Source organism: Nonomuraea sp. NPDC050394 (assembly GCF_044459065.1).
Classification (GTDB): domain Bacteria; phylum Actinomycetota; class Actinomycetes; order Streptosporangiales; family Streptosporangiaceae; genus Nonomuraea.
In genome coordinates, this window is record NZ_JBITIO010000020.1 from 1 (window position 1) to 56,125 (window position 56,125).

General features: G+C 71.8%; 54 protein-coding genes (1 of these 54 cut by a window edge). 22 read left to right on the top strand and 32 right to left on the bottom strand.

What is annotated here, in order from left to right; genetic code table 11:
• Nucleotides 1-91 precede the first annotated feature (91 nt).
• Nucleotides 92-409 carry a hypothetical protein gene (locus ACIBKY_RS47625; protein ID WP_397108019.1) on the bottom strand — a complete coding sequence of 106 codons (318 nt, stop codon included), beginning with the start codon at nt 407-409 and terminating at the stop codon, nt 92-94.
• Nucleotides 410-568: 159 nt separating this feature from the next.
• On the opposite strand from ACIBKY_RS47625, the gene ACIBKY_RS47630 reads away from it, so the two are divergent.
• Nucleotides 569-1,138, top strand: coding sequence for a TetR/AcrR family transcriptional regulator (locus ACIBKY_RS47630; RefSeq protein ID WP_397108021.1), 570 nt, complete (start codon nt 569-571; stop codon nt 1,136-1,138).
• A 193-nt stretch (nt 1,139-1,331) separates the two neighbouring features.
• Complete coding sequence (locus ACIBKY_RS47635) at nt 1,332-3,992, top strand: cation-translocating P-type ATPase (RefSeq protein ID WP_397108023.1); 2,661 nt, start codon at nt 1,332-1,334, stop codon at nt 3,990-3,992.
• A 16-nt stretch (nt 3,993-4,008) separates the two neighbouring features.
• Here the strand turns inward: ACIBKY_RS47635 and ACIBKY_RS47640 are convergent, their stop codons facing one another.
• The gene (locus ACIBKY_RS47640; protein WP_397108025.1) at nt 4,009-4,971 is read right to left on the bottom strand and encodes a helix-turn-helix domain-containing protein; all 963 of its coding nucleotides are present in this window, start codon (nt 4,969-4,971) and stop codon (nt 4,009-4,011) included.
• Between the two features lie 155 nt (nt 4,972-5,126).
• On the bottom strand, nt 5,127-5,492 hold the full coding sequence (locus tag ACIBKY_RS47645; RefSeq protein WP_397108027.1) for a hypothetical protein: 366 nt from the start codon (nt 5,490-5,492) through the stop codon (nt 5,127-5,129).
• A gap of 170 nt (nt 5,493-5,662) precedes the next feature.
• Between ACIBKY_RS47645 and ACIBKY_RS47650 the strand changes: the two genes are divergently transcribed.
• Entirely contained in the window at nt 5,663-6,724 is a 1,062-nt protein-coding gene (locus tag ACIBKY_RS47650; RefSeq protein WP_397108029.1) for a glycoside hydrolase family 19 protein, read from the top strand.
• 84 nt (nt 6,725-6,808) lie between these two features.
• Here ACIBKY_RS47650 and ACIBKY_RS47655 read toward each other — a convergent pair whose 3' ends face one another.
• Nucleotides 6,809-7,321, bottom strand: a complete 513-nt coding sequence (locus ACIBKY_RS47655; protein ID WP_397108031.1) for a hypothetical protein — start codon at nt 7,319-7,321, stop codon at nt 6,809-6,811.
• A 142-nt stretch (nt 7,322-7,463) separates the two neighbouring features.
• Between ACIBKY_RS47655 and ACIBKY_RS47660 the strand changes: the two genes are divergently transcribed.
• The 4 genes from ACIBKY_RS47660 to ACIBKY_RS47675 are packed head-to-tail and all read left to right on the top strand — an operon-like array spanning nt 7,464 to nt 10,789.
• Nucleotides 7,464-8,138, top strand: a complete 675-nt coding sequence (locus ACIBKY_RS47660) for a response regulator (RefSeq protein ID WP_397108033.1) — start codon at nt 7,464-7,466, stop codon at nt 8,136-8,138.
• Nucleotides 8,135-9,514 carry an ATP-binding protein gene (locus ACIBKY_RS47665; protein ID WP_397108035.1) on the top strand — a complete coding sequence of 460 codons (1,380 nt, stop codon included), beginning with the start codon at nt 8,135-8,137 and terminating at the stop codon, nt 9,512-9,514. The genes ACIBKY_RS47660 and ACIBKY_RS47665 overlap by 4 nt, the downstream gene beginning before the upstream one ends.
• Complete coding sequence (locus ACIBKY_RS47670; protein ID WP_397108037.1) at nt 9,511-9,996, top strand: hypothetical protein; 486 nt, start codon at nt 9,511-9,513, stop codon at nt 9,994-9,996. Before ACIBKY_RS47665 ends, ACIBKY_RS47670 begins: the two co-directional genes overlap by 4 nt.
• 49 nt (nt 9,997-10,045) lie before the next feature.
• Nucleotides 10,046-10,789 (top strand): class I SAM-dependent methyltransferase, encoded by a 744-nt coding sequence (locus ACIBKY_RS47675; RefSeq protein ID WP_397108038.1) that lies wholly within the window; start codon nt 10,046-10,048, stop codon nt 10,787-10,789.
• A 37-nt stretch (nt 10,790-10,826) separates the two neighbouring features.
• Here the strand turns inward: ACIBKY_RS47675 and ACIBKY_RS47680 are convergent, their stop codons facing one another.
• Nucleotides 10,827-11,585, bottom strand: coding sequence for an SAM-dependent methyltransferase (locus ACIBKY_RS47680; RefSeq protein WP_397108039.1), 759 nt, complete (start codon nt 11,583-11,585; stop codon nt 10,827-10,829).
• Between the two features lie 190 nt (nt 11,586-11,775).
• On the opposite strand from ACIBKY_RS47680, the gene ACIBKY_RS47685 reads away from it, so the two are divergent.
• The 3 genes from ACIBKY_RS47685 to ACIBKY_RS47695 all read left to right on the top strand — a co-directional run bounded on the left by ACIBKY_RS47685 (nt 11,776) and on the right by ACIBKY_RS47695 (nt 13,326).
• Nucleotides 11,776-11,988, top strand: a complete 213-nt coding sequence (locus tag ACIBKY_RS47685; protein WP_379638900.1) for a hypothetical protein — start codon at nt 11,776-11,778, stop codon at nt 11,986-11,988.
• Between the two features lie 72 nt (nt 11,989-12,060).
• Nucleotides 12,061-12,201: a helix-turn-helix domain-containing protein gene (locus tag ACIBKY_RS47690; protein ID WP_397108040.1), complete on the top strand. Its 141-nt coding sequence runs from the start codon at nt 12,061-12,063 to the stop codon at nt 12,199-12,201.
• Between the two features lie 36 nt (nt 12,202-12,237).
• Complete coding sequence (locus ACIBKY_RS47695) at nt 12,238-13,326, top strand: hypothetical protein (protein WP_397108041.1); 1,089 nt, start codon at nt 12,238-12,240, stop codon at nt 13,324-13,326.
• Here the strand turns inward: ACIBKY_RS47695 and ACIBKY_RS47700 are convergent.
• Entirely contained in the window at nt 13,313-14,338 is a 1,026-nt protein-coding gene (locus ACIBKY_RS47700; protein ID WP_397108042.1) for a LacI family DNA-binding transcriptional regulator, read from the bottom strand. The genes ACIBKY_RS47695 and ACIBKY_RS47700 overlap by 14 nt on opposite strands.
• A gap of 85 nt (nt 14,339-14,423) precedes the next feature.
• On the opposite strand from ACIBKY_RS47700, the gene ACIBKY_RS47705 reads away from it, so the two are divergent.
• The 4 genes from ACIBKY_RS47705 to ACIBKY_RS47720 are packed head-to-tail and all read left to right on the top strand — an operon-like array spanning nt 14,424 to nt 18,841.
• Nucleotides 14,424-15,701: an ABC transporter substrate-binding protein gene (locus ACIBKY_RS47705; RefSeq protein WP_397108043.1), complete on the top strand. Its 1,278-nt coding sequence runs from the start codon at nt 14,424-14,426 to the stop codon at nt 15,699-15,701.
• A complete protein-coding gene (locus tag ACIBKY_RS47710) occupies nt 15,698-16,576 on the top strand; it encodes a carbohydrate ABC transporter permease (RefSeq protein ID WP_397108044.1) in 879 nt (292 codons plus the stop codon). Before ACIBKY_RS47705 ends, ACIBKY_RS47710 begins: the two co-directional genes overlap by 4 nt.
• The gene (locus ACIBKY_RS47715) at nt 16,577-17,404 is read left to right on the top strand and encodes a carbohydrate ABC transporter permease (protein WP_184968330.1); all 828 of its coding nucleotides are present in this window, start codon (nt 16,577-16,579) and stop codon (nt 17,402-17,404) included.
• Between the two features lie 15 nt (nt 17,405-17,419).
• Entirely contained in the window at nt 17,420-18,841 is a 1,422-nt protein-coding gene (locus tag ACIBKY_RS47720; protein ID WP_397108045.1) for an RNB domain-containing ribonuclease, read from the top strand.
• Nucleotides 18,842-18,997: 156 nt separating this feature from the next.
• On the opposite strand, the gene ACIBKY_RS47725 is transcribed toward ACIBKY_RS47720, so the two are convergent.
• Entirely contained in the window at nt 18,998-19,861 is an 864-nt protein-coding gene (locus tag ACIBKY_RS47725; RefSeq protein WP_397108046.1) for a LysR family transcriptional regulator, read from the bottom strand.
• A gap of 70 nt (nt 19,862-19,931) precedes the next feature.
• Here ACIBKY_RS47725 and ACIBKY_RS47730 point away from each other — a divergent pair, with 70 nt between their 5' ends.
• Nucleotides 19,932-20,630 carry a hypothetical protein gene (locus tag ACIBKY_RS47730; protein ID WP_397108048.1) on the top strand — a complete coding sequence of 233 codons (699 nt, stop codon included), beginning with the start codon at nt 19,932-19,934 and terminating at the stop codon, nt 20,628-20,630.
• Here ACIBKY_RS47730 and ACIBKY_RS47735 read toward each other — a convergent pair.
• The 6 genes from ACIBKY_RS47735 to ACIBKY_RS47760 all read right to left on the bottom strand — a co-directional run bounded on the left by ACIBKY_RS47735 (nt 20,620) and on the right by ACIBKY_RS47760 (nt 28,249).
• Nucleotides 20,620-21,483 carry an aminoglycoside phosphotransferase family protein gene (locus tag ACIBKY_RS47735; protein WP_397108050.1) on the bottom strand — a complete coding sequence of 288 codons (864 nt, stop codon included), beginning with the start codon at nt 21,481-21,483 and terminating at the stop codon, nt 20,620-20,622. The genes ACIBKY_RS47730 and ACIBKY_RS47735 overlap by 11 nt on opposite strands.
• A 101-nt stretch (nt 21,484-21,584) precedes the next feature.
• Nucleotides 21,585-21,755 carry a hypothetical protein gene (locus tag ACIBKY_RS47740; protein ID WP_184968326.1) on the bottom strand — a complete coding sequence of 57 codons (171 nt, stop codon included), beginning with the start codon at nt 21,753-21,755 and terminating at the stop codon, nt 21,585-21,587.
• A gap of 184 nt (nt 21,756-21,939) precedes the next feature.
• Nucleotides 21,940-23,619: a hypothetical protein gene (locus ACIBKY_RS47745; protein WP_397108052.1), complete on the bottom strand. Its 1,680-nt coding sequence runs from the start codon at nt 23,617-23,619 to the stop codon at nt 21,940-21,942.
• Between the two features lie 15 nt (nt 23,620-23,634).
• Complete coding sequence (locus tag ACIBKY_RS47750; RefSeq protein ID WP_397108054.1) at nt 23,635-25,263, bottom strand: acyl-CoA dehydrogenase; 1,629 nt, start codon at nt 25,261-25,263, stop codon at nt 23,635-23,637.
• A 28-nt stretch (nt 25,264-25,291) separates the two neighbouring features.
• Nucleotides 25,292-25,567 (bottom strand): acyl carrier protein, encoded by a 276-nt coding sequence (locus tag ACIBKY_RS47755; RefSeq protein ID WP_397108056.1) that lies wholly within the window; start codon nt 25,565-25,567, stop codon nt 25,292-25,294.
• Nucleotides 25,568-25,687: 120 nt separating this feature from the next.
• Nucleotides 25,688-28,249, bottom strand: coding sequence for a glycosyl hydrolase family 18 protein (locus ACIBKY_RS47760; protein WP_397108058.1), 2,562 nt, complete (start codon nt 28,247-28,249; stop codon nt 25,688-25,690).
• 596 nt (nt 28,250-28,845) lie between these two features.
• Here ACIBKY_RS47760 and ACIBKY_RS47765 point away from each other — a divergent pair.
• Nucleotides 28,846-29,706, top strand: a complete 861-nt coding sequence (locus ACIBKY_RS47765) for a lytic polysaccharide monooxygenase (RefSeq protein WP_397108060.1) — start codon at nt 28,846-28,848, stop codon at nt 29,704-29,706.
• 44 nt (nt 29,707-29,750) lie between these two features.
• Here the strand turns inward: ACIBKY_RS47765 and ACIBKY_RS47770 are convergent, their stop codons facing one another.
• On the bottom strand, nt 29,751-32,474 hold the full coding sequence (locus tag ACIBKY_RS47770) for a DEAD/DEAH box helicase (RefSeq protein WP_397108062.1): 2,724 nt from the start codon (nt 32,472-32,474) through the stop codon (nt 29,751-29,753).
• 69 nt (nt 32,475-32,543) lie between these two features.
• Between ACIBKY_RS47770 and ACIBKY_RS47775 the strand changes: the two genes are divergently transcribed.
• On the top strand, nt 32,544-33,482 hold the full coding sequence (locus ACIBKY_RS47775; protein WP_397108064.1) for a BtrH N-terminal domain-containing protein: 939 nt from the start codon (nt 32,544-32,546) through the stop codon (nt 33,480-33,482).
• A 55-nt stretch (nt 33,483-33,537) separates the two neighbouring features.
• On the opposite strand, the gene ACIBKY_RS47780 is transcribed toward ACIBKY_RS47775, so the two are convergent.
• Entirely contained in the window at nt 33,538-34,428 is an 891-nt protein-coding gene (locus tag ACIBKY_RS47780; RefSeq protein ID WP_397108066.1) for a diacylglycerol kinase, read from the bottom strand.
• A gap of 130 nt (nt 34,429-34,558) precedes the next feature.
• On the opposite strand from ACIBKY_RS47780, the gene ACIBKY_RS47785 reads away from it, so the two are divergent.
• Nucleotides 34,559-35,737: a cytochrome P450 gene (locus ACIBKY_RS47785; RefSeq protein WP_397108068.1), complete on the top strand. Its 1,179-nt coding sequence runs from the start codon at nt 34,559-34,561 to the stop codon at nt 35,735-35,737.
• 9 nt (nt 35,738-35,746) lie between these two features.
• Here the strand turns inward: ACIBKY_RS47785 and tatC are convergent, their stop codons facing one another.
• The 5 genes from tatC to ACIBKY_RS47810 all read right to left on the bottom strand — a co-directional run bounded on the left by tatC (nt 35,747) and on the right by ACIBKY_RS47810 (nt 39,209).
• Nucleotides 35,747-36,649: a twin-arginine translocase subunit TatC gene (gene tatC / locus ACIBKY_RS47790; RefSeq protein ID WP_397108070.1), complete on the bottom strand. Its 903-nt coding sequence runs from the start codon at nt 36,647-36,649 to the stop codon at nt 35,747-35,749.
• Between the two features lie 29 nt (nt 36,650-36,678).
• Nucleotides 36,679-37,002: a Sec-independent protein translocase subunit TatA gene (gene tatA, locus ACIBKY_RS47795; protein WP_397108072.1), complete on the bottom strand. Its 324-nt coding sequence runs from the start codon at nt 37,000-37,002 to the stop codon at nt 36,679-36,681.
• Nucleotides 37,003-37,070: 68 nt separating this feature from the next.
• Entirely contained in the window at nt 37,071-37,259 is a 189-nt protein-coding gene (locus tag ACIBKY_RS47800) for a hypothetical protein (protein WP_379623551.1), read from the bottom strand.
• On the bottom strand, nt 37,256-38,221 hold the full coding sequence (locus ACIBKY_RS47805; protein WP_397108074.1) for a helix-turn-helix transcriptional regulator: 966 nt from the start codon (nt 38,219-38,221) through the stop codon (nt 37,256-37,258). The genes ACIBKY_RS47800 and ACIBKY_RS47805 overlap by 4 nt, the downstream gene beginning before the upstream one ends.
• A 40-nt stretch (nt 38,222-38,261) precedes the next feature.
• The gene (locus tag ACIBKY_RS47810) at nt 38,262-39,209 is read right to left on the bottom strand and encodes a helix-turn-helix transcriptional regulator (protein WP_397108076.1); all 948 of its coding nucleotides are present in this window, start codon (nt 39,207-39,209) and stop codon (nt 38,262-38,264) included.
• Nucleotides 39,210-39,249: 40 nt separating this feature from the next.
• Here ACIBKY_RS47810 and ACIBKY_RS47815 point away from each other — a divergent pair, with 40 nt between their 5' ends.
• Nucleotides 39,250-40,317: a DUF3866 family protein gene (locus tag ACIBKY_RS47815; RefSeq protein WP_397108078.1), complete on the top strand. Its 1,068-nt coding sequence runs from the start codon at nt 39,250-39,252 to the stop codon at nt 40,315-40,317.
• A gap of 80 nt (nt 40,318-40,397) precedes the next feature.
• Nucleotides 40,398-41,582: a monooxygenase gene (locus ACIBKY_RS47820; protein WP_397108080.1), complete on the top strand. Its 1,185-nt coding sequence runs from the start codon at nt 40,398-40,400 to the stop codon at nt 41,580-41,582.
• On the opposite strand, the gene ACIBKY_RS47825 is transcribed toward ACIBKY_RS47820, so the two are convergent.
• The 12 genes from ACIBKY_RS47825 to prcB form a co-directional block, all read right to left on the bottom strand.
• On the bottom strand, nt 41,519-42,007 hold the full coding sequence (locus ACIBKY_RS47825; RefSeq protein ID WP_397108082.1) for a DUF3291 domain-containing protein: 489 nt from the start codon (nt 42,005-42,007) through the stop codon (nt 41,519-41,521). The genes ACIBKY_RS47820 and ACIBKY_RS47825 overlap by 64 nt on opposite strands.
• A gap of 32 nt (nt 42,008-42,039) precedes the next feature.
• On the bottom strand, nt 42,040-42,690 hold the full coding sequence (locus ACIBKY_RS47830; protein WP_397108084.1) for a helix-turn-helix transcriptional regulator: 651 nt from the start codon (nt 42,688-42,690) through the stop codon (nt 42,040-42,042).
• Between the two features lie 24 nt (nt 42,691-42,714).
• Entirely contained in the window at nt 42,715-43,608 is an 894-nt protein-coding gene (locus ACIBKY_RS47835; protein WP_397108086.1) for an FKBP-type peptidyl-prolyl cis-trans isomerase, read from the bottom strand.
• 80 nt (nt 43,609-43,688) lie between these two features.
• Nucleotides 43,689-44,618: an FKBP-type peptidyl-prolyl cis-trans isomerase gene (locus tag ACIBKY_RS47840; RefSeq protein ID WP_397108088.1), complete on the bottom strand. Its 930-nt coding sequence runs from the start codon at nt 44,616-44,618 to the stop codon at nt 43,689-43,691.
• A 76-nt stretch (nt 44,619-44,694) separates the two neighbouring features.
• The gene (pafA, locus tag ACIBKY_RS47845; RefSeq protein ID WP_397108090.1) at nt 44,695-46,053 is read right to left on the bottom strand and encodes a Pup--protein ligase; all 1,359 of its coding nucleotides are present in this window, start codon (nt 46,051-46,053) and stop codon (nt 44,695-44,697) included.
• Between the two features lie 85 nt (nt 46,054-46,138).
• Complete coding sequence (locus tag ACIBKY_RS47850) at nt 46,139-46,927, bottom strand: FCD domain-containing protein (protein WP_397108092.1); 789 nt, start codon at nt 46,925-46,927, stop codon at nt 46,139-46,141.
• 421 nt (nt 46,928-47,348) lie between these two features.
• Nucleotides 47,349-48,962 (bottom strand): ATP-binding cassette domain-containing protein, encoded by a 1,614-nt coding sequence (locus ACIBKY_RS47855; protein WP_397108094.1) that lies wholly within the window; start codon nt 48,960-48,962, stop codon nt 47,349-47,351.
• A 182-nt stretch (nt 48,963-49,144) separates the two neighbouring features.
• Nucleotides 49,145-49,744, bottom strand: a complete 600-nt coding sequence (locus ACIBKY_RS47860) for a class F sortase (protein WP_397108096.1) — start codon at nt 49,742-49,744, stop codon at nt 49,145-49,147.
• Between the two features lie 324 nt (nt 49,745-50,068).
• Nucleotides 50,069-50,764, bottom strand: a complete 696-nt coding sequence (locus ACIBKY_RS47865) for a hypothetical protein (protein WP_397108098.1) — start codon at nt 50,762-50,764, stop codon at nt 50,069-50,071.
• Between the two features lie 75 nt (nt 50,765-50,839).
• Nucleotides 50,840-51,403, bottom strand: a complete 564-nt coding sequence (locus ACIBKY_RS47870; RefSeq protein ID WP_397108100.1) for a hypothetical protein — start codon at nt 51,401-51,403, stop codon at nt 50,840-50,842.
• Nucleotides 51,404-52,052: 649 nt separating this feature from the next.
• Nucleotides 52,053-52,838: a proteasome subunit alpha gene (gene prcA, locus ACIBKY_RS47875; protein WP_397108102.1), complete on the bottom strand. Its 786-nt coding sequence runs from the start codon at nt 52,836-52,838 to the stop codon at nt 52,053-52,055.
• Nucleotides 52,839-52,859: 21 nt separating this feature from the next.
• Nucleotides 52,860-53,708 (bottom strand): proteasome subunit beta, encoded by an 849-nt coding sequence (prcB, locus tag ACIBKY_RS47880; protein WP_397108104.1) that lies wholly within the window; start codon nt 53,706-53,708, stop codon nt 52,860-52,862.
• Nucleotides 53,709-53,880: 172 nt separating this feature from the next.
• Here prcB and ACIBKY_RS47885 point away from each other — a divergent pair, with 172 nt between their 5' ends.
• Nucleotides 53,881-55,233 (top strand): extracellular solute-binding protein, encoded by a 1,353-nt coding sequence (locus tag ACIBKY_RS47885; protein ID WP_397108106.1) that lies wholly within the window; start codon nt 53,881-53,883, stop codon nt 55,231-55,233.
• Nucleotides 55,230-56,125, top strand: partial view of a carbohydrate ABC transporter permease gene (locus ACIBKY_RS47890; RefSeq protein ID WP_397108108.1) — the 5' portion only. The gene runs 16 nt beyond the window's last position; the window shows 896 of its 912 coding nt (coding positions 1-896); the start codon lies at nt 55,230-55,232; the stop codon falls past the right edge of the window. The genes ACIBKY_RS47885 and ACIBKY_RS47890 overlap by 4 nt, the downstream gene beginning before the upstream one ends.

Consider the following 56,125-nt stretch of genomic DNA (forward strand, 5'->3'; position numbering starts at 1 on the left):
ATCTGGCACAACGACAAGACCGGCCAGCCCACCGCCCGATCCCTCACCGCCTACGACCATTAATCGCAAGCAGCAGCCTGGAATCAATCATCTAGTGGGTGTCGCAGTACGGCCCCGGCGGCACGCCGGGACCGTAGAACGACATGCACACCACGTCGCCCGGCACCAGGGCCGGTGTCGGGTAGTAGACGCCCTGCAGGTAGCTGGACGTGCTCCACGTGGAGATCGACCCGCCGCGGGGCGCTCCGTTGACCGTGGCCTGCATCGACAGGGTGGACGGCGGCGGCTTGATGGTGAAGACGAAGCGCCCGTTGTCGAGGCCCGCGCAGACCGGGGCCTCGGGGATACAGATGGGCCCTGCCGCCTGGGCGGGCGCGGCGGTGAAGGCGAAGGCGAGGGACAACGACAAACCCAGAATGATCCGTACTGCGCTGATGACGCACCCCCTGCGGGTCCGCGGGATGACTTCGGGCGTGCCGTTCCGACCGTAACCCGGCCGGACGGGCGGGTCCAGCGCCCGGCAGCGAGCCTGCTGGGAAATGGGGCGGGCCCTACCTAGGGTTGTGCGGTGAGCGCGGATCAGGTCCTTGAGGTGGCGACCAAGCTTTTCGCCGAACTGGGTTACGACGAAACGGATATCGGGCTCATCGCGCGGGCGGCCGGGGTCGAGCCGGCCTTCATCGGCCGGGAGTTCGGCGGCAAGGCGGACTTGTACAAGACCGTCATGCTCAAGGCCGACGAGGCGGAACACGCCGCGATATCGGCGGCACTCGCCCAGTTCACGGGCACGCCCGAGGCGCTGCACCGCATGGTGGACGCCTATCTCGACTTCTTCGCCGACAATCCGATGCTGGTGCTGCTGTGGATGCATCGCTGGATGGGCGACGCGGCGGACATACCGGAACTCGAGGAGGCCTACACCCGGCCGCTCCTGGACGAGATTCTCCGGGCGATCTCGCCGCTGCTGCCGCCCGGGGTCGAGACCCGTTACTTCGTCTGGATGATCGTGTGGTGCGTCTATGGGTTTCTCACCGGCGGCGTTCTCGAACGGCGGCGCAGCGAGCGCACGGTGAAACCCGCGGAGCTGGCGCGCTTCCGCACCTACCTGCACTGGGTGATCGGGCGGCTGGTCGCCTGAGCGAGGGGGGCCTGGCGGGTGGAGAACCCCCATAGTGCCCACGCCGCAGGCCCCAGCACAGCATAGAGTGATCGACCGGCGACTGAGAGTGGTTTCACGCCCTGATTTCACACCCGGGCGCGGGGGACAGAATTGGCTGAATGCGGCCATGTGCCAGATGGCGGTAAGGGATTCGCGATCATAGCGTGGGCTCATGAGCGCTTGGTATGCGATGGACGCCGCCGAGACGGCCGAGCGGCTGCGCGTTGACCCGTCCAGCGGGCTGAGCGGGGCGGAAGCCGTACGGCGGAGGGACGAGCACGGCCCCAACCGGCTGCCCGAGGCGCCGCGCGAGCCACGCTGGCACGCCTACCTGCGCCAGTTCCAGGACCTGCTGATCCTCACGCTGATCGGCGCGGCCCTGGTGAGCTTCGCCGTGACCCGCGAGTGGGAGACGCCGGCGATCATCGTGCTGGTCGTGATCCTGAACGCGACGATCGGGTTCGTCCAGGAGTCCAGGGCGGAGGCCTCGCTGGAGGCGCTGCGCAAGATGCTCCACACCGAGGCCACCGTGCTGCGGGGCGGGGCGGCCATGCGGCTCGACGCGGCCGATCTGGTGCCGGGTGACGTCGTGGACCTGGAGGCCGGCGACCGCGTGCCCGCCGACGGGCGGCTGGTGTCCTCGGCGTCGCTGGAGGTGCAGGAATCGGCGCTGACCGGCGAGGCGGAGCCGTCCGCCAAGTCCGCCGGCGCGGTCGTGGCCGCGGACGCGCCCCTGGCCGAGCGCGGCAGCGCGGTGTTCATGAACACCACGGTCACCCGCGGCCACGCCCGCATGATCGTGACCGCGACCGGCGCCTCGACCGAGATCGGGCAGATCGCCGGGCTGCTCCAGCAGACCAAGCAGGCGCCGACCCCGCTGCAACGCCAGATCGACACGCTCGGCAAGACCCTGGCGCTGATCGCGCTCGCGGTGATCGCGGTCGTGTTCGTCCTGGGCCTGCTGCGCGGGCAGCCGGTCGGCGCATTGTTCACGACCGCCGTCTCGCTGGCGGTGGCGACCGTCCCCGAAGGGCTGCCCGCCGTCGTGGCCTTCACCCTCGCCATGGGTACGGCCCGCCTGGCCCGCAGAGGCGCCATCGTCAAGCGGCTGGCCTCGGTGGAGACCCTGGGCAGCACCTCCCAGATCTGCACCGACAAGACCGGCACGCTGACGCTCAACCAGATGACCGCCCGCGAGGTGTACCTGGCCGACCGCCGCTTCACCGTCTCCGGCCACGGCTACGCGGTGGAGGGACGCATCCGCAGCACCGACGACGACCCGCCCGACAGCCGGACGCTGCACGTCGCGCTCGTCGCCATGGCGCTGTGCACCGACGCGGTGGTACGCGCCCCCGACGACGTGGTCGGCGATCCCACCGAGCTGGCCATGGTCGTCCTGGCCGAGAAGGGCGGGGTCGACGTCGCCGCCCTGCGGCGCAGGCATCCGCGGATCGCCGAGGTGCCCTTCGACTCCGACGACAAGTTCATGGCCACCTTCCACGAGGAGGACGGCCGGGTGCGCTGCTTCGTCAAGGGCGCGCCGGACGTGCTGGCCGCCCGCGCCGACCGCTACCTGACCGCCGGCGGCCGGCGGCCCTTCGACGCGGCGGCCCGCGAGGACTACGCCGCCGCCAACGGCGAGCTGGCCGAGCAGGGGCTGCGCGTGCTGGCCGTCGGCGTGAAGGACTTCCCCGCCCTGCCCGAGGACGCCGATCTCAAGTCGATGCTCGACGGCATCGTGCTGATGGCGCTGGTCGGCATCGTCGACCCGGCGCGGCCCGAGGCGTCGGCCGCCATCGAGCAGTGCCACCGGGCGGGCGTCCAGGTACGGATGATCACCGGCGACCACGCCGTCACCGCCGCGGCCATCGCCCGTGAGCTGGACATCCCCGGCAAGGCGGTGACCGGCGCAGAGCTGGACGAGCTCTCCGACGAGGAACTGGCCAGGCGACTGCCGGACATCGGGGTCGTGGCCCGGGTCACCCCGCAGCACAAGATCCGGATCGTGCGCGCGCTGCAGGACAGCGGCGCCGTCGTGGCGATGACCGGTGACGGCGTCAACGACGCCCCGGCCCTGCGCCGGGCCGACATCGGCGTCGCCATGGGCGTCACCGGGACCGAGGTGAGCAAGGAAGCCGCCACGATGATCCTCACCGACGACAACTTCGCGACCGTGGTCGACGCGGTCCGCGAGGGACGCGGTATCTACGCCAACATCGTGAAGTTCACCCGCTTCCAGCTGTCGACGGCGTTCGGGTTCGTGCTCACGTTCCTGGCGGCGTCGATCACCGGGCTGGCGGGCGGCGCGCCGTTCACCGCCGTGCAGATCCTCTTCGTGAACCTCATCATGGACGGCCCGCCCGCGCTGTCGCTCGGCGTCGACCCCGCGGGGCCCGACGTCATGGACCGCTCTCCGCGTGCCCGCGACGAGCGCATTCTCACCACCGCGCGGCTCGTGCGGATCCTGCTGGCCGGCACGACCATGGCCGCGGGGACGCTGGCCGTGCTCGCGCTGGCTCCCCCGCCGGTCGCGGCGACGATGGCCTTCGTCACCTTCGTCTTCTTCCAGGTCTTCAACCTGGTCAACGTCCGCAATGACCTGCGCAGCGCCTTCCACCGCGAGACCTTCTCCAACCGCTCGACGTTCGTGGCGATCGGCGTCGTGCTCGTGCTGCTGGCGGCCATGGTGGAGTGGCGGGGGCTGCACGGGTTCTTCTCCGTCACCAACCTCACCGCGGGGCAGTGGCTGACCTGCCTGGGCGTGGCGTCGGTGATCCTGTGGCTGGGCGAGCTGGTCAAGTTCTTCCTGCGCCGCGCCGGCGCCCGTCCCTAGGGCGTGCCTTCGACGGTCACAGCCAGTTCTCGCGGGCGGCGTGCCAGGCCAGCTGCATCCGGGTCTGGGCGCCCGCCCGCTCCATCAGATGGGTGATGCGGCGCTGGACGGTGCGCTGCGAGACCTTCAGCTGCGTGGCGATCGACTTGTCGGGCACGCCCGCCAGCAGCAGCGACAGCAGGTAGAGGTGGTCGGCGTCGAGCGGGCTGCCCGGCGTGGTGAGGTTGACGGGGGTGGCCCGCTCCCACAGGGTCTCGAACAGCGCCTTGAGCGCGTCGAGGAGGCTGCTCGGCCGTACCAGGGCGGCGGTGAGCTGGGTCAGCCCGCCGGTGTACTGGACCAGCGGGAGCACGCCCAGCTCGCCGTCGGCGATCATCATCCGCACCGGGAGCTCCGGGAGGGCGCGCGCCTGCTCCCCGAGCGTGATGCCGTCGGCGAGGTTGACCAGCATGCCGGGTTCTTCGAGCAGCGCCCGCTCGTACAGCACCCGGAAGCTCACTCCGCGCCGCAGCGCGGCCAGCTCCTCGGTGTTCTCCTGCGAGGTCATCGCCACGTGCCCGGCCCGGCACAGGCTCACGACCTCGTGGCGGGCGTTGTCCTGCATCAGCCGCAGTTGCTCGCGCAGCACCGTCCTGCTGCTGACCACCTCGATCAGCTGCGCCGCCTCGCGCCGCCTGGAATGGGCCAGGTACTCCCCCGTGAGCTGCTCCACGGCCTGCCGGGCCCGGTCGACTTCCTCCTGGCGCCGGTGCAGCCGCGCCGCGAGCGCGACGTCGGGGGCGACCGCGGTGAACGTGTCGTTCTCTCCTGGTACGGCACGCGCCAGCCCCTTGGCCAGCAACGACCCGAGCGCCCGGCGTGCCGCCTCGTCCGCCACGCCCAGCTCCCCCGCCAGCTCGGCCACCTCGACCTCGGCGGTTCTGACCAGGAGCCGGTAGGCGGCCTCCTCCTCGGCGCCCAGGCCCGCGGCGCTCAGCACGTCGCCGGGGAGATCCGGCCGGTGATCTCCCAGGGTCCACCACGTCGCGCTTTACGGCCATATCTCGGCAATATGTGGTTCACCTGGCCATTCTAGGGAGGGTCATTCCGGGGATGGCCATTCCGGGAAACCGCCCGCTCCCGGGCAGGCGTCCGCTAGGTCGAGCCGTGGCGTTGGCGGAAGGCGCCGTACAGGCCGGCGGCCACGCACAGGCCGACGATGGCGGCGAGCCTGATCGCGTCCATGCCACCCGACAGCACCAGTTCGCCGGCGGGGTCGATGAGGAATCCGGTGGCCATCGTCCAGGCCAGCGCCCCGGTCGCGGCGGAGGCGATCAGGTCGGCGGTGAGGCCGGCGTACAGGGCGGCGATCAGGCCCACGACGGCGAAGCGGATCTCGACCTGGGCGTGCGGGACCAGTAAAGCGACCAGCGCGCAGGCGGCGATCACGACGAAGAACCCGATGCCGACCAACAGGCCGGTCGGTCGTGAGGAAGGAAGGTGCGGGCTGCGGAGAAACATGGGCCTCTCAGACGGCGACGAAGGAAACGGCGTTGATGTTCATCAAAGTACGCCCGAATGACCAGGTTGGCATCCGCACCCCCTTGACTTTGGGTCTTGCGTGTTTCCTCATCGGGAGTTGACTATTAGGAAACTTTCCTAAGCATTACACCCCCCAAGGAAGTGATCACATGCGAAGACTCCTGGCCCCGCTGGCCGCGCTGCTCATGGCGATGGGTGTGCTGGCGGTAGTCCTGCCGTCCGCCGCCAGCGCCGCGGCGTGCGCCACGGCATGGAGCTCCTCGGCCGTCTACAACGGAGGCGCCGTCGTGTCGCACAACGGGCACAACTGGTCCGCCAAGTGGTGGACCCAGAACGAGAGTCCGGGCAGCGCCGCCGTCTGGGCCGACCAGGGCACCTGCTCGGGAGGCGGCGGCGGTGGCACCCAGTGCGACTACCCGAACTGGGCCGCCGGGACGTTCTACGCGGTGGGCAGCATCGTCCGCTACACCGACGGCAACCACTACATCGCCGTCCACGAGAACCCCGGATACGACCCGGTGATCAGCCACTGGTTCTGGGACCCCTACGCCTGCGACGGCGGCCCCGGCCCGACCGACCCGCCGGACCCGTCGGGGTTCGTGGTGAGTCAGGCGCAGTTCAACCAGATGTTCCCGAGCCGGAACTCCTTCTACACCTACAGCGGCCTGACCGCCGCCCTCAGCGCCTACCCCGCTTTCGCCAAGACGGGCAGCGACACCGTCAAGAAGCAGGAGGCCGCGGCCTTCCTGGCCAACGTCAACCACGAGACCGGCGGCCTCGTCCACATCGTGGAGCAGAACACCGCCAACTACCCGCACTACTGCGACAGGAACCAGCCGTACGGCTGCCCGGCCGGGCAGGCCGCGTACTACGGCCGCGGCCCCATCCAGCTGAGCTGGAACTTCAACTACAAGGCGGCCGGTGACGCGCTGGGCCTGCCGCTGCTGACCAACCCGTGGCTGGTGCAGCAGGACGCGTCCGTGGCCTGGAAGACCGCGATCTGGTACTGGATGACCCAGAACGGCCCCGGCACCATGACCCCGCACAACGCGATGGTCAACGGCCGCGGCTTCGGCGAGACCATCCGCAGCATCAACGGCAGCCTGGAGTGCAACGGCGGCAACCCCGGCCAGGTGCAGAGCCGGATCAACGCCTACCAGCGCTTCACCCAGATCCTCGGCGTCGCCCCCGGCGGCAACCTGTCCTGCTGAGGGACCCCTCACCCCGCCCGCGCGCCGTCCGTTCCCCCCGGTGGGACGGCGCGCGGGCTATGGCCCGGGTGAGGGTCCCGGCCTCTACTGCTCGTACGGCGCCGGCGGCTCCAGCGACGCGCACCCCGCGAAGACCTGCTTCTCCGCGGCCGAGCCCGGCTTGACCTGCTTGAACCCGGCCGGCTTCGCCTCCTTGCCGAGCGGCTGCCAGACGCCGCCCTTCTGCAGGCACCGCGCCCAGGCGGCGAACTTGGCGTCCTCCTCGGGCGAGGCCGGCTCGCTGCTGCCGAGGATGACCGAGTCCCATTCCTTGCACGCCTTCATGGCGGCGTCGAGCTTGGCCTGGGTGACCTTGGTGACGGCGCTGGTGTCGAGGTCCTGGCCCTTGACCGGGTCGGGGATGTCGATGCCGTTGTCCCGCATGCACGCCGCGAACTTCAGCGCGGTCTCGTGCCAGCTCGGCGTGGCGGACGCGGAAGCGGAAGCCGCGGGGCTCTGGCTCCCGGTGCTGGCGAAGCTCTGCGCTCCGCAGGCCGCGCTCAGGGCCAGCGCGGGCAGGGCGGCCATGACGGCCAGACGTCTCCTGCTGATGATCACGATTTCCTCCCATGGGTGGCTGCTGACTGCCCCTGAGACTCTGGCCCGGCACTGTGCACAACCGGTCCGCACGATGTCATGAACATGTAATAGCTCTTGAGTCCGGACAAAGCGCACGTCAGCGCGGCCGATACTGGGACGCATGGCTCGCGTGTTGCTGATCGAGGACGACCCGGCCGTCAGGGACGGTCTGACGCTCGCCCTGAAGGGCCGCGATCACGAGGTCGAGGCGGCGGCGTCCGGTGAGGAGGGCCTCGACCGGCTGGCGGAGTTCGCCGCCGACGTGGTCGTGCTCGACCTCATGCTGCCCGGCATCGACGGGTTCGAGGTCTGCCGCAGGATCCGCGCGGGCGCCGCCACCTCGATCGTGATGCTGAGCGCGCGGGGCGACGACTTCGACGTGGTCGGCGGGCTGGAGGCGGGGGCCGACGACTACGTGGTCAAGCCCGTGCGCCCGCAGGTGCTGGAGGCCCGGATCCGGGCGGTGCTGCGCCGTACCGAGAGTGTGCAGTCGCCCGTCGAGACCTACGGCGCGCTCCGCGTCGACCGCGCCTCCCTCACCGTGTGCAGGGACGGGCGCGAGGTCGCGCTGCCGCCGATGGAGCTGCGGCTGCTGCTGCACCTGTCAGCGGCGCCCGGCCGGGTGTTCAACAGGCAGCAGCTGCTGGAGTCGGTGTGGGAGCACGACTACCTGGGCGACTCGCGGCTGGTGGACGCGTGCGTGCAGCGGCTGCGCGCCAAGATCGAGGACGTGCCGGCCGAGCCCCGGTACGTGCAGACCGTGCGCGGGTTCGGTTACCGGTTCGGGCCGGTATGACCTGGCTGCGGGGCTTGCGGGCCCGGCTGGTGATCACGTTCGTGCTGGTCGGCGGGGTGTGCGCGGTGGCCGCGGCCGGGCTGACCTATCTCCAGGCGCGCGAGGACCTGGTGGGCGGGGTGCAGGACCGGCTGCTCGACGACTTCAGGAACCGGGTGCTGCTGCTGTCGCGCGACGTCGCGCTGCCCGCCGACGACGGCGAGCTGGCCCTGCTCGCCGAGGACCTCGAGGTGGGCGACCGCAAGGTGTACGTGGTCAGGGACGGCGCCATCCCCAGCGACGCCCGCGTCACCGCCGGCCTGCGGCAGGCCGTGGCGAGCCGGCCCGAGCTGGCCTGGCAGCGGGTCAGCCGGGACGGCGTGCCGTACCTGGTGGGAGGGAGCAGGGTCATGCTGCGCGCGGGCGGCACGCCGTCCGGGATCACCGTCTACCTCGTGGAGTCACTCGCGCAGGCCGCCGCCGACGAGGCGGCCGTGCTGCGCGCGGCGCGGACGGCGGCGGCGCCCGTGGTGCTGGTGGCGGTGCTGGCCGGGCTGCTGGCCGCGCGCGGCGTGCTGCGTCCGGTCGCCGACCTGGACCGCGCCGCGCGCCGCCTGGGCGAGGGGCGGCTGGAGACACGGCTGCCGGTACGCGGCGGCGACGAGCTGGCGCGGCTGGCGGGACGGTTCAACGAGACCGCCGCCGCGCTCGAACGCTCGGTCGGCGAGCTGCGCGAGATGGAGGCCAGGTCGCGCCGGTTCGTCGCCGACGTCTCGCACGAGCTGCGCACCCCGCTGGCCGCCGCGACCGCCGTCACCGACGTGCTCGAAGCCGGGGCCGACCGGCTGGACGCCGACGCGGGCACCGCGGCCCGCATGGTCACCGCCGAGGTCGCCCGGCTCACGCGGCTCGTGGACGACCTGATGGAGATCTCCCGGTTCGACGCGGGCGCAGCCGTGCTCAACCTCAACGAGATGGACGTGGGCAAGGCGGTCGCCGCCTGCCTGCGTACTCGCGGCTGGACCGGCGCGGTCACCGCCGACCTGCCCGAGGGCATCCACCTCCCGCTGGACCCGCGCCGGCTGGACGTCATCGTCGCCAACCTCGTCGGCAACGCGCTGCGCCACGGCGCGCCGCCGGTCACGCTCACGCTGCGCGCCGGCGAACGGGCGCTCACCCTCGAGGTCGCCGACCACGGCCCCGGCCTGCCCGAAGACGTCCTGCCGCACGTGTTCGAGCGCTTCTACAAGGCGGACGCCGCCCGCGCCCGCTCCGAGGGCAGCGGGCTCGGCCTGGCCATCGCCCGCGAGAACGCCCTGCTGCACGGCGGCGACCTGTCCGTCGCCCCCGGGCCCGGGGCCGTCTTCACCCTCACGTTGCCGAGGACCCGCCCGTGACCGGCCGCTCCCTGCTCCTGCTGCTCCTGCTCGCCACGACGGCCTGCGGCACCGGGCCCACCGGCGTGATCGGCGCCGGCGAACCGGCCCGCGGGTTCACCCAGGGCACCCGCCTGTACTTCGTGCGGAACGGCGACCTGGCCTCCGTCGGCCGGCCCGAGGGCCCGCTGGACGCCGCCGGCGCGGTCGAACTGCTGACCGGCGGCCCCACCGCCAAGGAGCGCGAGCGCGACTTCGACACGGTCCTGCCCAGAAACCTCGCCGTCCGGGTGAGCGACGACGGCTTCGCCCTGGAGAAGGGCTCGTCGATGCTGGTCGGCGGCACCTGGCTGCCGCCGGTCGAGCGGCTGTCGCGCACGGCCACCGGCCAGCTCGTCTGCACGATCGCCGCCGCCACCGCCGCCGGGCGCGGCGTGGACGTGGACGAGGTGCGGGTAACCGTACCGGAGAAGGGCGCGGTTCGCTGCGAGGACTACCGCTGAGACCCGCGGTCCTGGACAAAGGCGGGCGTCCATGGACATCGTTGGCGACATGCGACAGGAAGAGATCTGGGACGAGGACGCCGCGCGCGGCTATGACACGCCGGGCACCGGCATGTTCGCGCCCGAGGTCCTGAAGCCGGCCGTGGACCGGCTCGCGGAGCTCGCGGGCGGCGGGCGGGCGCTGGAGTTCGCGATCGGGACGGGCCGCGTCGCCCTGCCGCTGGCCGAGCGGGGGGTGGCGGTGACCGGCATCGAGCTGTCGCGGCCGATGATCGAGCAGCTGCGGACGAAGGCGGACGAGGCGGCGATCCCCGTGATCGCCGGGGACATGTTGGCCGCGACGGCTCCCGGGGAGTTCTCGCTCGTCTACCTCGTCTACAACACGATCTCCAACCTGCTCACCCAGGCCGGGCAGGTGGCGTGTTTCCGCAACGCCGCCCGCCACCTCGGGCCGGGCGGCCGCTTCGTGATCGAGCTGTGGGTGCCCGAGCTGCGCACGCTGCCGCCGGGCAGGCAGGCCACCGTCTGGCACCACGAGCCCGGCTACATCGGCCTGGACACCTACGACGTGCCGGCGCAGCGGGTCGTCTCCCACCACTTCAGGTTCGGCGAGGACGGGCGGGGCCGGGTCTTCCGCAGCCCGCACCGCTACATCTGGCCGGGCGAGCTCGACCTGATGGGGCAGCTGGCCGGGTTCGAGCTGGAGAGCAGGCACGCCGACTGGTCGGGGGCCGAGTTCACCGCCGAGTCGCGTTCGCACGTGTCGGTGTACCGCCTCCCGCCGTCGCGGTGAGCCGCGCCCGCCGGGGCGGCGGGCGCGGCCCCGGTGCCTAAGGCCGCCGCGCCACCAGGAGCAGCCTGGGACTGCCCAGCCGGTACGGCGTGCCGTCAGCTCCGCCGTACAGCTCGGCGCCGGTGAACCCGGCCTCGGTGACCAGCCGGACGACCTCGGCCGTGGTGTACACGTGCTGCACCGAGGTCCCGCGGTGCTCCTGCTCACCCCTGCGGAAGGTGAACGAGGTGAGCCAGCGGCCGGCGGCCACGTCGTACTCGTTGACCGAGACCGCCTCGACGCCGCCGAACGTCATCGGCTCCTCCTCCAGGCTCAGGCCGGGAAGCAGCGACTCGGCCACGAACCCGGAGTCCAGGACGAGCGCGCCGCCGGGCACGACGAGCGCGGCCAGCCCGGCCAGGAACTCCCGGGTGGCGGCGTGTTCCAGGTAGCCGAACGCGTTGCCCATGCAGATGGCCGCCTCGGCCCGGACGTCGGCGGGCAGCGCCCGCATGTCGCCCAGGCGCAGGTCGAGGTCGAGCCCTTCGGCGCCGGCCGCGGCCCGGGCGTGGGCGACGGCCTCGGCCGAGACGTCGAGACCGGTGACCCGGCAGCCGCGCCGGGCCAGTTCGAGCGCGTGCCGCCCGCTGCCGCAGGGCACGTCGAGCACCCGGGAGCCGGGACGGAGCCCGGCCGCGCGGACGACGAAGGCGACCTCGTCGGCGGTCAGCTCCTCGGGTACGGCCGCGCGCCAGAAGGCGTTGGGCAGCTCGGTGAAGAAGTCCGCGTACCACGCGGACAGGGAGTCATGCGACATTTCTTGAATGCTCCAGATCAGGAGAATACGAACACGGGCTGCGTGACCCGGGGCATGGCGAGGACACCTGTCCGTCCGCCCCGGAGTGACCGGGGGGCGACCATGGCATCGCCTTCTCGTGATCGGCCGGGCGGTACCCGGCGGGAGCATCTTTCCGTCCAGGCTACAGGCGCGGCCCTACGCTGGACAGATGGAGACGGGTCGCTGTTACGGGTGCAAGCGGGAGTTCAGCTTCGATCCGGCGGAGGTCGAGACCTTCCTGGTCGATCCGGAGACCGGCCTGCCGCCCGGCCTCACCGTCCTGGCCTCCCTGCGCCCGGCCACCCCGGAGGCCGTGGCCCGCTCGGTGGACCTGCCCGTCTGCCCGGACTGCATCGAGAGGGCGAAACGGTTCCAGCCTTAGCCATTGCCATATCGTTTTTCGATGCTATCGTTTTTCGATAACATCGAAAAACGATATGTCCAGGAGGGCCTGATGGCCAGAGCCAAGGCCATCAGGTTCACCACGCTCACCAAGATCTGTGAGGTCCTCGGCTGCCAGCCCGGCGACCTGCTCACCCACGTCCCGCAAAAGCGGCTCCCCCGCGCGGGGGAGGCGGATCGCCCGGCAGGGTGATCACCGGGCCGGGCCCCGCGCGACAGGCTCGGGACCATGCAGAACCTCACCAGGCCGTGGGCGGGCGCGGTCGCGATCTCGCTGGCCGTGGCCGCGCTGTGGCTGGCCATACCCGGCTCCTACCCCTACGGCGCCGCCGGCCGGGTCACCGTGGGCGTCAACCACTGGATCGAACGCGGCACCGGCGCCGCGCTGCTGCTGGGCTTCGGTGCCTCCGGGCTGCTCCTGGCGGCCGTCCGGCGATCTTGGCCCAGGCTCGCAGCCGCCGGGGCGGTCCTGGAGGCGGCGTTCTTCCTGCTGGTGATGTCGGACGCGGCCGTCCTGTCCTCGCTCGGGTACGCGCTGATCCCGCTGTCGGCCGCCGCGCTGTTCGCACTGATCGTGGTGGGGTGCCTGCGGCGGCATCCGGCGGGGTACGCCGCTGCCGCCCTGGTCGTGGTGGCGGCGGCGGGGCTGCTGACCGGGCTGGCCGACGCCGGGCCGGTCGCCGGATATCTGGGGAACCTGGGCAAGGGGTTCGGCGAGTTCGGGGTCAGGATCCTGTGGTCGTGGGGCATGGCGGCGGGGGCCGCCGGGTGGGCGTGGGTGGCGCTCGCGGCGCTGCTTCCCGTCTCCACCGCCGTCGCGGGGCCACGGCGGTGGGGGCGGGTGGTGACCGTGCTGGCCGCGCTCGGCGCCGTGCCGTACGCGCTGGCGCGGATCTCGTGGGCGACTCCGTGGCCGTTGTTCGGGTTCGACCCGCGCAGCGACCGGATGGTCGTGCTCATCTCCGGGATGGACGCGGCGACCAGGCTGCAGGGCTTCCTGATCGGCCTGGGCTCCGTGGCGGCGGTGGTGCTGACGTTCGGGCTGATCAGCCGGTGGGGCGAGGTGTTCCCGCGATGGCTGCCCGTGGTGGGCGGGCGCGAGGTGCCGGTGAGGCCGGCGGCCGGGGCGGGAGCCATCGCGGCGGCGGCGCTGTGCGTGTCGGCGCCGGGGGTGCTGGCGGGCGCGATCCAGCACAGCGCGTGGCTGGACGGGGTGCTGTTCGTGGTGCTGTTCCCCTGCCCGGTCTGGGGGCCGCTCCTGGCGGCCGCCGTCTACGCCTACTGGGTGCGCCGCCGTACCGTAACTAAACCCCTTTAGCGGCCGGGGCGGTGCTCTCGCGGACGGTCAGGCGTGGCGTCGGCGTCTTGACGTCGCGCGGCCGCGACGGCTCCTCCAGCGTCGCCAGCAACGTCTCGGCGACCTTCTCCCCCAGCGTGAACGTGTCGCGCGAGAGCGCCGTCAGCGCCGGGTGCACGATGCGGTTGAGCACCGAGTCGTCGAAGGCCACGATGGACAGCTCCCGCGGCACCCTGACGCCCATCTCGGCGGCCACCCCGAGCCCGGCCACGGCCATCACGTCGGAGTCGTAGACGATCGCCGACGGGCGCGCGGCGCGCGACAGCAGCGAACGGGTGGCCGCGGCGCCCTCGGCGTCGCTGAAGTCGGTGGGCACCGACAGCACCTCGGCCAGCCCGAGCCGCCGGGAGGCGTCACGCAGGGCGCGGATGCGGCGCTGGGTGTGGCGGAAGCCGGGCAGCCCGGCCACGTGGGCGACGCGGGTGTGACCGAGGGCGGCCAGGTAGTCGGCGATCGACAGCATGGCCTCGCGGTCGTCGGCCCACACGCTGGACAGCGTGCCGTGCCTGCCGGGGCCGCCCAGCACCACCGCGGGCACGCCCAGTTCCTCGATGACCGCGATGCGCGGGTCGGACACCTGCAGGTCGACCAGGATGAAGCCGTCGACGCGGTGCTCGCGGGCCCAGCCGCGGTAGACCTCGATCTCGGCGGCGGTGTCCTCCACGACGAGCAGGTGCAGCGCCACGCCCCGCGCCGACAGGCCCGCCTGCAGGCCCGACAGCAGGTGGGCGAAGAACGGCTCGACGCCGATGGTGCGCGCGGGCCGGGCGATCACCAGGCCGGCCGCCTGCGCCCGCGCGCCGCCGAGCGCCCTGGCGGCGCTGTGCGGGCTCCAGTTCATCTCCTCCGCCGCCGCCAGGATGCGGGCGCGGGTCTCCTCGCTGACGCCCGGGCGCCCATTGAGCGCGAACGACACCGCGCCCCTGGACACCCCGACCTTGCGCGCGATGTCGTCGATCGTCGGCCGTCCCACGGCCCCTCCCCTTGACACGATAAGTACAGCGGGTAGATAGTCCCGAAAACTGAAGCGGTTTAGCAACCCGGCAGGAGAGTGCACCATGCGCTTCCCCTTAACAGCGCTGACCACGGCGACGGTCCTGATGCTCGCTGGCTGCGGGCTCGGTGACACCGAGACCCCCGCGAACAGCCCCGCGGCGAGCGCGGGCGGCGCGGTCACGGGGAAGGTCTCGCTGCAGACCTGGTCGTTGAAGCCGAAGTTCACCGACTACGTCCAGGGTGTCATCGATTCCTTCGAGAAGAAGTATCCCGGTACCGAGGTGGAATGGCTGGACCAGCCCGGCGAGGGTTACGCCGACAAGGTGCTCAGCCAGGCCGCGAGCGGCACGCTGCCCGACGTGACGAACCTGCCGCCGGACTTCGCGCTGCCGCTGGCCCGCCAGGGCATGCTGGCCGACATCGGCAGGACCGACGCCGCCGCCCTGGCCGACTACGTCGAGGGCGGCCTGGCCGCCTACCGCTTCGCCGGGCTCGACGGCGTCTACGGCTACCCGTGGTACCTCAACACCGACGTCAACTACTGGAACGCCGAGCTGATGAAGAAGCACGGCCTCGACCCGGCCAAGCCGCCGGCCGGCCTGGACGAGCTCATCGAGCAGGCCCGTACCGTCAAGGACAGGTCCGGCGGCAAGGTGTACCTGATGAGCCGCAAGCCGGAGCTGGGCGACCTGACCAACGCCGGCGTGAAGGTCATGAGCGACGACGGCAAGAGCTTCACCTTCAACACGCCCGAGGCCGCGGCGGTGCTCGACCGCTACCGGGAGGCGTTCAAGGAGGGGCTGCTGCCCAAGGACGTGCTGACCGACGACTACGCGGGCAACGCCAAGCTGTTCACCGAGGGCAAGGTGGCCTGGACGACGGCCGGCGGCAACTTCATCTCCTCCCTGGCCGTGGACAACCCGTCGATGGCGCCCAAGGTGGTCTCCAGCAGGGCGTTCGGCACCCCGCCCCTGTACGTGCAGGGCGTGTCGGTCTCGGCCGGGAGCAAGAACCCGGCCGCGGCGACGGCGCTGGCCCGCTGGGTGACCAGCCCGGACAACCAGGCGGCCTTCGCGCACCTGACCTCCATCTTCCCGAGCACCAAGGCCTCGGCCGGCGACCCGTTCTTCAGCAAGAGCGACGGCACCAACGGCGGCGACGCCAAGGTGACGGCGTTCGCGTCGCTGCCCGAGGCCAAGATGCTGCAGCCGGTCGAGGTCGGCGAGGCGATCTCCAAGGTCGTCAAGCAGCAGTTCTCGCTGGCGATCAGCGGCGGCACCACCTCCAAGCAGGCCCTGGACACCGCCGTGGCCAAGGCCGACGAACTGCTCCAGCAGTGATCAGGACCTTCCAGGGCCGGTTCACCCCGTGGTTGTTCGCCGCGCCCGGCCTGGTGTGGCTGGTGGTGTTCAACCTGTGGCCGGCGTTCAACACCGTGGTCCTGGCCTTCACCAACGCCAAGCCGCTGGGCGGCGGCCACTTCACCGGGCTGGCCAACCTCGGCCGGGCGCTGAACGACGACCAGCTCGCCACCGCCCTGCTCAACAGCGTGATCTACATGCTGGTCTGCCTGCCGGTGCTGACGATCCTGCCGTTGCTGCTGGCCGTACTGGTGGAGAAGAAGCTGCCCGGGATCACGTTCTTCCGCACCACCTTCTACACGCCGGTGGTGGCCTCGGCGGTGGTGGTGGCGCTGATCTGGGAGTGGCTGCTGGAGGACCGCGGGCTGGTCAACGGCTTCGCGCAGTGGCTCGGGGTGATCGCCGAGCCGCTGCCGTTCCTGACCGACCGGTGGCTGCTGCTGCTCAGCGCGATCAGCCTGACGATCTGGAAGGGCATGGGCTACTACATGGTCATCTACCTGTCGGCGCTGGGGAACGTGCGGCGCGAGCTGCACGAGGCCGCGGCGGTCGACGGGGCGGGGGCGGTGCGCCGCTTCCGGTCGATCACGGTGCCGGGCGTGCGCAACACGATGCTGCTGGTGTCGGTGCTGATCTCGGTCTCGGCGCTGCGGGTCTTCTCCGAGCTCTACGTGCTCTCGAACGGCACCGGCGGCCCCGGCGGCCAGGACATGTCGGTCGTGATGCTCATCCAGATGTACTCCCGCGGTTTCACCGGTCATCTGGGGTACGCCTCGATGCTCAGCCTCGTGCTGTTCGTGGTGACGGTCGGCCCGATGCTCGTGCTGCTGCGGCTCAACAGGAAGGGGGCGTAGATGCGCGGCTTCACCGGGGAGAACGTGCTGCGCTACGCGCTGCTCCTGCTGGTGCTCGTGCTGACCGTGGGCCCGTTCGCGTGGATGCTGTCCACCTCGCTCAAGGGCAGCGGGGAGGACATCTTCACCGAGATCCCGGCCTTCCTGCCGCAGCAGCCCACGCTGAACAACTACGCGCGGGTCGCCGACAGCATCCCCGTGTGGTCCTACATCGCCAACTCGCTGATCGTGGCCGCCATGGCCGTGACCGGCAACGCCGTCGGCGCCACGCTGGCCGGGTACGCGCTGGCCAGGCTCCGCTTCCGCGGCATGAAGCTGCTGCTCGGGCTCACGCTGGGCACGCTGATCCTGCCGGGCGAGGTGACGATCATCTCCCAGTACGTCACCGTGCGCGGCATGGGCCTGGCCGACACCCTGCTCGGCGTGGCGCTGCCCGGCGCGATCGCGATGCTCAACGTGCTGCTCATGCGGACCGCGTTCGCCGCGATCCCGGACGAGATGGACGAGGCGGCGATCATCGACGGCGCCGACGCGTGGCAGCGCTTCGTCCGCATCGGGCTGCCGAACGTCAAGGGCATGCTCAGCGTGGTGGTGATCTTCTCGTTCATCGGCGCCTGGGACGACTTCCTGTGGCCGCTGATCGTGCTGACCAATCCGGAGAAGTACACGCTGACGGTTGGCCTGCAGTACCTCAGCGGCGCCTTCAGCTCCGACCCCCGGCTCATCGCGGCCGGAACCATGATCGCTTTTCTGCCGATCGCGGTCGTCTTCGGCGTGGCGCAGCGCTTCTTCTTCCGCGGTGTCGAGGAGGGCGCCATCAAGGGGTGAGGGTAGGTTTGCCCTGTGACGACCAAGATTCGCGTGCATGGCGAGGTCCCGGCCCGGCTGGACGAGGGTTTCGAGCGGATCAGGCGGGAGCTGAAGCTGCCGGAGGCGTTCGCGCCGGCCGCGCTCCGGGAGGCCGAGCGGGCCGCGGACGCGGACCGCGGTGAGCGCAAGGACCTCACGGACCTGCCGTTCGTCACCATCGACCCGCCCGGGTCGATGGACCTCGACCAGGCCGTCCACCTGGAGCGCCGGCGCGACGGTTTCCGCGTGTGGTACGCGATCGCCGACGTCGCCTCCTTCGTACGGCCCGGCGGCGCGCTCGACGCCGAGGCCCACGCCAGGGGCGAGACCGTCTACCTGCCCGACGGCAAGGTCCCGCTGCATCCGCCGGTGCTGTCGGAGGGCGCGGCCAGCCTGCTGCCCGGCACCACCCGCCCGGCCGCGGTGTGGCGGATCGACCTGGACGCCGAGGGCCGCATGGCCGGCGCCGACGTCCAGCGGGCCCTGGTCCGCAGCCGCGAGCGCCTCGACTACGCCTACGTGCAGGCCGCCGCCGACACCGGCACCGCCGACGGCACCCTCGCGCTCCTGGAGGAGATCGGCCGGCTGCGCCTGGAGCTGGAGCGCGAGCGCGGCGGCGTCACGCTGCCGACACCCGAGCAGGAGGTCGTCGCCGACGGTGACGGCTACCGCCTGGAGTTCCGCATCCCGCTGCCCGCCGAGGCGTGGAACGCCCAGATCTCCCTGCTGACCGGCATGGCGGCCGCCACCATGATGCTGGACGCCGAGGTCGGCGTGCTCCGGGTGCTTCCGCCGCCGCGTCCCGCCGACCTGGCCAAGGTGCGCCGGGTGGCGCGGGCGCTGGACGTGCCCTGGCCCGACGGCGCCTCCTACGGCGCGGTCGTGCACGGCCTCGATCCCAAGAACCCGCAGCAGGCGGCGTTCCTGCAGGAGTCGAAGGTGCTACTGCGCGGGTCCGGCTACGTGGCCTTCGACGGCGAGCCGCCCGCCCTGGCCGAGCACTCCGCGGTGGCGGCGCCGTACGCGCACGTGACCGCGCCGCTGCGGCGCCTGGTGGACCGCTACGCCACCGAGGTGTGCCTGGCGGTGGCGGCGGGCGAGCCGATCCCCGACGCGATCCGCGCGGCGCTGCCCGAGCTGCCCGGGGTCATGTCGGCGACCGGGCGGCGCGCCGGTGGCGTCGAGCGGGCCTGCGTGGACCTGGTGGAGGCCTTCCTGCTGCGCGAACGCGTCGGCCAGGACTTCCCGGCGGTCGTGATCGACGTGGACGAGCGCGGCACCGGCGGTCAGGTCCAGCTCGTGGAGCCCGCCGTGATCGCCCGCTGCGACGGCGCCCTGCCGCTGGGCGAGCGCGTCACGGTACGGCTCGCCAAGGCCGACCCCGCGACCCGCGAGATCCGCTTCACCCTCCCCTGACCGCTGAGCCCTCAAGCCCTCCCCTGACCGCTGAGCCTCAAGCCCTCCCCTGAACGTTGTGGCGCGGGCCCTCCCCTGAGCCGCCGCAACCCCTGAGCCTTTCGAAGGATCCTTGTGCCTCGGGCACTTGACGGTTCCAGGGTGCGGCTCGGGGTGTCAGACGGAAGTGGGCGTCAAGGCGTCGCGTACCTCGGCGGCGGGACCCGGGGGCAGCCAGGCGTGCAGCAGCTCGACCCGGTGCACCAGCCGCGGCTCCAGCAGCGGCACCCCCTCCCCGACCGACGCGGGCAGCAACGTGAGCCCGTGCCCGGCCCTGACCAGGTTGAGCACGGTGTGCACGTCGTCGCCGGTGTAGGACAGGCCCTCCCTGAAGCCGTCGCCGAGCAGTTCGCGCAGCCGTTCCAGCGGGCACAGCGAGGTCTGGAGCCAGACCGCGTCCACCAGGTCGCCCAGCCGCAGCCCCGCGCGCCCGGCCAGCGGGTGCCCGGCGGGCAGTGCCACGACCAGGTCCTCCTCGGCCACGCCGAGCGCGTGCAGCGGCCCGGCGTCGGGCAGCCGCAGCGGGTCGCTGGGCGCGGTGATGCCGTCGGCCAGTCCCAGTTCGGCGCGGCCGGTGGCGACCTCGACGGCCACCCCGCCCCGGCTCGCGGTCCTCAGCTCGACGTGCAGGCGGGGCTGGGCGGCGCGTGCGCGCGCCAGCCGTGCCGCGACGCCGGGGGTGACGGCCAGCGGCGTGGCGGCCACCGTGAGCCGGTGGGCGGGCGCGGCGGCGGTACGCCGCACGTCGGCACGGGCGGCGTCGATGCGCAGCAGCAGTGGCCCGGCGTGCTCCAGCAACCGCGCGCCCGCCTCGGTCAGCTCGACCGGGCGCCGGCGCAGCAGCGGCAGCCCCAGGTCGGCTTCCAGGGCGGCGATCTGCTGGGAGACGGCGGACTGGGTGTAGCCGAGCTCCTCGGCGGCGGCCGAGAACGACCCCAGGCGGGCCACGCGGACGAGCGTGCGGAGCAGGCGGGAGTCCATCAGCAATTCTTATCAGAACACCAGGAACTCTCGTTGGCCTTATCTGCGCGGGCCGGGCAGGCTGTTGGCCATGAGAATCGCCCTGGTCGCCGACCGTTCGCCCAGCGTGCGGGCCCACGCCCGTGTACCCCGGATCCTCGAGTCCCTGCGCGAGCGCGATGGCCTCGCCCTCGACGCCTACTGGATCCCCACGCCCGAGGCCGTGTCCGGCCTGGAGGGCTTCGACGGCATCTGGGTGCTGCCCGGCAGCCCCTACGCCAGCGAGGAGGGCGCGGTCAACGCCGCCCGCACGGCCCGCGAGCACGGCATACCCTTCCTGGGCACGTGCGGCGGCTTCCAGCACGCGCTGCTGGAGTTCGCGCGCGGAGTGTGCGGCCTGGACGTCGCCCACGCCGAGAACGACCCGGACGGCGGGCGGTTGCTGCTGACGCCGCTGCGGTGCTCGCTGGCCGGGCACGAGAGCCTGGTCCTGCTGACACCCGGCTCGCTGGCCGAGCGGGTGATCGGCGCGCCGTCGACCGTGGCCGCGTACAACTGCTCCTACGGGCTGGACCCCGGGCACGAGGCGCTGCTGAGCGCGGGCGGGCTCGCCTTCACCGGCCGGGCCGAGGACGGGTCGGTGCGGGTGGCCGAGATCCCCGGCCACCCGTTCTTCCTGGGCACGTTGTTCCAGCCGGAGCTGTCGGGCGAGCGGTCCCGGCCGCATCCGGTCATCTCGGCCTTCGCCGCGGCGGTCTCCGTCCGGGCGGCGGCCGCGCTCAGCCGGTGAGGGCCTGGGTGATCTGGCGGGTGGTCTGCCCGGCGACCCGGGGGTTGACCGCGGCGTACGCGTTGTAGGCGTTCAGGCCGGTGGTGAGCGCCCAGCCCCGTCCTCTCAGCCAAGTGGCCTCGTCCACGCCCAGCGCATCGCGGAAGACGGTGCGGACGGCGGGCGACATCAGGGTGTAGGCGATGGTCAGGTCGCAGGCCGGGTCGCCGGCGCCGAGCCCGCCGAAGTCGATGACCGCGCTGAGCCGGCCGCCGACGGTCAGCAGGTTGCCGGTGTGGAAGTCGCCGTGGAACCACACCGGATCGTGTCCCCACTCCGGCGCCGCGAGCGCCTCCTCCCACAGCGCGGTCATGGCCGCGCCGTCGAACGCGCCGTCCGCCCTGGCGATCGCCGCGCGGGTCGAGCGGTCGCGGGACGCCAGCGACTGCCCGGACAGCTCGCTCTCGGGGGCGGCGGCGAAGCCCTGGAGCGCCAGCAGGAACGCGGCCAGTTCCGCCGCGGCCTCGCCGGAGCCGGCCAGCGCCTCCACCGTGGCGACCTCGCCCTCCAGCCAGCGCGAGACCCCCCACGGCCAGGGGTAGCCGAAGTCCGGCCGGCCCACCGCGACCGGCACCGGGATGGCCAGCGGCAGGTGGGGGGCGAGCCGGGGCAGCCACTCCAGTTCCTTGGCCGCCTGCTCGATGGCGCCGGTGTGGCGCGGCAGCCGTACGGCGAGCTCCTCGCCGAGCCGGTAGATCATGTGGTCGGAGCCGCCCGGGTCCACGAGGTCGAGCGGAAGCCCGGCCCACTGCGGGAACTGGCTGTCCACCAGCCGTCTGGCCAGCGCGGCGTCGATGTGGGGTCTGAGCGGCAAGAGCCCTCCTGGCGATCACGGGATGCTGCCAAGTGATTCTCGCCGCAAACCGGGCGAGCCGCACACCGGGACGTGTGCGGCTCGCCGTGGGAGGGCCGGGATCACTTCTTCATGGGGCTCCAGCCGGCGCCTACGCCCATGAGGTGCAGGGCGACGCAGAGCAGGCCGGCGGTGCCGAGCGTGGCGACGGTGATCACGCCGCCGACGGCCACGTTGGCGATCTCGAAGATCAGGGCGAGGAGGAACAGCAGGGCGGCGACGAGGGCGAACATCTCAACCTCCTGGCAAGGAGCCGGACACCGCGTGGGGTGCGGGCCTCAGCGGATGCGTCCGAGGGGCTGACGGGCTTCGACATGGGGATGTCCGCCGAGATCGCCAAGGAAACTGGCCCGGAGGTGACGATGGGTGAACCATTGACGACAGCATCTTGACCGGGCGGTCAGTTTGCGGCGCGGGTCAGGCGAGTTCGACGTCGTGGTCGGAGAAGAGCCGCCGCTGCTCGGCGGCCTTGCGCAGCCGTACCAGCGCGACTCTGCGCACGCCGCCGTCCTCGGGCTGCTCCTGACCCAGGAGTTCGGCCAGCCGCCGCAGGCACAGCAGCAGCCAGCCCCCGCACATGTGGTAACCGTCCCTGCCCCGCGCCCGCATCCACGCGGCGGCGCAGGCGGCGGCGGCCTCGGCGTGCGCGCAGCCGGAGCGGCGGGCGCGGAAGAAGCCGAGCAGTTCCAGCAGCCGGGGAGCGTGCGGGCCCGGCAGCCCGTCCTCGCCGATCACGCGGGCCGCGGCGGCCAGGCCGTTCTCGGGGGGCGGGGGCGCGGCGGGCGGCGGCCCGAGCCACGACAGTTCCGGCGGCACCGGCACGAAAGGGTCGGGCGGCAGGTCGTCCTCGGGCACCGCGGGCGGCACCTGGTCGTCGGCCAGCGCGCCCACCACGGCGCTGTCGCGGCGCATCTTCTCCACGATGCCGACGCGATACCCCGGCGCGCCGAGCGCGCCCGCCAGCGTCTCGACGGCGTCGCCCGCCAGCCGCGCCGCCAGGCAGGCCAGGCGGGCGCTGGCCGCGGCGAAGGCATGCGGGTCCTCACGCGCGGTACGGCACAGCTCGTGACCGACCGCCTCCCCGATCAGCAGATCGGCATAGGCATCGGTGAGCCGCCACGCGAGCACGGCCGGACCCGCCACACTCCGATCCGCCACACCCCGATCCGCCGCGTCCCGGCCCGGCGCGACGGACACCCCCTCGACGTCGCGGCCCGGCGCGACGGACACCCCCTCGACGTCGCGGCCCGGCGCGACGGACACCCCCTCGACGTCGCGGCCCGGCGCGGCGGACGCCCCCTCCGCGTACGGCAGCGCCGCCCGCAGGCACGTGTCGAGCGCTCCCAGCGTCAGCGCCGCCACCAGCAGCCGCGCCACCGGCAGCGTGCGCCCGGCCGTGGCCAGCCCCTGCCCGAGCCCGCCGACCACCTGCGCGTCCCCGGCGGGCACCCCGGCCAGCGTCAGCCGGCTGAGCGCGCCGCCGCGCAGGCCGTGCGCCTCGTGCGCGGGCTGGAACCACCAGTGCTCGCCGTCCCCGCGCAGCAGCAGGAAGGCCGTGGGCCCGTCACCCGTACGGGCCAGCACCGTCGTCCCGGCGGCCTGGCTGCCGTTGTCGATCAGCGACGTACGCCCGTCCAGCCGCCACGCGTGCCGGTCGCCGAAGGCGGCGATCTCGCGGGCCAGGATGTCCACGCCCTGCTCGGCCTCGCCGACCGGCAGCCCCATCAGCTCGTGCTCGCGCAGCAGCCCGGCCACGGCCCTGCGCTGCGACTGGCTGCCGTCGCGCCAGACGGGCAGCGCCGACAGGAAGCTGGCCGCGATCGTCGTGGCGGCGGTGAGGTCGCGCCTGGCCAGCACCCTGAACAGGGCGAAGGCCTCTTCCAGCGAGGTGAGCCTGCCGCCGGAGACCGCGGGGATCAGGTATTCGGCCAGCCCCCACGCCAGCGCCGACCCGCACAGGTGCCGGGGGAAACGGGCGTCGCGGTCGGCGCGGACGGCGGCGTGGAAGGAGGCGGGGTTGCGCTCGTCCATGGGGTCGGCCAGCGCCCGGTCGAGCTGGGCGGCGACCGCCAGCGCGCGGGTGATCGCCTCGTCCATGCGCTCTCCTCCCCGTCAGGCCGGCCGCGACAGTGACAGCGCGGACCGGCCGGCGTACTCCATGGCCAGCTCCAGGAACAGGCTCTCGACGTTCTCGCCGGGCAGCGGCGTGCCGGGGCGCAGCACGGCGGTGAGCGCGGGCGCCAGCCAGTGCAGCCGCTCTCCGGCCAGGTGCCGCCTGGCCAGGCAGAGCGCGGCGAAGACCCGGGCGTAGCGCTCCCCCGCGCGCTGGCCCCGCTCGGTACCGGGATCGGCGGGCCCGCGGGCGTCGGCGCGCAGGCGGGCGCCCTCGGCCAGCAGCAGCGCCGCCGCTCCGGCCAGGGCGGGCTCGTGGGTGCGCAGCGCCGTACACACCTCGTCGAGTCCGGCCGTGACGGGGTCGTTTCCGCTCGCGACGGCGAGCGCGCGCAGCCCCAGGGGGTACGGCGGCGCCACGCACACGGGCTGGAAGGCCGGATCGGCGCGGCGCGGGTCGGCCCCGGGCCCGTCCAGGCAGGACAGCTGGGCGGCGAGCGCGCCGAGCATGTCGTGGGCGGCGCCGTGCAGCAGGACGAACAGCCGCGCGTCGCGCAGCAGCTTGTCGAAGATGCCCGACCAGTGGTCCTGGCGCAGCAGGTAGCGGGGGCCGAGCACGCCGGCCAGCCGGCGCAGGCGCTGCTCGGCCAGGTGCGGGACCAGGTACTTGGCGACGGCGGAGGAGACGGGAGCGAGCGCGGGCAGGCGCTGCAGGAGGCGGGCGCAGCTGCTCGCGACGGTCTCGGCGACACGCAGGTCGAGGTAGGCGGCGGCCAGTTCTGCGCGTACGGGCGGCAGGTCGATGGCGCGGCCGCGGTGCACGCGCTGGTGGCGCAGGAAGTCGAAGGCGCAGCGCAGTCCGGTGCCGAAGGCGCCGAGGGCGAAGGCGGGCAGGACGGTCCTGATCGTGGCCAGCGAGCGGGCGGCCAGGTCGGCGCCGCCGCCGGGACGGCCGAGCACCGCCGAGGCGGGCACGAACGCGCCGTGGAAGCGGATCCCGGCCACGTCGGCGCCGCGCACGCCGTGGGTGGACACGCGGGGCAGCAGTTCGTATCCGGCGGTGGGCAGCTGCTCCAGGTCGGTGAGCAGGAGGGTGTGGGCGCCGGTATCGGGCTCGCGGGCCAGCAGGCAGGCGAAGCGGGCCATGCGCACGTCGCTGACCATGGTCGCGGTGCCTTCGAGACGGTAGCCGCCGTCGGCGCGGCAGGCGGTGAGCGTGTCCTTGACGCCCTCCCTCGGCCGGTGTTCCGGCTCCCGCAGGGACAGCGCCGACCACTGGCAGCGCAGGGTGGCGTCGGCGTAGGCGCGCTGCTGGGCGGGGGTGCCGGCCTGCCAGACGGGGACGCCGGCGATCCAGGGCGAGGTGGCGATCAGGGCGGCGGTGGGGTCGCGCCCGGCCACGACGCGGGCCAGCGCGAGCAGTTCCTCCAGCGAGGTGAGCCGGCCGCCGAGCGCGGCGGGCACCAGGAACGCCGGGTAGCCCCAGCCGCGCAGGCAGTCCAGGGAGGCGTGCGGACGGCGTTCCGCGCGGTCACCGGCCATGGCGGCGGCGTAGGTGAGCGGGCCGTTCGGCAGGTGGGGGTCGCCGAGGGTGTGCTCAAGGGCCTCGGCGGACGGGAAGGTGTTCAATGCCGCTCTCCTGACCCGCTCGGTGTTCTCAGGCGGCCTGCTCCTGCTCGCGCAGGCACAGCCGGTGGACCTCGTCGGCCAGTTCGCTCAGCGTCGCGGTGCGGAAGAGCACCTCGTTGTCGAGCTCGATGCCGAAGGTGCGCTCGATGCGGCCGCCGATGCGCAGCAGCTTGATCGATTCGACGAGGCTGAGGTCGGTGATGCGCGAGCCGGGCATGATGCCGCCCTCCTCGACCTGGAGGACGCGGGCCACGATGCCCTTCATCGTGTTGCACACGGCCTGCTGGGTGAGCTGGTCGCCCATTTCGGGTACACCTCCGCCTTCTTTTCGCCTATACAGGCAGTAAAGCCAGGCGGGCGGGGTGGTCCAACCCCTGCCGTGCCGGGGCGACCCCTATCCAGAGGGGGTCGCCCCGGAGCGGGCTTATCGGAGGCCGGCGTCGAGGGCGGTGGTCAGGGTGCCGGTGTCACCGGACATCTCCCAGATCATCGCGCCCAGCAGGCCCTTGCTCTTGATCCACGCGGTCTTCTTGCCGATCGACCAGGTGTCGTCGAAGCTCCACCACTGGCCGCCGGGGCCGGTGTAGCAGTAGGTGGCGACGGCGGCCTCGTCGTGCTTGACCGCGCAACCGGGCACGCCGGCGATGAGGTTGCTGTAGCCACGGGTGCCGGCCTCATCGGCGAACTGACCGGGGGCGGCGCCGTTGGCCGACTGCCACTCGCCGGCCTTGCCGCCCTCGGCGACCTCCTTCCAGCCCCGGCCGTAGTAGGCCAGGCCGATGGTGAGCTTGCGCGGGTTGATCCCGGCGTTGAGGTAGACGTTGACCGCCTTCTCCACGCTGAAGTCGGGGTTGTAGGGGCTGTCGGCGTCCAGGTAGAGGTTGCCCTGGTGGCCGGTGCGGAAGGGCTCCCACGAGTTGTCGCTGCCGGCGCCGTGGAAGTCGTAGCCCTGGATGTTGAAGATGTCGAGGTTGGGGGCGATGTTGGGCAGGTCCCAGCCGGCGGCGATCTTGGCCGGGTCGGCGGGGGTGAACGCGGTCAGCTGGTAGCGCTTGCCCGTGGTGGTGGTCAGCGCGTCAAGCTGGCGGCGGAACTCGGCGATGAGCAGCGTGTTGTTGGCCTTGTCGTTGGGGCTGACGTGGTTGCCGGCGTGTCCTTCGGCGCCGGGCCACTCCCAGTCGAGGTCGATGCCGTCGAAGACGCCCGCCGCCGCGCCGGGGCCGCCGGCGGCGTTGACCACCGGCAGGTTGCCCTTGATGTAGATGTCGATGCAGGAGGAGACGAACTTCTTGCGGGCGGCGTCGGTGGCGGCCACGTCGGAGAAGTACTTGGAGTAGGTCCAGCCGCCGAGGGAGATGAGCACCTTCAGGTGCGGGTGCTTGGCCTTGAGCTTCTTGATCTGGTTGAAGTTGCCGCGCAGCTTCTCCCAGCCGGTGTCGGCCACGCCGTCCACGGACTGGCCGGCGCTGAAGGGCCGGCCGTAGTCGGCCTCGGCGTCACCGGCGCCGTCGCCCTGGTTGGGGTCCTGCGGGTTGGGCGTGGTGCCCCGGGTGACACCCTGCAGGCAGGTCAGGTTGACCGGGTCGATGTTGGCGAAGGCGTAGTTGATGTGGGTGAGCTTGGCGGCGGCGCCGGTGGTGTCCAGGTTGCGGACGAAGTACTGGCGGCCGTAGATGCCCCACTGCACGAAGTAGCCGACGCGGGCGTAACCGGTCTCGACGATGTCGAGCGTGGTCACGGCGACGGGGGCGGTGGCGGCCGAGAGGTTGTCGTACAGGTCCCGGGCGCGCACGGTGAAGTTGTAGGCGGTGGAGGGCGACAGCCCGGTGACCGTCGTGGTGGTGCCGGTGACGGTGGCGGCCAGCGTCGAGCCGGCGTAGACGTCGTAGTTGGCCACGCCGGTGTTGTCGGTGGCGGCGTTCCAGGCGAGCGTCACGCTGGCGGAGGTACGCGCGGTGCTGCGCAGGTTGCCGGGCACCGTCGGCGCCTGGGTGTCGTCGGCGGGGTTGTTGGTCTTGACCGTGACCGGGGCGCTGGCCGCCGAGAGCGTGCCCTTGCGGTCCTTGGTCTTGACGGTGAAGGTGTAGGACGTGTTCGGGGTCAGACCGGTGACGGTGGCCTCGGTGCCGGCGACGCTGGTGGCCAGGGCGCTGCCGTTGTAGACCTCGTACCCGGTGATCGGCAGGCTGCCGGGGGTGGCCGCGTCCCAGGCGAGGGAGACGGTCTTGGTGGTCTTCACCGGCGAGCGCGGGTTGCCGGGCGCGCCGGGCGGGGCGTCGGCGGAGCCGTCGCAGTTGACGTCGTTGACGCGGCAGCTGGTGGGCTCGGCGTTGGCGCTGCTGACCGTGAACGACGGGCTGTAGGGCTCGGTCGTGCGTCCGGCCGCGATGGTGGTGTTGTAGTGGGCGGGCGAGAGCGTCACCGTGCGCCCGCTCTGGCTGATGGAGCCGTGCTGGGCGTTGCTCGCGGTGACGCCGGCGGGCAGGTCGAAGACGACGCTCCAGCCGTTGAGCGCGGCGGTGCCGTTGTTGGCCACGACGATCTTGGCGGAGGTGCCGTTGACGTCATAGGTGGCGGTGACGGGCGCGGGGGCGGGTGGCTCGGGTCCGGTGCCGTCGCAGTTCGCGCCGTTGACCTTGCAACTGGTCGGCTGTACGGCGGAGCTGAGCGTGACCTTGGGGCTGAACGGCTCGGTGCTCTTGCCCGGCTGGAGATTGTCGATGTAGTAGGCCGGGGTGAGCGTCACCTTGGTGCCGTTCTGGCGGATGGTGGCGTTCTGGGGATTGCTCGCGGTGACGCCCGAGGGTAACTCGAACACGATCGACCAGCCCGTGACGGCGCTCGTGCCGGGGTTGCTGACCACGAACGTGCCGGTCGTCCCCGACAGGCTGAACGCGGCCAGCAGCCGGCCGGCGGCGTTGGCGGGCAGGGTCGACAGAGCGAGAACCACGAGGACGGCGATCAGGGGGGTGAGTGATCGGCGCACGTGCCAGGCCTTTCTTTAAAGAAAGTTTCCTAAGAATTACGCGGATCGTAAGCCCGCCGGGACGGCCATGCAAGGGAATGACTGGCAATCCTCACCAGAACGCACCGGTGTGGTCGTTAGGAAGTTTTCCTAACGAACTCGGGAAGGAGCACGGCATGGGCGGCCCATCGACGTCTTCCCCTCTGCGTCCTGCCGCCGTCCCGCGCCGCCCGGGGCGCCACCGTCGACCGGCTCTATCCGCACGCACACCGTCACCGACCGCCGCTTCCGGCCCCAGACCTTCTGCCCGGCCGGTGGCGGCGGCCACCTCAACGCGGCACGCCCGCCGTCCATGGCGGTTCCGAGCGGTTCGCTTGATGACCGGTCGAGGACACGCGGAAGAACCCGGCCCCCGCGGCTGCGCACGCACGGGGGCCGGGGGTCTCGAATTTACAGGAAAGTTTCCTGCAAATTCGGGAGCGTAGGGTTTCGTCATTCATCCGTCAATCCCTTGCGTCAAACCGTCCCTTCGGCGATAGTTGAACTCTTAGGAAAGTTTCCTAAAAGATACATCGGCTGCTGCGCGCTCCTCACCCCCCGTTCTCCAGGAGAGACAGTTGCGAACCCGAAACAAGGTGGCCCTCACGACCACCGCCAGCCTGCCCCTGGCCCTGCTGGCCTCCGTCCTCACCAGCACCCCGGCCCTCGCCCACGGCACCATGTCCAACCCGCCCAGCCGCGTCTACACCTGCAAGAACGAAGGTCCCGAGACGCCCAAGTCCGACGCCTGCAAGGCGGCCGTCGCCGCCGGCGGGACCCAGGCGTACTACGACTGGAACGAGGTCTCCCTGCTGGAGGCCGGCGGGCGCCACCGGCAGATCATCCCGGACGGCAAGCTCTGCAGCGCGGGCCGTGACAAGTACCGTGGCCTGGACCTGCAGCGCGCCGACTGGCCCGCCACACAGTTCAGCGCCGGGCCGCGCACCATCACCTACCACGCCTCCGCGCCGCACTCGAACAGCAACTTCGAGTTCTACATCACTCGCGAAGGCTGGAACCCGACGCAGCCGCTGCGCTGGTCGGACCTGGTGCACATCAAGACGTTCACCAATTTCAACCCCACGACGTTCACGAACTGGACGATCGACATCCCGCAGCGCACCGGGCGGCACATCCTGTACTCGATCTGGCAGCGGGTCGTAGGCAGCAACGAGGCCTTCTACACCTGCTCCGACGTGCAGTTCGGCGGATCGAACCCGACCCCGACGCCCACCCCGACCCCCACGCCTACACCGACCCCGACGCCCACGCCGACCCCCACTCCCACGCAGCCTGGCGGTACGTGGGCATCGGGCACCGCCTACCGCCCCGGCGACCGGGTCACCTACAACGGCGTCACCTACCAGTGCCTGCAGGCGCACACCGCGCTGCCCGGCTGGGAGCCGCCGAACGTCGCCGCCCTCTGGCAGCGCGTCTAGACCGCACCGGGGCGCGCTCCCGTGCGGAGCGCGCCCCGACCGGCTCAGGTCAGTGACGAGTAGGCGACCACGCCGCGGCGCATCGCGTCCATCGCCTTGCCCGCGGTCGCCTTGACCTTGCTGTCCTTCGGCGCCGCCGCGCCGAGCTGGCTGAGCAGGTCCATGAGCTGCTTGATCCACCGTACGAAGTCGCCCGCGGCCAGCTCGCCGCCGTTGACGCCGTCGGCCAGCACGGCGTCCAGGCTGTGCCCCTTGGTCCAGCGGAAGGCCGCCCAGGCGAAGCCCAGGTCGGGCTCGCGGATCGTCTGCAGGGCGTGGTCGTTCTCGATCGCCTCCAGCTCGCCCCACAGCCGCACCATCTTGGTCAGCGCGTCCTGGGCGCGTCCCGCCGGGATCTTGGGACGGCGGGCGTCGTCGGCCTGGCGCGACTCGAAGACCAGCGCGGACACGCACGCCGCCAGCTCGGCCGGGTCAAGCTCCTCCCACAGCCCCTGGCGCAGGCACTCGGCCGTCAGCAGGTCGAGCTCGGTGTAGAGGCGGCCCAGGCGGCGGCCCTCGTCGGTGACGCTCTCGTCCTCCAGGTAGCCGAGCTGCTCCAGCACCGCGCAGATGCGGTCGAAGGTGCGCGAGATGACGTGGGAGCGCCCCTCGACCCTGCGGCGCAGGCCCTCGGTCTCGCGCAGCAGCTTGTAGTAGCGCTCGGCCCAGCGCGCGTGGTCCTCGCGCTCGTCGCACCCGTGGCACGGATGCTGACGGATACGGCGCCGCAGCTCGTTGATCTCCTCGTCCTCCACCGCGTGGTCGCGGGCGCGCTGCGGCTTGCCCAGATCGCGGTCGCCGATCTTGGCCAGCAGCGTGGAGACGAGGTTGGCACGCTCCTTGGGCGCGCGCGGGTTGAAGTTCTTGGGGATGCGCAGCTTCTCGATCGGCTCGACCGGCACCGGGAAGTCGGCCGGGTCGAGCTTCTTGACCTGCTTGCCGATCGTCAGCACCAGCGGGCTCGGGCCGTGGCCGCGCGGGTTGCGGCCCGGGTCGAGCACGATCGCCAGCCCCGCCCGGCGCCCGCCGGGCACCCGGATGACGTCACCGGGCTGCAGGGCCTCCAGCGACTTGACCGCCGCCGCACGCCGCGCGGCGCCGCGTTCCTTGGACAGCTCCGCCTCGCGGTCGGACAACCGGCGGCGCAGCGCCGCGTACTCGGGGAAGTCGCCCAGGTGGCAGGTCATGGCCTCCTGATAGCCGTCGAGCGCCTCCTCCTGCTTGCGCAGCTGCTTGGCCAGCCCGACCACGGCCCGGTCGGCCTGGAACTGGGCGAAGGAGGCCTCCAGCAGCGTCTTGGTGCGCTCCCTGCCGAACTGGCCAACGAGGTTGACGGCCATGTTGTAGGAGGGCTGGAAGCTGGAGCGCAGCGGGTAGGTGCGCGTTCCGGCCAGGCCCGCCACGGCCAGCGGGTCCATGCCCGGCTGCCACAGCACGACGGCGTGGCCCTCGACGTCGATGCCGCGCCGTCCGGCCCGGCCGGTCAGCTGCGTGTACTCGCCGGGTGTGAGGTCGGCGTGGGTCTCGCCGTTCCACTTGTCGAGCTTCTCGATGACCACGCTGCGGGCGGGCATGTTGATGCCCAGCGCCAGCGTCTCGGTGGCGAAGACCGCCTTGACCAGGCCACGCGTGAACAGCTCCTCGACGACCTCCTTGAAGGCCGGCAGCATGCCCGCGTGGTGGGCGGCCAGGCCGCGCTCCAGGCAGTCGCGCCACTCCAGGTAGCCGAGGACGGCGAGGTCCTCGTCGGGCAGGTGGGCGGTGCGCTCGTCGACGATCTGGCGGATCTCGTGCTGCTCGCGCTCGGTCGTCAGCCGGATCCCGGCGTACAGGCACTGCATGACCGCGGCGTCGCAGCCGGCCCGGGAGAAGATGAAGCTGATCGAGGGCAGCAGGCCCTCGCTGTCGAGCTTCTCGATGACCTGGGCACGGTCCGGCGGCCGCGAGCGCTGGGGACGGCCGTAGCCGCGCCGGCCCTTGCCCTGGGTGAGGCGCTCGGCGTCGCGCGTGACCCGCATGAGCGTGGGGTTGATGCGCGGGGTGAGCTCGTCGGTGATGAACAGGTCGTAGATCCTGTTGCCGATCATCATGTGCTGCCACAGCGGCACCGGGCGGTGCTCGTCGACGATCACCGTGGTGTCGCCGCGCACCTCGCCCATCCACTCGCCGAACTCCTCGGCGTTGGAGACCGTCGCCGACAGCGCCACCAGCCTGACCGACTCGGGCAGGTGGATGATCACCTCTTCCCACACCGCACCGCGGAAGCGGTCGGCCAGGTAGTGCACCTCGTCCATGACGACGAAGCCGAGGCCGGACAGCGTGGACGAGCCCGCGTACAGCATGTTGCGCAGGACCTCGGTGGTCATGACCACGATCGGGGCCTCGCCGTTGACGCTGTTGTCGCCGGTGAGCAGGCCCACCTTGGCGGTGCCGTACCTCTTGACCAGGTCGTTGTACTTCTGGTTGGACAGCGCCTTGATCGGGGTGGTGTAGAAGCACTTCATGCCCATTTCCAGGGCGATGTGCACGGCGAACTCGCCGACGACCGTCTTGCCCGATCCGGTGGGGGCGGCCACCAGGACCCCGTCGCCGGCCTCCAGCGCCCGGCAGGCGTCGAGCTGGAACTCGTCGAGCTCGAAGTCGTACAGTCCACGGAACGACCTGAGGGCCGTACCGTCGTCCCCGAATTTCTCGCGGAAGGCCGCGTAGCGCTCCGCTGGCGTCGTCATACCGATCAGCCTACCGAAACCGCCTTTCCGGTCAGGCCAGGTAGTCGCGCGGCCGGGGTGGACTCTCCCATGGGCGGAGAGCCCATGCTGGTCCTCATGATGCTCCCCGACATTTCCCCGTACGGCACCGCCCACTGCGAGACCAGCGCGCTGGGCGTGCTGCTGCGTCACCAGGGCGCGGACCTGTCCGAGCCCATGCTCTTCGGCCTGGGCTCCGGGCTCGGCTTCATCTACTGGCAGGGCTTCGTCGGCGGGCGGATCAAGCCCATGGAGCTGACCGGGAACCTGGCCCGGCGGCTCGGCCTCGACCTGGTGGTGCGCGAGACCACCTCGCCCCGCAAGGGCTGGGAGAACGTGCGGGCGGCGCTGGAGTCCGGGCTGCCGGTGGGCCTGCAGCTCGACAGCTTCCACCTGGAGTACTTCACCACCAAGGTGCGCTTCGGCGGCCACGTGGTGGCCATGTACGGCTACGACGGCGAACGCGCGTACCTGGTGGACACCGGCCAGCAGGGCGGCGCGGTGACCACCAGCCTGGAGAGCCTGGCGGCGGCGCGGGCCGAGCGGGGGCCGATGACCGCCCGCCACCTGTCCTTCACCCTCACCGGCCGGCCCGGCGACCTCGCCGCCGCGATCGGCCCGGCCATCCGCGCCAACGCGGCCGGGTTCCTGGCCGCGCCCATCGCCAACTTCGGCCACCGCGGGATCGCCAAGACGGCCGATCTGGTGGAGCGGTTGCCGCCGGAGACCGGCATGCTGATGGAGCGCGCGGGCACCGGGGGCGCGTTGTTCCGCAACCTGTACCGGGACTTCCTGGCCGAGTGCCTGACGATCGCCGAGGACCCGGCGCTGCGGCGGGCGCACACGATGTACGCCGCGATCGCGCCGATGTGGACGGCGGTGGCCGAACTGCTGACGGACGGCAAGACGCGGGACGCGGCGGCGATCCTGCGGGAGCTGTCCGGACGGGAGCGGGCCGCCATGGAGACGCTCGCCGCCGTGTCGATCTGAACTCCCAGTTTCGGGGGCTCTCGTGCGGTGCCCGCGGGCGCCTTTACAAAGTAGATCAGGCGAGGATGTGGAGGGCGCCGGGCTCGATGCGGCAGGTGACCGGGGCCGGGCCCACACGCTCGCCGTCGGCGTAGGCGACCACGTCCGGCGCCTCCAGCGTGACCGTGCGGACCCGGTGGATCGAAACCGCCGGATGCCGCACGTGCGTGCCCCGGTACACGCCGGGGAACACCCGCAGGAACTCCCCCTTCGGCACCGCCCGCAGCACCATCACGTCCAGCAGCCCGTCGTCGGGCCGCGCGTCCGGGCAGACCCGCATGCCCGCGCCATAGGAGCTGGTGTTGGCCACCGACACCAGCATCGCCTCCCGCTCGATCACCTCGCCGCCGTCCAGCGTCACCCGGAACGGGATCGGCCGGAACGCGCGCAGTTCCTCCACCAGCGCCACCAGGTACTTCGCCATGCCCGGCGGCCACGTCCGCCGGTTGGCCCGCTCGTTCACCCGGGAGTCGAACCCGCAGCACACCACCCCCGCGAACCACTCCCCCACGCCGTCGCCGGCATCGATCCAGGCGGCGTCGGCCCGCCGGGAACGCATGCGCAGCACGACGTCCGCGGCGGCCAGCGGGTCCTTGCGCGGCAGGCCGAAGGCGGCGGCGATGTCGTTGCCCGTGCCCGCGGGGATGATGCCCAGCGGCACGCCGGTCCCCGCCACGGCCTGGACCGCCAGGTGCACCAGCCCGTCACCGCCGAAGGCGACCAGGGCGTCGGGGCGTTCGGCGGCGGCCGTACAGGCCCGTGCGAGGGCGTCGGCGGCGCCATCGCCGACGATCACCGACACGTCGGCGCCCCCGTCACGCAGGCGGCGCACCACCGGCTCCAGCAGGCGCACGGTACGGCCGCCACGCGCGGCCGGATTCACGAGGAGGGCGAGTTGCACGGACACGCCCGGAACCTACCGGGGATTCGGGAAGGAAACCAGATCAGCCTGCCCCCGGGCTTGAGGGCGCGCCGCGCCCGACCTGCGAGAAGACGCCAGAAGTCTCCGGGTCACGTTCAACGACAGGCTGGAGGACATGGCGAACACCCCTGACTTCCCCATGCCCCGCGACGCCCGCCGCCCCTTCGACCCGCCGCCGGGGCTGACGCAACACGGCCCGGTCGCCCGCGTACGCCTCTGGGACGGCGGCACGGCCTGGATGGTCACCCGGCACGCCGACGCCCGGGCGCTGCTGGCCGACCCGCGCGTCAGCGTCGACGTCGCCGAGCCCGGCTTCCCGCACACCAATGCCATCAGCAAGGCCCGCGACGCCCGGATGAAGACCCTGATGCAGATGGACGCGCCCGAGCACGTCGCCCACCGGCGGCTGCTGGCCGCCGACTTCACGGTCAGGAGGATGGAGGCGCTGCGGCCCAGGATCCAGGAGATCGTGGACGGGCTCATCGACACCCTGCTCGACGGCCCGAAACCCGCCGACCTGTTCGAGGCGTTCGCGATGCCGGTGCCCTCGCTGGTGATCTGCGAGCTGCTGGGCGTGCCGTACGCCGATCGCGGCTTCTTCCAGCGTGTGGCCGGTGAGCTCGTCATGGACGAGGGCGACCCCGCGCGGGCCCTGGCGGCCGGCGAGGAGCTCCACGCCTACCTGGAGCGGCTGGTGGACCACAGACGGGCCGAGCCGGGCGAGGACGTGCTCAGCAGGCTCGCCGTCGACGGCGTGCTGAGCCGCGCCGAGATCGCGACGACGGGCCAGCTCCTGCTGGTGGCGGGGCACGACACGACCGCGAACACGATCGCCCTCGGCACCGCCGCGCTGCTGGCCAACCCCGCGCAGCTGGCAGCGGTCCGCGACGGCTCCGTCGCCCCGGCCGTCGCGGTCGAGGAACTGCTGCGCTACCTGTCGGTCACCCATACCGAGGCGCGGCGCGTGGCCCGCGAGGACATCGTGGTCGGCGGGCAGCTGATCCGCCGGGGCGAGGGGATCATCGTGGTGAAGAGCACCGCCAACCGGGATCCGTCGGCCTTTTCCGCGCCGGACGCCCTCGACGTGGGCAGGGAGAGCCGCCATCACATCGCGTTCGGCTTCGGCCCGCACCAGTGCCTGGGGCAGCCGCTGGCCCGTGTGGAGCTGCAGGTCGTGTTCGGCACGTTGTTCCGCCGCGTGCCCACGCTGGCGCCGGCCGTGGCGCCGGAACGGCTCGAGTTCAAGGAGCAGGCGGTCTTCTACGGCGTGCGCGCACTGCCGGTCACCTGGTGAAGGCCGTGATCACCGGGTGTCGGGGCCGGTCTCCATGTCGGTGTTGTCCGCCGTGACGTCCGCGGGGGTGTCCAGCGGCGAGGCCTCGTCGTCGTCCAGGCCGGAGTAGTCCTCGGTCGCGGGCAGGCGCCGCTCGCGGACGAACATCACGAACTCGGCCAGCGTGAACAGGATCAGCATCGGCACGGTCAGGGCGAGCATGGTGAAGACGTCGCCGCCCGGCGTGATGATCGCGCTGAAGACGAAGAGCAGGAAGACGATCAGGCGGCGGTGCTTGGCCAGCGTCGCCCGGGGCAGCACCCCGATGATGTTCAGGAAGACCATGAGCAGCGGCACCTCGAAGGAGACGCCGAACACCAGCAGCATGATCACCCAGTAGCTGAGGTACTCGCTCATCTCGATGAACGGCAGCGCGCTCTCGGGCATGAACCCCAGCAGGAAACCGAGACCGGTGTCCATCACGAGGTAGGCGAAGGCGGCGCCCACGAGGAACAGCGGGACGGCGATCGCCAGGAACGTGACGGTGTACTTCTTCTCGTTGCGGTAGAGGGCCGGCGTCACGAACCGCCAGATCTGGAACAACCACACCGGAGAGGCGGCCACCAGACCGGCCAGCGCGGCGACCTGCAAGTTGACGAAGAAGGACTCGAACACGCCGCGCACGGCGAACGTGCACTCGGGCCGCAGCTGCTGGGAGATCTTCAGCGAGCAGTACGGCTCGGCCATGAACTTCCAGATCGGATCGAAGAAGATCAACCCGATGATGGTCGTCACGGCCAGGGCGAGGACGGAGATGACGATGCGGTTGCGCAGCTCACGGAGATGATCCATGAGCGGCATGCGGCCCTCGGAGTCCGCAGGTGCCTCCGGGCCCTCGGAGCTCTCGGAGCTCGTCCGTTTGAGCAGCGCCATGTGCGGTCCTCGTCCGTGTGGTTGGGGGGTCAGGCCTGCTTGTCGGCTTGGGCGTTGGCGCGCAGCCGGGCGGCCTCCTCCTCAAGGCGGCGGGCCTGCTCCTCCGGCGTCAGCGGGGGCACGGCCGGCGGGATCTGCTGCGGGCTGACGGGCGCGGGCGGCTGCTGCACGGTCTGCCCCTGTACCACCGTGGTCTTGGAGTCGTCGTCGTCTTCCTTGCGCAGGTCGCTGGTCTCAGCCTTGAAGATGCGCAGGGACCGGCCCACGCCGCGGGCGAGGTCAGGGAGCTTCTTGCCGCCGAACAGCAGGAGAAGCACCACGATGATGACGATCCACTCAGGTCCGAAGGACATGGAAAACTTCCTTTAGTGCGAGCGAGAGGCTTTCTCAGCCACGATCGTACGCTGCTCAAGGCCCAGACTCATCCCTCCACGGCCTTGTTCATCCCGATTTGACCCCGCAGGCGTTCCTCGGCGGGCGAAATCCGGGCTTCGGCCCGCGTGAGTTCCCTGCTCAGCTCGCGCGCCGCGGACAGGACCCGCACCCCCGCCGCCACCAGGACGGCGATGCCCGCGACCCCGAGCCCGATCGCCACGAAGATCCACGTCATGACCGGTGAGCGTACAGGGCCAGGGCGCGCTCGGCCTCCTCGCGCACCCGCTCCGCCATCGCCTCGGGGGCGACCACGCGGCCGGTGTCACCCAGCCGCAACGCCAGCTTGAGCACCCAGTCCTCGTCACGGGCGCGCAGCGCGATGCGCAGCCGGCCCTCGCCCAGCTCGGTGACGCCTTCGACCGGGTAGTACTCCGCCACCCACCGCCCGGCCGCGCTGACCTCCAGCTCGACCAGCTCGTCGGTCGGCGAGGGCCGGAAGACGCCCTGGGTGACGTCGATCGGCTCGGCGTCGGCGGGCGGGTCGGCCGGCACGTCCAGCACGTCGACGCCCACGACGCGGTCGAGCCGGAACAACCGCATCGCCTCGGCGCGGTAGCACCAGCCCTCCATGTAGGTGCGGCCGTCGACGACCATGACCCGGGTGGGGTCGACCTCGCGCGGGGTCACCTCGTCGCGGCCGGGCACGTAGTAGCGCAGCGACAGGCGGCGCTTCCTGTTGAGCGCGTCGCGCACCCGGGGCAGCGCGTCCGGTGCGGCGTCGACGTCCACGGCGACCTGGCTGCTGACGGCGGCGGCGCCCTCACCGGCGGCCCGCTCCAGCTTGGCCACCACGCGCGGCAGCGCGTCGCCCGGCACCTCGGCGAACTCCGGCATCGCGCCGAGCATCCGCAGCGCCACCAGCAGCGCGCTCGCCTCGTCGATGCCCAGGCGCAGCGGCCGGGCGATGGTGTCGGCGTTGTCGATGACGATCTCGCCGCCGTCCCAGGAGACGTCGATGAGGTCGCCGGGGGTGTGGCCGGGCAGGCCGCACATCCACACCAGCTGCAGGTCGTCGATGAGCTGCTTCTCGCTGAGGCCGAACACCTCGGCCACCTCGCCGACCTGCGCACCCGGGTGCGACATCAGGTACGGCACGAGCGACAGCAACCTCGGCAGCCGATCCGCGCTTCCGCTCACGCCCAAGCCCCCTTCACCACGACCGACCAGACCACGCCGCTCATGCCAGCGCCCCCTTCAACCGCCGGATGACCGCCTCGCGCGCGTCGGGCGGGTCGAGGAGCTCCACGTCGGAGCCCATGCTGGCGATCCAGCCCGCCAGCCGCTCGGGGTCGGAGAAGCCCAGCTCCACCTCATCCCATCCGCCGCCGCCCGCGCGGGTGACGGAGGCGAGCTGGCGCAGCCCCTCTCCGGCGCCCTGCCGTACGCGCAGGGTGGCCACGCGCTCCTCCATCGGCTCCTCGGGGAAGCCGATCATCTCGCGCACGTCGATGCCCGGCGGCACCTCGACGGCGCCCGGCCTGCCCACGGCGGCGACCTGCCCGATGATGCGGCTGAGGCGGAAGGCGCGCGGCGCGTCGCGGTCGCGGTCGAAGCCGGCCAGGTACCAGCGGCCGCGCCGGCTGACCACGCCCCACGGCTCCACGGTGCGGGTGCGCACGTTCTCGCTGCCGGCGCTGCGGTAGTCGAAGCGGACCACGCGCCGGTCGCGCACGGCGTCCCAGAGCGCGGGGAAGGCGGGGTCGCGGGTGTCGACGCGCAGCTCCAGCGCCCCGCCGCCGGCCGCGTCGGTGGCCACGCCGCCCGCGCGCAGCTTCAGCAGCGCCCCCGAGGCCGCCTCGGCCAGGCTGGCGCGCTGCCACACCTGCGCGGCCAGGCCGAGCACCGCGGCCTCGTCGGCCTCCAGCGTGATCTCGGGCAGTTCGTAGGACTGGCGCTCGATGCGGTAGCCGGGCTCGTCCTCCCACGGGTCGCGGACGACGTCGATGGGGATGCCGATCTCGCGCAGCTCGTTCTTGTCGCGCTCGAACATGCGCTGGAACGCCTCGTCGCCGTCGCGGTCGTAGCCCGGCACGGCCTGGCGGATCTGCTCGGCCGACAACGGCCGGCGCGTGGCGAGCAGGCAGATCACAAGATTGAGCAACCGCTCGGTCTTACGGCGCGACATCTGCCCTCACTCCTCCTGTGTTCGACGCTACCCTGCCCTGGTGATCAGATGGCGCATGGGCGAGGTGACGCGGATCCGGCGCGAGTGGCCAGGGGCGGTGGAGCTCGACGTCGCCGTTCCCGAGGGTGAGTGCCGGGCGCTGGCCTACCCTCCCCTGGTGGGCCGCCCGGAACCCGGCGACGAGGTGCTGCTCAACACGACGGCACTCGCGATGGGTCTCGGTACGGGAGGTTACGCCATGGTGGTGGCCCTCCCGAACAGATTGCCGGAAGATCCCACCGGTCCCGGTCACCTGGTGAAGGCTCGCTACACCCCGCTGCAGGCCACGGTGCTGGGCGCGGACGAGCAGGATTCGCCCTACCACGACCTTCTGCGCGAGGCCGACTCGCTGGACGGCATGCCCGTCGTGGTGGCCGACCTGCACTCGGCGCTGGCGCCGATCCTGTGCGGCCTGTACGCCGCGCGCCCCGGCGTGCGCGTGGCCTACGTGATGCTGGACGGCGGCGCCCTGCCCGCCTGGTTCTCCATGTCGTGCGCGAAGCTGCGCGAGATCGGCTGGCTGAGCGGGGTCGTGACGGTGGGCCAGGCCTTCGGCGGCGATGTCGAGGCGGTCACCACGCACACCGGGCTGCTGGCGGCCAGGCATGTACTGGAGGCGGACGTGGCCGTCGTGACCCAGGGCCCCGGCAACCTCGGCACGGGCACGCGGTGGGGTTTCTCCGGTGTGTCGGCGGGCGAGGCGGTCAACGCGGCGGCCGTGCTGCGCGGGCGGCCGGTGGCGGCGCTGCGGGTCAGCGAGGGCGACAAGCGCGAGCGGCACGTGGGGGTCTCCCACCACTCGCTGACCGCCTATGGGCGGGTGGCGCTGGCCCCGGCCCAGGTGCCGGTGCCGGAGCTGCCGGGGGCTTTCGGGGAGCGGGTCAGGGACCAGGCCGAGGTGCTGGCCGTACGGCATGAGCTGGTGGCGGTGCCGGTCGAGGGCCTGCGCGAGGCGCTGGGCGCCGCGCCCGTGCGGTTGTCGACGATGGGACGCGGGCTGGAGGAGGATCTGGCCTATTTCCTCACCTCAGCGGCGGCGGGCCGGCATACGGCCGCCCTTCTGGGGTAGACGCGGGCTCCGACCTGAGGCGTAGACAGATCAGCCCTGAGTGTGATGACGCTCACGCCCGGACGCGAGAGCGTAGAGGCATGACACGCACACGCATCGGGGCGGGCGTCGTGCTTGCCGTCGCGGCCTTGCTGCTGGCGGCCTGCGGGAACGGGCCGGCCCGGGGATCAGGCACCACCGCGTCACCGTCGCCGCCGCCGTCGGCGACGGCTGCGCATGGAGGGCACGGACTGCATGGTTCTGCCACCCCGGCGCCGGCCGCCCCGCTGCGTGCGGGTGAACGTTTCGTGACGGCGACCATGCCCAAGCCGTACAAGCCCGAGCCGGCGGCCGGCGGCACCGACGTCTACCGCTGCTTCCTGATCGATCCCGGCCTGGCCGGGGCCGACGCGTTCCTGACCGGCACCCAGTTCGCCGCCCAGAACACCGACGTGGTCCATCACGCGATCCTGTTCTCGGTGGCGCCGGAGGCGCTGGCCGAGGCGAGGGAGGTCGACGCCAAGGACGAGGGCGAGGGCTGGACCTGCTTCGGCAACGCCGGCGTTGACCGCGCGGCCTGGATCGGCCACTGGGCGCCGGGCACCAATGAGGTGCTGCTGGATCCGAAGCTCGGCTATCCGATGGCCAAGGGCGGCGCGCTGGTCATGCAGGTGCACTACAGCACGCTGGCGATGGACGGGAAGCCGGCCGGCACCGACCAGTCGAGCGTGCGGCTGCGCCTGGCGTCGGGCAAGCGCACGCCGCTGGCGACGGCGCTGTTCCCCGCGCCGACCGAGCTGCCGTGCACCGCGAAGGAGAAGGGCCCGCTGTGCGAGCGCGAGGCGGCCATCCAGGACGTCGGCAAGCGCTTCGGGCGTGCCTCGGCCACGCAGGCGGGGGCGCTGCTTGAGCAGTGCGCGAAGGGCAAGGTCAAGCCGGGCCCCACGCAGCACTGCGACCTGACCTCGCCGGAGTCCTTCACGCTGCACGCGCTGGCCGGGCACATGCACCTGCTGGGCCGTTCCATCAAGGTGGAGCTCAACCCGGGCAAGGCGGGCGGGCGCACGCTGCTCGACGTGCCCGAGTACAACTTCGACAACCAGGCGCTGCAGCCGCTGCCCGAGCCGGTGGCGGTCAAGAAGGGCGACACGATCCGGGTGACGTGCACGCACGACGCCTCGCTACGCGCCCGGCTGCCGCTGCTGCAGAAGCTGCCGCCGCGCTACGTGGTCTGGGGCGAGGGCACCCAGGACGAGATGTGCCTGGGCATCGGGGTCGCCTCGTAGAAGTCCTTGAAGGTGAACGCCTCGGGGCCGGGTCCCTCGGCCCTGAGGCGTCGCAGCCGTTCGAAGCCACCGGACGTCGTGGGCACCTCCCCCACCGGAATCCACCACATCACCGCGTACGGCTCCGCGATGTGCTCGAACCACTCCCGGCGCCGCCGCAGGTAGTCCAGGTGGGCGGAGCGGTAGACGAAGTTCCACAGCGTCTCGCGTGACTCCCACACCGACAGCGTGGTGGCCAGGTAGTCGTCGTGGTCGTAGTGCAGCAGTTCCCTGGGGTCCTCGTCGTTGGCCCGCATCCGCCACACGAAACCGGGCGCGGCGTCGGCGAGGGCGTTGATGGGCTCGAGGCCGTCAATGAAGTCGGCGATGCGGGGGTCGTCGGCGGGGGCGAGCAGGCGGGCGACGTTCATCTGTGCCAGGTGCATGGGCTTCACCTCACCATGCCCGCACTTCTATGTCAATCTTCATTTGTTTTAGAAGGTTCGGCGACGGTGACGCAGCACTCGCCGGGCCGGGGATCGAGCGCGGCCAGGCCGGGGTCGCCGCCCATGCCTTCCAGCAGCCCCTGGCACAGGGCCAGGTTCATCGCGCACACCAGCACCGGCTGCTCCTCCGACAGCGTGTGGAACGGGCAGTTGCGCATGCGCAGGACACCGCTGTCGGCATAGGGCTCGTAACCCCGCTCGCGCAGCACGGCGGCGACCGGCTCGTCGCGGCGGCCCCGGCCCAGGCGCTCGCCCGCCCGGCGCGCGACCGTCTCGGCCCGCTCCTCGGCGCCCAGCGTCCCGACCACCTCGGCCAGCAGGCCGGCCAGCACGCCGTAGTCGCGCGGCGGCAGGCTCACCGACCGCTCGGTCTTGGCCCGCCGGTAGACCTTGGCCGGGCGGCCGCTGCCGGGACCCTTCTTGTCCGGAGCGCGAAAGCCCGCCTCCAGCAGCCCGGCCTCGACCAGTTTGTCGAGGTGGTGGGCGGCCAGCGTGCGGGAGACGCCGGCGGCCTCGGCCGCCTCCGCCCTGCCGACCTCGCCGCCCCGGGCCACCACGTGGTCGTACAGGGCCCGCCGTACCGGGTCCTGCAGGTGCGCCAGTGCGTCGAGGTCGTCGTTCACGCCCGCGAGTCTAGGTCCCCGCGTTCATCGGTAGGCGGCCAGCACGTCCACGACGAAGACCAGGGTGTCGGCGCCGCGGATGCCGAAGGCGGGCAGGCCCGCGCTGCCGTAGGCCGTGCGCGGCGGGGCGACGACCAGCACGCGGCTGCCGACGGGCACGCCGGTCAGGGCGCGCTCCCACGCCTTGATGACGCCGCCGTCGCCGACCGTGAACGCGCGCGGCCGCCCGCTCTTCCAGGTGGAGTCGAACACGCGCCGCTGCGCCCACACCGCGCCCTCGTACTGCGTGACCACGAGCTGCCCCCGCTCCACCCGCGGCCCGTCGCCCCTGACCAGCACCTTGGCGGCGTAGCGTGCGGGCGGCCGGGCGAGCGGCAGCGACAGCACCGGCCGCGCGCCGCCGCCGACCCTGATCCCCGCGTACGCGCCCGCGCGCCCCTTGACCGACTCGCCCTTGACGTGCGCGCCCAGGATGTCGATCACGTAGAAGAGCCCGTCGGACGGACCGACGCCCTGCGGCGGGTTGGGGCCGAAGCCCTCCGCCGGGGGGATGGCGGCGATCACCCGGCTGCCCACCGTCCGCCCCCGCAGCGCCTTGTCCAGCCCGGGAACGAGCTGCCCGACGGGGAAGGCCGCGGGAGCGCCGCGGGTGAAGCTGGAGTCGACCCGGCGGTTCTCCCGGCCGTCCCAGACGTGCGCGGTGTAGTGGACGATCGCCACGTCACCCGCGCCCAGCCGGGCGCCCTTTCCCGCGGTCAGCTGGTCGATCCGCAAACCGCCCGAGGGCTTGCCCTCCGGGAAGACCACCGAGGGCCTGGCGCCGAACGCGCCGCCGACCTTCAGCCCGGGGTCCTGCGCGGCGGGGGCGGTGCACGCGGTCAGCGCGAGGGCCGGGATCAGGAGCAGGATCGGCCGCATCGACGTCCTTCCGCACCAACGCCAGTGACCCGGGGCGAGGCCCCGGGTCACGAGATGCTACCGCGTTGTCAGACTCGACGTCAGTAAGCCGCGAGGACGTCCACGACGAACACGAGCGTGCTGTTGGCGGGGATGCCGTTCTGCTCCTGGGCGCCGTAGCCCATGGCGGGCGGGATGCTCATCACGACGCGGCTGCCGACCGGCACGCCGACCAGGCCCTTCTGCCAGCCCTGGATGACGCCGCTCAACGGGAAGTTGGCCGGCTGGCCCCGCTCCCAGCTGGAGTCGAACTGCTTGTCGGTGCCCCAGATCTTGCCGGTGTAGTGCACGTCGAGGGTCTGGTTGGCCGCGACGGGCTTGCCGGTGCCCTTGATCACGGTCTTGACGACCAGATCCTTGGGCGCCTTGTCACCGGTTTTGGTGGTCAGCGTGGGCGCCTTCTCGCCGCCCGGGCTGACGACCTTGACGCCCTTGATGGACTCCTTGGTCTCCTCGCCGGTGGCGGCCTTGAGCGCGACGGGCGCGCCGCCGACCACGTCCAGCACGAACACCTTGGTCGGCTGGGCGGCCTGCTGTTGCTGCTGCTGCGGGGCGGCGTCGGCGGCCATGACGGCCAGCAGCCTGCCGCCGTGCTTGACCTTGGCGAAGCCGTCCTGCAGGACCTTGGGCAGCTGCTGGTCGATCGCGATGGTCTCCGGCTGCTTGGAGTCGTAGGAGGAGCCCTGGAAGGCGTTGCCCTTGCCGTCCCAGTCGTAGACCGTCAGGTTGACGATCAGCTTGTCGCCGCTCTTGATCGCGGGGCCGGTGCCCGCGTTGATCACCTCATAGGACGACTTGGCGGCGGGCGTACCCGAGGGGAAGGTCACCGTCGGCTTGGCGTTGAGGTTGCCTGCGACCTTCACCCCCGACGACGCGGTGGCCGATGTGGAGCCGGTCGGCTCGGCGGTTCCGCACGCGGCGGCGGTGAAGATCAAAGGCACGGCGGCCAGTACGGCCAGGCGGCGGCGCATGGACTTCCCTCGGGACAGACGTCTAGGTTCGCGTCACCCTATCCGAGACCGATGTAGGCCCGGGGTAAACGACCCACTACATTCCGGCGATGAGCTTGTCCACCCTCTCGTCCACACTGCGGAACGGGTCCTTGCACAACACGGTCCGCTGCGCCTGGTCGTTGAGCTTCAGGTGCACCCAGTCGACGGTGAAGTCGCGCCGCTTCTCCTGCGCCTTGCGGATGAACTCGCCGCGCAGCCGCGCCCTGGTGGTCTGCGGCGGCACCGACTTGGCCTCGAAGATCTTCAGGTCGGAGGCCACCCGCTCCACCGCGCCGCGCTTCTGCAGCAGGTAGAACAGGCCGCGCTTGCGGTGTACGTCGTGGTAGGCCAGGTCGAGCTGGGCCACGCGCGGCGAGGACAGCGGCAGGTCGTACTTCTTGCGGTAGCGCTCGATCAGCTGATACTTGGTCACCCAGTCGATCTCGCGCGAGACCAGGTCGAGGTTGCCGGTCTCGACCGCGCGCAGCGTGCGCTCCCACAGTTCGAGCACCCGGTGGGCGATCGGGTCGCCGCCGCGCCGCTCGACGAAGTCCTTGGCCTTGGACAGGTACTCCTGCTGGATCTCCAGGCTGGAGGCCTCGCGCCCGTTGGCCAGGCGTACCCGGCGGCGGCCCGTCATGTCATGCGAGACCTCGCGGATGGCCCTGATCGGGTTCTCCAGCGACAGGTCGCGCATCACCGTGCCCGCCTCGATCATGCGCAGCACCAGGTCGGTGGCGCCGACCTTGAGCAGCATCGTGGACTCGCTCATGTTGGAGTCGCCCACGATGACGTGCAGGCGGCGGAACCGCTCGGCGTCGGCGTGCGGCTCATCGCGGGTGTTGATGATCGGCCGCGACCTCGTGGTGGCGCTGGAGACGCCCTCCCAGATGTGCTCGGCACGCTGCGAGACGCAGTAGACCGCCCCGCGCGGAGTCTGCAGCACCTTGCCGGCGCCGCAGATGATCTGCCGGGTGACCAGGAACGGGATGAGCACGTCGGCCAGGCGGCCGAACTCCCCGTGCCGGCCGACCAGGTAGTTCTCGTGGCAGCCGTAGGAGTTGCCGGCGGAGTCGGTGTTGTTCTTGAACAGGTAGATGTCGCCGGCGATGCCCTCCTCGCGCAGGCGTTTCTCGGCATCGACGAGAAGGCCTTCGAGGATGCGCTCGCCCGCCTTGTCGTGCGTCACGAGTTCGACGACGTTGTCACACTCGGGGGTGGCGTATTCGGGGTGGCTGCCCACGTCCAGGTACAGACGCGCGCCGTTGCGGAGGAAGACGTTGCTCGATCGGCCCCAGGACACGACTCGGCGGAAGAGGTAACGCGCGACCTCGTCCGGAGACAGCCTGCGCTGTCCCCTGAACGTGCAGGTCACGCCATACTCGTTCTCGAGTCCGAAGATGCGACGATCCATCACCTCACACTATGCCCACGGATCGGCGAGCGGGAGGGATCTTGGCTGGCGTTTTTGCGCCGCCCGCGCCGCATGTCCCGACATATCACTCTTTGTGCGGTACGCCGTGGGGCGTGGCGGGTGGCGTGCCGTGGGGCGTGGCAGGTGGCGTGCCTTGTGGTGCACCAGGTGGCGCTGCGGGTGGTGCGCCGGGTGGCGCGCTGTGTGGTGCGCCGCCCAGCATGCGGCCCTTGCCGGCCAGGATGTGCTCCTCCATCAGGCGGCCGACCGTGACCGCGTCACCGGCGGCGATGCGCTCGACGATCTCCCGGTGCTGGGCGTTGGAGATCTGCCGGGCGGCGTCCGGCTCCAGGCCGTGCCGCCGGAACAGGTGCAGTTCCTTGGAAATATCGTCATAAAGCTCGACCAGACGGGGATTGCCGGACAACGCCACGAGGCGCCGGTGCAGATCCACGTTGAGCGGATAGTAGTGATCCATGTCGGCGCAGTCCCGGAGCCGCTCGACCACCTCCAGCAGCTCGGCCACGTCGTCCTCGCCGGCCCGCTCGGCGGCCAGCCGCCCGGCCAGCCCGAACAGGCTCGCCCGGATGTCGTAGAGCTGCGCCGCCTGCTCGACCGAGATCTCCCTGACGAACATGCCGCGGTTGGCCCGGAACTCGGCCAGCCTGCTGCGTTCGAGCTGGCGGCAGGCCTCGCGGACCGGCCCGCGGCTGACGCCCAGCCGCATGGCCAGCGCCGACTCGTTGATCCGGTCACCGCCTTTCAGCGTGCCGTTGATGATCATGTTTTCGAGCTCTTCGACGATCAGCTGGGGAAGTGAGGTGGCCTGCCGCTCGGCCACCCGGCGCCGGAGCGCGTCGGTGTAGTCGCCCACCCGATCTTCCCTATCCCAGCACCTCAGATATTGCAAATCGTTGACAGTTGACGGCTGCCGGCGAGAAGCTCTTCCCCATCGCCGCCGGCCCGGCCTCGGGCGTCCCCGGCCAAGGCGCAGGACCCGAAAGCTGCCCCGCCTCCGGTGACGTCGTGCCGGAGGCCCACCCACCGAGGGCGTCGGGCCGGAGGCCCTACCGCCACGGGCGTCGGGTCCGGAGATTGGGTCGGCCCAAGACGGCATCGGGTGCCGGAGGCCGGATCGGGCTGAGCGGTGCGCCGGTAGCCGGCTGGCGGGGCGGGCGTCGCGGCGGCCCGCCACGCGCGCCGGCCTGCCGTCTCCCTGGACGGAGGCCGGGCACGTGCGGCGGGTGGGGGTGGGCGCGGCCGGGCCGTAACGGATCATCGTGTGGGACTGAACGTCACCGGAGCGAAAGGCGCGGCCAGTCGGCGACGTCGCGGAGCAACTGCCGGTCGTGGGTGGCCATGACCACGGCGGCGGCCGTCGCGTGGAGGGCCTGGGTGAGTTCCTCCACCAGCGCCATCGACAGGTGGTTGGTCGGCTCGTCCAGCAGGACCACCTGCGGGCGGGCCGCCAGCAGCAACGCCAGGTCCAGGCGGCGCTGCTGGCCGATCGACAGTTCCGACACCGGCCGGTGCGCGGCCCGCGACGGCAGCAGGCCCAGGCCGGACAGGCCCGTCCGCTCCGCCTCCGCCAGCACGCCGGTGCTGACCAGCCGTGCCATCGCCGCGTCGAACACCTCATGGGCCGGCCGCCGCGACGGCTCCGGGGACTCCTGCGACAGCAGTCCCACCCGCCCGCCGCGCTGCACACTGCCCGCGCCGGGTTCGAGCCTCTGCGCGAGTACGGCCAGCAGCGTCGACTTGCCGGCGCCGTTCGGACCGGTCACCACGAGGCGGTCGCCCGCGCGCAGGTGCACCGACTGCGGCCCGCGCAGCCGCCCGGCCACCTCCACCCCGTCGGCGCGCAGCAGCGTCACGCCGGGCGGAGCGGGCAGCGGCGGCGCCTGGAAGCGCATCGGCGGCTTCGGCACGTCCAGCACCTGCGCCTCGAGCGCCTCCTGCCGCCGGTGTACGGCCCGCACCAGCGCGGGCGCCCGGGTGGCACGCGTGTGTTTGCCGGTGCCCTTCTCGGGACGCCAGCCGGTGCTGAGCCGGTTCTGCGCGGCCGACAGGTCGTCGGCCAGGCGCTGGCGTTCGCTCTGCTGGTCGCGGTAGTCGGACTCCCAGCGTTCGCGCTCGGCCGTGCGGCCTTCGCGGTAGCCCTCGTAGCCGCCGCCGTACGTGCGGGGACGGCCGTCGCGGGTCGGGTCGAGGTCGAGCACGGTGGTGACGACGTCGCTGAGCAGCGCGCGGTCGTGGCTGACCAGCACCACGCCGCCCGGGTGCTCGCGCAGCCGGGCGGTCAGGTAGTCCAGGCCCGCCGCGTCGAGATGGTTGGTCGGCTCGTCGAGCAGCAGCAGGTCGTGCCCGGCGCCGAGCAGGCAGGCCAGCCGGATCCGGTAGCGCTGCCCGACCGAAAGCCCCGACAGCGGCCGGGCACGGTCGTCGACCGCGCCGAGCGCGGCCAGCGAGACGTCCACGCGCCGGTCGGCCTCCCACGCGCCGATCGACTCGGCGTCGGCCAGCGCGCGCTCGTACTCCTGCTCGGCGCCCGGCCGGCCCTCGGCCAGCGCCTCCGTGGACTCCTCGAACGCCGCCAGGACCCGCCGCACCTCGGCGAGTTCGACGTCGATGAGATCGCCGACGGTACGGTCGTCGCCGACGGGCATCTCCTGGTCGGCCACGCCGATGGTGCCGGCCCGGCTGACCTCGCCCGCGTCCGGAGCCAGAACCCCGGCCAGGACCTGCAGCAACGTGGTCTTGCCCCGGCCGTTCTCACCGACGACGCCCAGGCGTTCGCCCGGGGAGACGGTGAGGCTCACACCGACCAGAACCGGCCGCCCGCCACGCGTGACGCGAAGATCGGTGGCGCTCAGGTGGGCGCGGGCGCGCAGGGAAAGAGCGGTAGACACACTTCCTCCAAGAACGGGGCTCAGCCCCGTGAAAAGAAACGGACGGCGGATACGCCTCGCCGCGCCCGGGGCCACTCATGGGGCCGCGCTGGGCGTCGTCGGGGGCTTGGCGCCGTCCCTCTTAGAGGAAGAAGTAATAGTGCATGTAACCAGCGTATCGGACAGGCCGCGGGGGCCGCCCCTCATTTTCCGGTACGGCCGGCGAGGTCGGCGAAGACGACCACGTTGTCGGCGTACTCGCGCTTGACCGGGTCGAACGTGCCGCCGCAGGTGATCAGGCGTAGTTCCGGATGGTCGGTGTCGGTATAGACGCGCTCGGAGGGGAAGTCCCGCTTGGGGAAGGCCTCGACCGAGCGGACCCGGAACATCGCGGTCGAGGCGTCGGCCCGGATCACCTTGATCAACGCGTCGGGCCGGAGGGTGGCGACGCCGTGGAAGACGGCGGGGCCGGTGGTGGAGTCCACATGGCCGAACAGGGCGGCGGCGCCCGGCTCACCCGGTGCGGGTCCGTGCTTGTACCAGCTGACCAGATGCGCCTGACTCGCCGACGGGACGCGGGCGGTGCCGTCCTTGTTGAGGCCGCGCGGGGTGATCCCGGCCTTGACCTTGAGCCCGGGGATCTCCAGGCGAACGGGGGCAGATCGCGACATGGGCGCGACGGCCGCGGAACGAACCAGGTCCCGAAGCCCCTCGAAGACCTCGACGGCCTTCTCCAAGCCGGGCTTCCCCGCCACCACGAGAACAACCCCGGCCACCACGACCCCCACCGCCCCGGCCCTCACGAGCGCACCCCAACCGAAGCCCCTCTTGGGCCCACCCCGACCAAAGCCCCTCTTGGGCCGACCCCGCACGACACCACCCCAGGCCCGAACCCCCACACCACACCCCGGCAGCCCGGCACCCCGCCCTCCGACACCACGCTTTTGCCGCACCGCAGCGCCACCCCGCAGTCCGGCGTCACCACCCCGCCGCCCAGAGTCACCGCCCCACGGCCCGGCATCACCACCCCGCGGCCCTGCATCACCCCGCCGCCGCCCGGCATCACCCCGCCGCCCAGCGTCACGGGCTCGCCTGCCGGTGTCACAGGGTTGTAGTGGCGGCGCATGTCAGCTCCTGCGGCGGGTACGGCGGCGCATCGCGGCGACCCCGCCGAGCGCAAGCGCTCCCACTCCGGCCCACAGGAGAGCCCCTCCCGGGGCGCCCCGCTGCAGACCGGTCTCCTCCCCCTGGTCTCCCCGCCCCCGCTGACCTGCTTGACCTGCCACCTGACCCGCATGGCCACGTTGGGCCGCGAGCCCCGCCTCGGCCGCATGGCCGGACTGTGCCGCATGGCCGGACTGTGCCGCATGGCCGGACTGTGCCGCATGGCCGGACTGTGCCGCATGGGTGGGCTGGGGTGCGCGGTCGGGCTGGGGTGCGCGGGCCGTACCTCCGAAGCCGGTGTGGGCGCCGCCGCGTGGGCGGCCTCCCACCACGGTGAACGTGGCCCTGCTGGTGGGCTCGTCCTCGTCGTCGCAGTACCCGTAGACCGGCTGGCGGCCCCGTGGGGTGCCGATGGGTACGCGTATGTCGTCCTCGAAGCGGCCATCGCCCAGGTCGTCGATCGGGATCTCCCCGAACGAGGTCGGCCCGTCGATCATCCCCGATCCGGCATCGGGGTCGCACAGCAGCCGGACCGTCACCCATCCACCGGCCCGTACGGTCGACGGCCGCAGGCCCAGGTCCTCGTCGGCCCGGGCCGGGACCGCGGCCACCCCCAACGCCACGGTGATACCGGCCAAAGCGGCGGCGATCCCACGCATCTGCTGCCTCCAGCGGTGATCAACATTCTATGATCACCTACCGCCGCAAGCCCCAACGTAAGACCCACCTTGGGACTACGGGGTGTAAATCTCCTGCACCCGGACGATCTTCCCCTTGTAGACGGTGATCAGCGCCGGTCGCTCGTACTGCTTGACCCGCTTGATCAGCACCGACTGCGAGCACCGCTTGTTGCCGAGTCCGGTGTTGCGGTCCACGGTCATGTGCTGCATGGACGCCTTGCATCCGAACGCCGACAGGAACACCACGTTCTTCGCGATCGGCGAGGCGTACGCGCGCACGTCACCCTCGGGCGGCCCCACGAAGTGGCCCTCGGTCTGGGTGCCCTTCTTCCACTTGATCGGCTCGTACTCGGCCTTGACGCCGCTGACGTGGGTGATCCAGCCGCGCAGGATGCCGTCGCGGCGCGAGTGGACGCCCTTGGTGAAGTCGTGCCCGGGGTCCGCCTGGAAGGTGGTCCCGAAGATCTTGGGCGCCTTGAACTTGGGGATCGCCGTGAACGCGGCCGTCGCGGGCAGCGTGACAGTGCTCCGGGTGCCGGCGTGGGCGGTGCTGACGAAGGAAAGGCTCAAGGCGGCCACTGCGCCGCCGGCCAGAATGTATCGGGTCGAAGTCTTCACACGATCTACGATCCCCGCTCACGCGCCCTGGTTCGCGCGGCCACGCGTGACACACGTCACACCCCATCGCCCAGAGGCGGGAATCCCGGTGGGCTCGGTTGCCTGGGCACCCGCACGGCCACCACCCGGCATCCGGCATCCGGCATCCGACCTGAGACTCCGGCCGGAACGACAACGCGGCGAGGCCGTACCCGAAAGGCAGGGCGTGTCGGCGCGGGCCTCTGAGCTGACCGGGGGCGTGAGCGCGACCGACTAACGAGCCGCGGGGCGAACTGAGCCGGGGCGCGGGGGCCAGGGGCCAGGGGCGCGGTGCGCGGGGCCAGGGGCCAGGGGCCAGGGGCCAGGGGCCAGGGGCCAGGGGCGCGGGGCCAATGACGGCGTGCAGGGGTGGAAGGCGGGGTCGAGCGGGTGTGGCTCAGGGCGTGCGTGGGCGCCGCGGCGGTTTTGCCGCGGCGCCCAGATGCCGCTCCGGCCCGGAAACCGAGGGAGCCCGAGGACCCGGAAGCCGAGGGCCCGGCCCGGAAACCGAGGAGCCCGAGCCGAGGAACCCGAGGACCCGGAAACCGAGGACCCGGAAACCGAGGGCTCGGAAGCTCAGGGCTCGGAAGCTCAGGGCTCGGAAGCCGAGAAGCCCGGGGGCCGGTTCTCGCTACAGGGGTGAGGAGCCGTCGTCGATGTCGCCGTCCGGGCCCGTCGGCGGGCCTGTGGGGGCGTCGTCGGGTTCCGTCGTGGCGGCGGCGGGCGGGGTGGGCGGGGCGGCGGGGAGGATGCGCTCCAGGCGCGCCCCCGTCAGCCGCTGGAACTTGCGGTGCTCGCGGTTGCGGTCCAGCACCGCGACCTCGAGCTGGGCCACCGGCGGCCGTTCGCCTCCGGGCTCCGTCAACGCCACCAGCGCGACCTCAAGGGCGTCGGCCAGCGGCATCGCCTCGCGGTAGCGCTCCTTCAGGCGGCCGGAGACGGCCTCGGCCTGACCGCCCATCACGGTGAAGCCGTGCTCGTCGAAGACGGAGCCGTCGAAGGTGAGCCGGTAGATGGCGTCGCCGTCGGGCGCGTCGCCGACCTCGGCCACCACGACCTCGACCTCCAGCGACTTGATCGACTCGGTGAAGATCCGGCCGAGGTTGGAGGCGTAGAGGTTGGCCAGGCCGCGGCCGGTCACGTCGGAGCGGTCGTAGGTGTAGCCGTTGATGTCGGCGTAGCGGATGCCGCCCAGCCGCAGTTCCTCGAACTCGTTGTAGCGCCCGACCGCGGCGAAGCCGATCTTGTCGTAGATCTCACTGATCTTGTGCAACGCCCGCGACGGGTTGGGCGCGACGAACAGGATGCCGTCCTCGTACTGCAGTACGACGACCGAGCGGCCCCGCGCGATGCCCTTGCGCGCGTAGTCCGCCTTGTCCCGCATGATCTGCTCAGGGGAGGCATATCCAAAAGGCATGGACACCGCAGGTGTTCCTTTCTAGCGCAGCGGGGCGATGGGGCCGTCAGGCGAGATCAACCGGGCTTCGAGCATCTGCTCGACGTACCCGGAGACCTCCTCGTCGGTGAGCCGGCGGAACCCGTTGGCGTCGATCACCGACACGATGGGCCAGATCTTCCTGGTCACGTCGGGTCCGCCCGTCGCCGAGTCGTCGTCGGCCGCGTCGTAGAGCGCCTGGATGAGCGTCATCACGGTGTCGTCGGCGCCGGCGCCGTCGCGGTAGAGCTTCTTCAGCGAGCCGCGGGCGAAGATGGAGCCGGAGCCGATCGCGTCGAAACGCTCCCGCTCGTACGGCCCGCCCGCCACGTCATAGCTGAAGATGCGACCCTCGTCCTTGTCGGGGTCGTAGGCGGCGAACAGCGGCACCACCACCAGACCCTGCATCGCCATGCCGAGGTTGCCGCGGATCATCGTGGCCAGGCGGTTGGCCTTGCCGTTGACCGACAGCGTCCGGCCTTCCATCTTCTCGTAGTGCTCCAGCTCCACGCGGTAGAGCCTGGCCATCTCGATGCCGGTGCTCGCGGTGCCCGCGATGCCCATGACGGAGTAGTCGTCGGTGCGGAACACCTTCTGCACGTCACGCTGCGAGATCATGTTCCCCGAGGTGGCCCGCCGGTCTCCGGCCATGACCACGCCGCCCGCGAAGGTGGCCGCCACGATCGTCGTGGCGTGCGGAACCTGGTCGCCGATCGGGGTGGCCAGGATCTCGCCGCGTACCGGCAGCAACTCCGGCGCGTGCGAGCTGACGAACTCGGTGAACGACGAACTCCCCGAGTTCACGAAAAATCGGTCAACCAAGCCGGCGGGCAGATCCCTGTGCGATGCCACGCGACTCCCTCCCCAATCGTCACTACCTTTAGCCAGACCCTACTCATGTTGCGTTGCCCCATGCACTTCCCACGATCAGCTCAGGGCGAACCGTTCATCAGATCGTTTCTTTACGCCCGGGTCGGGTCGTGCGATTGTCGGTATGTCTGCACGTCCTCAACTGGAGGCCGACATGCGACCTGTGCTCATCGGCGCCGCCCTCCTCCTCGCCCTCGCCGCCTGCGGCACCGGCCGGCCGTCGAGCCCCGGGAGCGTGACCCTCACGATCGCCGCCAACTCGATCTCCGGCGGCAAGAACTCCGAGAGCGCCGACTGGATCCGGACCTGGGTGATCCCCGAGTTCGAGCGCAGTCATCAGAACGTCAAGGTGCTGTTCCAGCCGAGCGGCGTCGAGGACGAGCAGTACAAGACGAAGATCGCCCTGGATCTCAAGTCGAAGACCGGCGCCGACGTCATCGACCTGGACGGCATCTGGGTGGGCGAGTTCGCGCAGGCCGGTTACGTCAAGCCGCTGGCGGAGGTGGGCGGCGCCACGGTGGACGGCTGGGAGGGCTGGTCGCAGATCCCGCAGGCCGTTCAGGGGCTCGGCATCTTCGACGGCAAGAAGTACGCGCTGCCGCAGGGCACCGACGGCCGCGTGCTGTTCTACAACCGGACGCTGTTCAAGAAGGCGGGGCTGCCGGAGCCGTGGCAGCCGGTGAGCTGGCAGGAGATCATCGACGCCGGGACCAGGCTCAAGGCGGCCGGGGTGCCGGTGCCGATCCAGATCAACGCCGGCACCGCGATGGGCGAGGCCACCACCATGCAGGGCGCGCTGCCGCTGCTGACCGGCGCCGGCTCGGAGATCTACACGACCGGCAAGTGGACCGGCGCCTCCCCGGCCATGAAGGACGTGCTCGGCTTCTACCGGCAGATATACGCCAAGGGCCTGGGCGATCCCAAGCTGCAGCAGGAGGCCAAGGGCCGCGACAAGTCCTTCGCCCAGTTCGCCGAGGGCAAGATCGCGATCCTGGCGGAGAGCGACTACTTCTGGCGCTCGGTCATCGAGCCGAAGGCGGGCGTGGCGCCCATGGCCGAGCGTGACGCGGTCGTCGGTTACGCCAAGATCCCGGCCAGGCAGCCGGGCGGCGGCATCCGCGGCCAGGACTTCGTCTCCATGTCCGGCGGCGCGGTACGGGTGCTCAACCCCTTCTCCAAGAACCCGAAGCTGGCCTGGGAACTGCTGGCGTTCATGCACTCGGCGGCGGCGACCAAGTCGCAGCTGGCCGGGCAGGTGCGCATCAGTGCCCGCGACGACGTCAACTCCGAGGTGCTGACGGCCGACCCGATGCTCAAGTACATCGCGGAGGAGGTCCTGCCGATCACGGCGTACCGGCCGCCGCTGGCGGTCTATCCGCAGGTGTCGGTCGCGCTTCAGGAGGCCACGGCCGCGGTCGTGGCGGGCACCTCACCCGAGGAGGCGGCGGGCGCGTACCAGACCAAGCTGGAGCGGCTGGTCGGCGGCGCGGCCAACATCGCGGGATGATCACCGATGCCGCCGGGCTCGGGCGCGCCAGGGCCACCGCGTTCGTGCTGCCCGCGCTCGTGCTCATCGCGGTCTTCCTCGTCTTCCCCGCGCTCTGGACGATCTACCTGGGGCTCACCGACTACCGGCTGACCGGGCTCCAGGCGGCCGACCCGCAGGTGGTCGGGCTGGACAACTACACCTCCGCGCTCGGCGACCCGCGCTTCCTGTCCTCCCTGTGGCTGACCGTCGCGTACGTGGGCGGCTCGGCCGTGATCGGCCAGGCGGGGCTCGGGTTCGCGCTCGCGTGGGTGCTGCGCACCCGGCGCGGGGCGGTGCGGCGGCTGGTCGAGGGCGTGGTGCTGCTGTCGTGGATCCTGCCGTCGACGGTGGTGGGGTTCCTGTGGTTCGCGCTGCTCGACCGCGATGACGGCACGCTCAACGCGCTGCTCGGCACGCCGGGGTTCGCGTGGCTGCTGGACCACCCGCTGCTGTCGATCATCGTCTTCAACACCTGGCGGGGCACCGCGTTCTCGATGATGCTGTACTCGGCGGCGCTGGAGAACGTGCCGCCCTCCCACCTGGAGACCGCCCGCCTGGCCGGAGCCAACGTCCTCCAGCAGTTGCGCGACGTCGTCCTCCCGCTCATCCGCCGGCATGTGCTGACGAACCTGCTGCTGATCAGCCTGTGGACGTTCAACGACTTCACGCCGTTCGTCCTGACCGGTGGCGGGCCCGAGGGCCGCTCGGAGATCCTGCCGATCTACGTCTACACCATCGCGCTGCGCGGCGGCGAGCTCGGCGTCGGCGCCGCGGTCTCCTTCCTCATCCTGCTCATCAACCTCGTCTTCGCGCTGGCCTACCTGCGGCTGCTGCGCGGGCGGCGGCGGCAGGAGTCCACGGCCGCCGCGGG

Bases quoted from the DNA above. Each gene is read 5' to 3' on its own strand.
- ACIBKY_RS47675 (WP_397108038.1), top strand. From the start codon at position 10,046: ATGCGACAGGAAGAGATCTGGGACGAGGACGCCGCGCGCGGCTATGAC.
- ACIBKY_RS47635 (WP_397108023.1), top strand. From the start codon at position 1,332: ATGAGCGCTTGGTATGCGATGGACGCCGCCGAGACGGCCGAGCGGCTG.
- ACIBKY_RS47660 (WP_397108033.1), top strand. From the start codon at position 7,464: ATGGCTCGCGTGTTGCTGATCGAGGACGACCCGGCCGTCAGGGACGGT.
- ACIBKY_RS47775 (WP_397108064.1), top strand. From the start codon at position 32,544: ATGGGCGGAGAGCCCATGCTGGTCCTCATGATGCTCCCCGACATTTCC.
- tatC (WP_397108070.1), bottom strand. From the start codon at position 36,649: ATGGCGCTGCTCAAACGGACGAGCTCCGAGAGCTCCGAGGGCCCGGAG.
- ACIBKY_RS47685 (WP_379638900.1), top strand. From the start codon at position 11,776: ATGGAGACGGGTCGCTGTTACGGGTGCAAGCGGGAGTTCAGCTTCGAT.
- pafA (WP_397108090.1), bottom strand. From the start codon at position 46,053: ATGGATCGTCGCATCTTCGGACTCGAGAACGAGTATGGCGTGACCTGC.
- ACIBKY_RS47650 (WP_397108029.1), top strand. From the start codon at position 5,663: ATGCGAAGACTCCTGGCCCCGCTGGCCGCGCTGCTCATGGCGATGGGT.
- ACIBKY_RS47680 (WP_397108039.1), bottom strand. From the start codon at position 11,585: ATGTCGCATGACTCCCTGTCCGCGTGGTACGCGGACTTCTTCACCGAG.
- ACIBKY_RS47825 (WP_397108082.1), bottom strand. From the start codon at position 42,007: ATGCACCTGGCACAGATGAACGTCGCCCGCCTGCTCGCCCCCGCCGAC.
- ACIBKY_RS47835 (WP_397108086.1), bottom strand. From the start codon at position 43,608: ATGCGGCCGATCCTGCTCCTGATCCCGGCCCTCGCGCTGACCGCGTGC.
- ACIBKY_RS47800 (WP_379623551.1), bottom strand. From the start codon at position 37,259: ATGACGTGGATCTTCGTGGCGATCGGGCTCGGGGTCGCGGGCATCGCC.
- ACIBKY_RS47755 (WP_397108056.1), bottom strand. From the start codon at position 25,567: ATGGGCGACCAGCTCACCCAGCAGGCCGTGTGCAACACGATGAAGGGC.
- ACIBKY_RS47770 (WP_397108062.1), bottom strand. From the start codon at position 32,474: ATGACGACGCCAGCGGAGCGCTACGCGGCCTTCCGCGAGAAATTCGGG.
- tatA (WP_397108072.1), bottom strand. From the start codon at position 37,002: ATGTCCTTCGGACCTGAGTGGATCGTCATCATCGTGGTGCTTCTCCTG.
- ACIBKY_RS47810 (WP_397108076.1), bottom strand. From the start codon at position 39,209: ATGTCGCGCCGTAAGACCGAGCGGTTGCTCAATCTTGTGATCTGCCTG.
- ACIBKY_RS47745 (WP_397108052.1), bottom strand. From the start codon at position 23,619: ATGGACGAGGCGATCACCCGCGCGCTGGCGGTCGCCGCCCAGCTCGAC.
- ACIBKY_RS47690 (WP_397108040.1), top strand. From the start codon at position 12,061: ATGGCCAGAGCCAAGGCCATCAGGTTCACCACGCTCACCAAGATCTGT.
- ACIBKY_RS47785 (WP_397108068.1), top strand. From the start codon at position 34,559: ATGGCGAACACCCCTGACTTCCCCATGCCCCGCGACGCCCGCCGCCCC.
- ACIBKY_RS47885 (WP_397108106.1), top strand. From the start codon at position 53,881: ATGCGACCTGTGCTCATCGGCGCCGCCCTCCTCCTCGCCCTCGCCGCC.
- ACIBKY_RS47725 (WP_397108046.1), bottom strand. From the start codon at position 19,861: ATGGACTCCCGCCTGCTCCGCACGCTCGTCCGCGTGGCCCGCCTGGGG.
- ACIBKY_RS47740 (WP_184968326.1), bottom strand. From the start codon at position 21,755: ATGTTCGCCCTCGTCGCCGCCCTGCTGTTCCTCCTCGCCCTGATCTTC.
- prcA (WP_397108102.1), bottom strand. From the start codon at position 52,838: ATGCCTTTTGGATATGCCTCCCCTGAGCAGATCATGCGGGACAAGGCG.
- ACIBKY_RS47865 (WP_397108098.1), bottom strand. From the start codon at position 50,764: ATGCGTGGGATCGCCGCCGCTTTGGCCGGTATCACCGTGGCGTTGGGG.
- ACIBKY_RS47730 (WP_397108048.1), top strand. From the start codon at position 19,932: ATGAGAATCGCCCTGGTCGCCGACCGTTCGCCCAGCGTGCGGGCCCAC.
- ACIBKY_RS47840 (WP_397108088.1), bottom strand. From the start codon at position 44,618: ATGCGCCGCCGCCTGGCCGTACTGGCCGCCGTGCCTTTGATCTTCACC.
- ACIBKY_RS47665 (WP_397108035.1), top strand. From the start codon at position 8,135: ATGACCTGGCTGCGGGGCTTGCGGGCCCGGCTGGTGATCACGTTCGTG.
- ACIBKY_RS47645 (WP_397108027.1), bottom strand. From the start codon at position 5,492: ATGTTTCTCCGCAGCCCGCACCTTCCTTCCTCACGACCGACCGGCCTG.
- ACIBKY_RS47715 (WP_184968330.1), top strand. From the start codon at position 16,577: ATGCGCGGCTTCACCGGGGAGAACGTGCTGCGCTACGCGCTGCTCCTG.
- ACIBKY_RS47705 (WP_397108043.1), top strand. From the start codon at position 14,424: ATGCGCTTCCCCTTAACAGCGCTGACCACGGCGACGGTCCTGATGCTC.
- ACIBKY_RS47695 (WP_397108041.1), top strand. From the start codon at position 12,238: ATGCAGAACCTCACCAGGCCGTGGGCGGGCGCGGTCGCGATCTCGCTG.
- ACIBKY_RS47820 (WP_397108080.1), top strand. From the start codon at position 40,398: ATGACACGCACACGCATCGGGGCGGGCGTCGTGCTTGCCGTCGCGGCC.